Here is a 53,773-nt window from a genome sequence, read left to right as displayed (position 1 = left end):
TTGCGGCTTCCTGACGACAATCAGCAATGGGCGTTCGTCCCACTTGGCGTGTTTGGCGGCAATGCAGGCCGCCTGGGAGACTGCCGGATGAGCCATCGCAATGGTTTCCAGTTCGATGGAGCCTATCCATTCGCCACCCGACTTGATCACATCTTTGCTGCGATCGGTGATCTGCATGAAGCCATCGACATCGATGGTCGCCACATCGCCGGTTGGGAACCATCCTTGACCTGCGTGCTCGAGCAGCGGCGAACTGTTCGTTTCGTTCCTGAAATAATCGCGCACCACCCATGGCCCACGCACCAACAGCTCACCTGAGGTTGCGCCGTCCCAGGGCAATTCCATGCCATCGGCGTCAACGATCTTCATGTCGACGCCAAACACCGCCCGGCCTTGCTTGGATTGCACGGCATAACGCTCTGCCGGGGACATTTCGACGTGCCTGGCCTTCAGGGCGCCGACGGTTCCGATAGGGCTCAGTTCCGTCATCCCCCAGACGTGCAATACCGCTACACCGTAGGTTTGCTGAAATGTGTGCAGCATGGACGGGGGACAGGTGGCGCCACCAATGATGCTGCGTTTCATGCTGGAGAATTGCCGGCCGGTTTTTTCCACATGACCAAGTAGGCTTTGCCACACGGTCGGGACACCCGCGGACAGTGTCACCTGCTCGGCTTCGAGCAGTTCGAACAGCGATGCTCCATCCAGGGCAGGTCCGGGAAATACAAGCTTTGCCCCGACCATGCACGCGATGTAGGGGAGTCCCCAGGCGTTGATATGGAACATCGGCACAACGGGCAGGATCACGTCGTGCGCCGAACAATTCAGGGCGTCCGGCAGCGCGGCCGCATAGGTGTGCAGCACCGACGAGCGATGACTGTACAAAACCCCTTTCGGGTTGCCCGTCGTGCCAGAGGTGTAGCAGAGCGTGCTGGCGCTATCCTCGTCGAAAATCGGCCAAGCGTAGTCGGAGGATCCCTGTTGAAGGAGATCTTCATAGCACAGCAAGTTGTCGATGCCGGATTCTTTGGGCATATGCGCCTGATCGGTCATGGCGACGAACGCTTTGACCCTATTGCAGCGCCCGGCGATGGCCTTGATCAGCGGCAAGAAGGTCAAGTCGAAGAAGATGTACTGGTCTTCGGCGTGATTGGCGATGTAGGCAACCTGGTCTTCATGCAGACGAGGGTTGATGGTATGCACAATGGCACCCATGCCGGCAACGCCGTAGTACAACTCCAGGTGCCGATAGCCATTCCATGCCAGTGTGCCGATCCGCTCGGAAGGCTTGACGCCCAGGCGGGTCAGCGCGCTGGCCAGCTGGCGCGCGCGGCGGTGGCAGTCACGGAAGGTGTAGCGATGGATATCGCCCTCCACTCGACGGGATACGATCTGCGTATCGCCGTGATGGCGGTCGGCATGTTCAATGAGTGAGGAAATCAAAAGCTGCTTTTGCATCATCAGGCCTTTCATGGCATCGCTCCGTTCGCTTGTCTGTGATCGGGGAGCGAGCAGGCGGCCAGGCCCGGGTCAGATTTCGCGTCAAGACCGCGATCCGACACAGCCTGTTTCCCTCCCCTGAATGATTGCTATCCGGCAACTGGCCCGGTCGCCCCTTGAAGAGAGGCGCCGGGTTTCCCTATGAAATCCGGGTCAGTTGAATGCCGTCAGGTCTTTCGGCGCGATGTCATGCTGCTCGCAATAAGCAAGATAGCGATGCAATCCAGACTTCCAGTTTTCGAGCGCAACGATGTTGTCGTTGCCGTCCAGGAACGCGAGATCGCCATTAACCTGAACCAACGTGAGCACATATCCGTCTGTGCTTCCCGTGCTGACGACTTCAGGCGTGTGAGTCGATCCGGCAGTCTCGTACACGATGCTGCCAGGGCCGGCGATCCAGTCATGCTCCTTGTATTTCCATTGGCCTTCGATCGTGTAGACCATCACCGTACCCGTGTGATGGTGCTTGGGCAGTTGCATGTCGATCGGCGACTTCATCATGACGATCCATTCACCGCGGATCGGGTCAAGCTTGAAGTACTTGAGCAGGACGTTTTCCGCGTAGGGCGTAAAGGGAATCCACGGCAGCGATTCGCCATCGATGACGGCGGTGTCGACGTGTTCGTAGAGCATGTCATTTCTCCAATGATGCGGTTCAGATCGAGTTTTCGTCGGCAGCCAGGGCCGCCCGACAATTTGTGCTGGTCGGGTGCCCCGGTTTATCTGGGGAGACTGTTCGGATCAGGTGAGCGGGGTACCCGCGAGGGTGGCGCGCAGCATCTTTCTGGGTGCATTGCCATAGTCAGCCACCGCGTAGTGCTGGACTTGCAGGTTGTCCCACATGGCAATCGTGTTGGTTCGCCACTTCAGACGTACCTGGTACTCAGGAATGGCGGCCTGAGACATCAGATAGTTCATCAGATGATGAGCCTCTGGCATGAAGTCCTGGCCGTAGCGGATATCCTCGAAGTTGAAGAAATTCGAGAAGTGGGTCGTGAACGCGGAGTTGACGAACAAGACCTTTTCGCCAGTCTCTGGATGGGTAAGCACCACCGGGTGTTCAGCGGCAGGGTTCTTCGCGGCCATCGCATGACGTTCTTCGCGTGGCAACTGGGCGCCAAAGGTCTGCTCGGCACCATGCTTTGCGTACAGGCCGTCGATTCGTTGCTTGATGGCCTGCGGCAGGTTTTCGTAAGCCATCACCATGTTGGAAAACAGGGTATCGCCGCCGGCCTCCGGCCCCATCTCGCAGCGCAATACCGCTCCGCGGGGCGGCGCCTGCTTGTAGGTGACATCGGCATGCCAGAGGTTTTCGCGGCTGGCCTTTTCAACATAGCTCTTGGGTTTGCTCAAATCGAGATTGCGATACAGCATCAGCAGCTTGTCCGCCTCCGGATGGCTCGGCGCCAGGGGGTGGGCTTCCAGTTCGCCGAATTGCGCGGCGAAGTGCTGTTGCTCCAGAGGGGTGATGTCCTGGTCACGGAAGAACAGCACTTTGTGCTTCAACCACAGCGCCCTGATTTCTGCGATCAGTTCGGGATCCTGGGCGGCGTCGGCCAGGTTGACGTTGCTGAGTTCGGCACCGATGGCGGGGGAGCAAATCTGCACCTTGATCGAATGCTGGCGCACTGACGACCGGATAATGGCGGGTGCCGAGGGGGTGAGGGGTGAAGGAGCGTTTTGGGTTGCGGCGACTTTTGTCATTGTTGTCTCCAATCCGTGCTGTACGGCGGCGCGCAATAGGTGCATCCGCTTTAGGTAACTGCCTCCTGCTGATTGGGCAGGGGTGCCGGTCCTATAGTAGGTGTCCCGGGCGCGATGCCATGGGTGTAGCAGGACAGTTTCTTCGCATATTGGGACGACGAGCCGAGTCCGTGACTGGAAGGGATGACGGCCACATCAAGTCGTCGGTTTGCTTCCTGGCTCCTTCGATCACTGCCGTTTTGTCATGGCAATAGCCTGTCGTTCGCGGAGCGATGTGCAGATTGAAGGGGTGTGGCGGTGATAATCGAGAACCTGCGAAGAGCGAGCGAGGGGATGCCTTTGTTAAATCTGGTCGACAGGTCCAAGGGCTATTAGTTCACGAGTGTGACCATCACTTGTCTGTATTTTCCAAAGGAATCATTAAGTTACTTAGTGGTCATAACCACGGCTGAACGTTGTCCGGATGAAAATTTCCAGCAGCCATAACCCTTCAATACCTCCGACGTTTAGGGCGTTCCCATGAATCGCGCAGTCATCACGATCCTGGCCATTTTCAGTTTCTTGTTGTTGGGAGGCTGTGGCCCTCACTGGGATGATGGAGAAAGGTACGGCCGATATCACGACCATGATCATCGACGTGGTTACGACCAAAGGGATGACGATGATCAAGGTTATAACCGCCGCTATGATCGTCGTGGCTATGATTCTCGTGACTATGATTCTCGTGGCTATGATCGCGATCACCGTCGCTACCGCGATCGCGACAACAACGACGACTGATGCATTAAACATCCTGGAAGGGTGGGGCGATTCAGAGTCATAGCGGTGAGCGGGCGCTCTGCTTTGCGAAAAATCATCGGGCGTCTGCTTTTGGCCATAGCTGCCGGTCATCTGTGTTTATAAAATCAGGTGGTGATTCACTTTTCCCATTGGTTCAAAGCCAATACAGGATAGCAGCCGACCACAACCAGCCGATGCTGAGGGTGATAGTAAGGTAGATCACCACCAGCATCAGAGGTTGATTCCACATGACACACCTCCCATAACCGCTGTTTTTACATGGGTGCCTGGTAAGTTGGGAGCTCGTATGAGCAATAATGCAATAATCAAGCCATTTGAGTGAAAGACGCCTGGCCGCAAGCCTTGGGCCTTTAGCGCTGCATTCCAGGCTACTTCCTTCAGACGAAAGCTGACCCTAAATCTCCCCCCCCCAAAAATGGGATTCCCCACATGTGGAGGAACATTCGTCTGAATGCCACAGCATCCGCTCTGCTCCTGGATCGGCGGGCACTTCATCGAGCCAAACGAGCAGAACACACAGCAATCACCGGGATTTGGGCGTAGCAGAGTCCTGCAATTGCCACATTCGTAGAAATACTGACAGGCATCTGTGGGCATGGCTTCCTGCTTGGCGAAACTGCAATGCGGGCAGGTCAGCACGGATTCGAGGATGACGGGACTCATGGTTGCCTCATTTGTGCACGGTGGAGGGATAGCCCGCATTCGTCGTCGCTTTGGTCAGCGCCTCGGGATTGGCTTTATCGGGGTCATAGGTGACGATGGCCACCTTTTCGGCCAAATCGACCTTGACGGAACTCACGCCGGGCAGCTGCTCCAGCGATCTCTTGACCGTGATCGGACATACCGCACAGGTCATGTTCTGCACGTCGAGCCTGATGGTTTCTACGGGAGCGGCCATCACGGATAGGGACAAGGCGGTGAGTGCGGCGATCAGCAGTTTGCGCATGGCGAGGTTCCTTCAATAAAACAGTGGGGCAAACCACGGAACGGCCAACAGGCCAAGTAGTAGCCCAGTGACGATCCAGAACACCATCCGCTGACGTGTAATGGTGCGCGGACTGCAGGCCGCGTCCGCTGCGCAGACCTGTGGCATCAGGTAGAGCTTGCGAAAAGCCAGCCCGAGAAACAGTAGCGTCAAGCCGATGAAGAGGGGCCGGTATGCTTCCATCGCCGTCAGGTTGCCGATCCATGTGCCGCTGACGCCGAGCGCCAGCAGTACCAGTGGTCCGACGCAACACACCGACGCACTGATAGCGGCCAACGCGCCCGCGATCAGTGAGCTTTTGCCGATTTGTTGCGCCATCGTCTTCTCCATTGAATCGAACTAACCTAGAGTGACTTTACACTCCGTACCCAGGTACAGAATCAAGAGGCGTGTGATGGCGACAGGAATGAGTATCGGCAAGTTGGCGCAAGCTGCCGGCGTGAACATCGAGACTATTCGCTATTACCAGCGACGCGGCTTGCTGGATGAGCCGCCAAAGCCGCTCGGCGGTTATCGGTGCTATCTACCGGAGCAGGTCAAACGGCTGCGCTTTATCAAACGGGCACAGGCGCTGGGATTCACGCTGGATGAGGTGAGCGCACTGCTGACACTGGATGCGGCCTGCAGTTGTAGCGAGACTCGGGCACTGGCCGTGCGCAAGCTGGCCCTGATCGAGCAGAAGATGGCCGACCTTGCAGCAATGCAGCAGGTGCTGGGCGGACTGGTGCGGCAATGCGATGTAAGCGGCGGCGGGGCCGTATGCCCTATCATCGATGCGCTGGACAGGGAGTGATGCCGGGTTGCAGGGCACCCTGCATAGGCGTCAGGCCAGCACCCCGTGCAGTGTACGCAGGGCCGGGCGTGCTCGCTCTGCCATTCACAACTTGTAGCCAATCTGCCGCAACAGGTTCTTGCGCCACAGGATGTCTTCATCGCCTTCAATGTCTTGGGCACAGAAGCCATCCACTACCCCCAGGATTGCTCGCCCTTGTTGTGTCTCGGCGAGAATCACTTCGGTTGGATTGGCTGTTGCACAAAAAATACGGCATACCTCTGGAACCATCTTGATGGTGTTCAACACGTTCAGCGGATAGAAACCGTCGCCCAGGAAGATGATGAAGCTATGGCCTGCGGCGATGGCTTTCGCATTCTTCTGTGCCAGTTCGATCATTGAGGTATCGGTGCCAGACCATCGCACCATGCATTTTCCAGAGGCTTCACAAAAGGCCACGCCAAACTGGATACCTGGCACGGCATTAACCAGTGCTTCGTGGATGTCCTCGACGGACTTGATGAAGTGCGTCTGACCCAAAATGAAGTTCGTCACATCCGGCTTTTCGATTTTCAACGTGATGAGTTGCATCTCAAACGCCTCCGTTCACGATGTTGCTACCAGAAACTGGCAACAAACCAAGCATAGCTACTGATTGGTTATTGCTCCGTCCACTGACGGCTTCTGGCCGATACGTGCCTGTCGTGAAGGGTAGCAATCACCATCAAGCGATTGCGGCAACATCGCCACTTGGACTTTGCCGTCCTTGCCAGCACGCACCACCAACACGCGCCGATCAAAATCCCCAACAAGCGTCTTGGCACCGTTTCTCGCTGTTTCTATCGGACCCGCTGGTCCAGTTTATTTCGTCGTCTAACTTGGGAATGCCAAGCTAGGGGCTCGGCTACTATGACGTTAGGTGCCAAGGAGACATCATGACGGTCAAGCGTATGGACAACGTCGGCATCGTTGTAGAAGACATTGACGCCGCCATTGAGTTCTTCACCGAACTTGGCCTCGAGCTCGAGGGGCGCGCCCCGATCGAAGGAGATTGGGCAGATGGCGTCACTGGATTGCGCGACATGCGCGTCGAGATTGCCATGATGCGTACGCCGGACGGTCATAGCCGGCTAGAGGTGTCCCGATTCCTCGCACCACCTGTTGTCGCCGATCACCGCAGCGCTCCGGTGAACGCTTTCGGTTACCTACGCGTCATGTTCACCGTGGAGGACATCGACGACACGCTCGCAAGGCTCCACAAACGCGGCGCGGAACTCCTCGGCAAAGTGGTCCAGTACGAAGACACGTATAGGCTCTGCTACATTCGGGGCCCCGAAGGAATTCTGATCGGGCTTGCCCAAGAACTCGAGCCGCGCGCTTAACGGCAGGTCATGGCCCAGAGTGTGTAAAAACGCCCGGACAAACCCTTGCTATGATTTCTGAGAATTTCATCGCAAGGGAAACCCATGAAACGGTTTATCCAGGGTGAACACCGAGGTCAAAGCACCTTACTTCCCGAATGCCTCGACGACTATGTCAGCGATACCAATCCGGTACGCGTGGTTGACGTTTTCGTCGATGAACTCAACCTGGCCAAGCTGGGTTTTGATGGCGTCATTCCAGCCGAAACCGGCAGACCTGCATACCACCCTGCGATCCTGCTGAAGATCTATATCTACGGTTACCTCAACCGCATTCAGTCGAGCCGACGCCTTGAGCGAGAAGCCCAGCGCAACGTCGAGCTGATGTGGTTAACCGGGCGTTTGATGCCCGACTTCAAAACCATCGCCAACTTCCGAAAAGACAACAGCAAAGGCATTCGTGGGGTCTGCCGCCAGTTCGTTGTGCTGTGCCAGCAGTTGGGGCTTTTCGAGGAAAACCTGATCGCTATCGACGGCAGTAAATTCAAGGCGGTGAACAATCGTGACCGCAACTTCACCAGCGCCAAACTGAAGCGGCGAATGGAAGAAATTGAGTCGAGCATCAACCGTTACCTGACTGCGCTTGATGCGGCTGATCGGAAGGTTCCAACTGCCTCCGAGCTAGATGCCACGCGTCTGGAAGAGAAAATCGCGAAACTTAAAACTCAAATGAAAGAGCTTCTGGTGATCGAGGTTCAGCTCAACGAATCCCCTGACAAACAGGTCTCACTGACCGATCCTGACGCCCGTTCGATGAAGACACGCGGCAACGGAATCGTTGGCTACAACGTGCAAACAGCGGTCGATACCCAGCACCATTTGATCGTGGCTCACGAGGTCACCAATGCTGGTTCTGACCGAGACCAACTCAGCTCGATGGCGAAGCAGGCTCGGGAAGCGATGGCCTCAGAAACGCTATCGGTAGTAGCTGACCGAGGCTACTTCAAGGGCGAGGAAATCCTTGCCTGTCACGACGCCAACATCACCGCCTATGTACCAAAGCCAATGACCTCCAGTGCCAAGGCGGAAGGACGATTCAACAAAGATGCCTTCATTTATGACCCGACGAAAAACGAATATGTCTGCCCGGCGGGAGAAGCACTGATCTTGCGCTTCTCAAGCGTTGAGAAAGGCATGAATATGCACTGTTACTGGAGTTCACGTTGCCAGAGTTGCGCGCTAAAACCCCAGTGCACACCGAGTACGGAGCGGCGAGTCCGTCGCTGGGAACACGAGGCCGTGCTGGAGGAAATGCAGCGTCGAATGAACCATGCACCTGACATGATGCGAGTCCGAAAAAGGACTGTTGAGCATCCCTTCGGGACGCTCAAACAATGGATGGGCTCGACGCACTTCCTGACTCGTAAGTTGGTCGGAGTCAGCGCGGAGATGAGCCTCAATGTGCTCGCCTACAACATGAAACGAGTCTTGAAAATCATCGGTACAGAAGGCTTGCTGAAGGCGATGGCGGCGTAAAAGCCCCAGCTTTTGCTGCTCCAAGAGGCGCTAAAGCGCTTCATAAACGCTTTGCAGCGCTACCGGTGCTAATCATGGCAAATGTTTAGGTAATCGCCTCGCCCGAGAGCGCTGGGCTTAGGCATCCCAGATACGAAAGTGTTTTTACACACTCTGGGCCGATTTCTGCCGCTGTCGAAGGGCGGCAATCGACTGTGGATTCAACCGGTCGACGCAACAGATTGGCTAAATCCTTCCGCTGGCGGATCACGTTGAGGGTAAACATGCGGAGCCTCGATTCTCTCCTTGAGCTTGGCAGCAAAATCGTGAGCACTTTTTTCATGCCGAAACTGCACTCGTCTGATGCCAAAACATACAGACCAAAGAGCTTCGCTTTGACTGGACAGGTACTCGATTTTCACTGACATGATCATGTCTCCAGGGCTTGATCCAAGGCTTAAAAGTGGATTTCAGCGGTCTTGAGGCCCAAGTCTCGAAGCTCGGCGATCAGGTCATCCAGATGCCCGAAAGACTCGACTTCCTCGTTGTCATCAACCAGGAAATAACTTCTCCCGGCGTCCTTCTTGAAAAACACGATCCACTCCTTGGGGTTGGTCGGGTTTGCGATCACATGGGTGTCAAAGGTCACGCCTTCGGCGTGTTTGCTTTTCACAGCTTTACGATTCATGTCAGTCACCACGCTACACGCGCTCTCAAGATTCTCTAATTGCAGTGCATGCCCGCCCAGCTCCATCTGAACTTTCTCTATAAACATCTCCAGCCGCACGAAGCAGTGGATCAAGGGCATTTCAATTATCACTGTATGTTAATATTATGCACATGCATCCACTGAGGAGCTAGCCATGATTGCGATAGGTGAGGCATGGAAGGCGGGGTTGTTGGGGCGAGAGCATTGGCTGCGCAATTTGGTGTCTGGCGTGATCGTCGGGGTCGTGGCGCTCCCCCTTGCAATGGCGTTTGCCATTGCATCTGGCGTCAAACCTGAGCAAGGCATCTACACCGCAATCATCGGTGGTCTGCTGGTTTCACTCTTTGGCGGAAGCCGCTTGCAGATTGCCGGGCCGACAGGTGCGTTCATCGTGATTCTGGCGGGGGTCACGGCCAAGCATGGTGTTGACGGTCTGCAAATCGCCACGATGATGGCGGGGGCCATGCTGTTATTGCTGGGGATGGCCCGCCTGGGTGCAATCATCAAGTTTATCCCCGATCCGGTGATCGTCGGATTCACCGCAGGCATCGGCGTGATCATCTGGGTCGGACAGTGGAAAGACTTTTTCGGTTTACCGAAGATCAGTGGAGAGCATTTCCATGAAAAGCTCTGGCATTTGCTCCAGGCGCTCCCGGATCTTCACATGGCCACGACCCTGCTGGCGGTACTTAGTCTTTTCCTGGTCATCACCGCGTCCAAAATTCCCGGACTCAAACGGGTACCTGGCCCATTAGTCGCAATGGCGGTAGCTACGGCGATACAGTCAACCTTTCATTTCGAGGGGGTAGCCACGATTGGCGGCGCATTTGGTGGCATACCTCAAGGCCTTCCAGCGTTGAGCCTGCCTGAAATCACGCTGTCTCGCGTCATCGATTTGATCGGTCCGGCGTTCACTATCGCCATGCTTGGAGCTATCGAATCGCTGCTGTCCGCAATGGTGGCCGATGGCATGGCGGGCACTAAACACGACTCCAATCAGGAGCTGATCGGTCAGGGAGTGGCTAACCTGGTCACGCCATTGTTTGGCGGATTCGCAGCTACCGGAGCCATTGCCCGTACTGCAACCAATATCCGTAACGGCGGTACGAGCCCGCTGGCCGGCATTACGCACGCGGTCACGTTGGTGCTTATTATTCTGTTTCTGGCACCTCTGGCCTCAGACATCCCACTGTGCGCCCTGGCCGCCATTCTTTTCGTGGTCGCGTACAACATGAGCGAGTTGAAGCACTTCAAACGCATGGTCCAGCGGGCCCCACGCGCAGACGTAGCTATCCTGCTCATCACTTTCAGCCTCACAGTGTTCAGTGACTTGGTGATCGCCGTGAATATCGGCGTCATTCTTGCGATGCTGCACTTCATGCGCCGCATGGCCTCATCTGTGGAGGTGCAACAGGTAATCGAGCACGAGCTTGAAGAAGAGCTGAGGGCCAATGGGCACATTCGCCTGCCGCCAGGGACATTGATTTATACGATTGAAGGGCCATTGTTCTTTGGCGCGGCTGAGACCTTCGAGCGTGTCTTGGCGCAGACCCATACCGATCCACGCCTGCTGATTATTCGCTTGAAGCGTGTACCTTTTATGGATATCACTGGCTTGCAGGTGCTGGAGGAGGTCATTCAGCAATTGCACAAGCGCAATATCGTGGTGAAACTCTGCGAAGCGAACACGAAGGTGCTAAGCAAGCTCGATAGGGTGGGTATCTTGCAAGAAATCGGCACGGAGCATTACCACGCCGATTTCAACACCGCGCTGGCTAAAGCGGTCAGTCTCGCAGAGGGTCCGTCGACCCTCTAGAGGCTTACCGCCCGTGTCAGGTTATGACTTGGTACTGGCGGCATGCTTGCTTTTGGTCGAATAGGTGGCACCGTGGGTGTCCAGGTAGTCACGAATCAGTTGACGGACAACCTGAGAGGGCGTCAGGTCTTGTGCTGCACAGAGTTCCTCGAAGGCTTTTTTCTTGACGGGATCAATGAGCACAGTGAGGCGCGCAGTCTTGCTTTCCATGGGGTATTCAATCGCTCAAGTCGCTATATGTTAATCAAATTGTAATTGCCTTGTCCGGTGCTGTCACTGTGCTGCTCGTTACTTCGACTTTACTCACAAGAAAAGATTTGGCTCCCACGGTGGGTGATGATTCGGATCTGCTTCGACTCAGCGTGGATAATCCTCAAGGGGCGAGCATCGCGGGATTCGCTCGCCCAACCTGGTTATTGCGCAGCAAGCAGGGAGTCTTCGATTTCCTGTGCGACAAGGCTTTGTATCCGCCACATATTACGGTCCCGAATGCCATGCTCCTCCAGCATTGTCACAGTCCGGAACAGGTATTGGGCCGCCGAGCCCCAGTGCCCGGCTGCGCGAGCCAATACATGGGCCACCTTTTCCATGGGCAACTTTCCGGCATAGGCCATTCCGTCGCGTGCTGCGACAAAGGCTAATGCACGCAATATCCCGGACTCGGTTTTAACCGAAATCCAGCGCGGAACATTGGTCGGTGGGTTTGCGTCTATTTCCCGGACCATCAACAGTCCCAATTGCTTGGAATGGTCTTGCGTTGGAAGCCGGTATATTAACCCATTGCAGCTTCCGCCCCGGTCGAGGGCCAACATCAGGGCTGGCAACTCGCGCGTGCCGCGCCAGCGAGTCAGTTTGAGGCAGAACGATCGATGCCAGCCGAAGGCGGTGGCGCTACGGCTCTCCAAAAAATCGAACTCCGGATTCCAGATCAGTGAGCCATAAGCAAAGATCCAAAGCTCTTGCGGTTTGTATTCGAACAACAGTGCTTCCACCATCGCATCAAACTCTGCTTCGGTGTGTTCGGTCGTGCCCGGCTCGGGTCCGGGATCGGGCTCGAATCGCTCAACGCGAGCGACGAGTTCCGCCGTCAGGTTTCGTCCTTTGGCGGGCGTGGTTCTCAGGGGTGCCATACCGGCCCTCCCACTATGGGTAAACATTGAACCTCCTGATCAGAGTTTTTTCAGGAAGCCCAGTAGCAACTCATTGACCTCGGTCGCGCGTTCTCGCTGTATCCAGTGGCCGGCACCTTCGAGGATATGACACCCGCGCAGGCCCGGCAGTGTCTGCGCGAAAGCTTCGATCTGCCGCGGGGAGCTCGGAAACTTCAGCACGTCGTCGCGGCTCCCGGCAATGAACATCGACGGCTGCCGGATAATGCAACCGCGCCAAGGTGCCAGCAGTGCCCATGAGCGCGTCATGTTGCGGTACCAGTTCAAGCCGCCGCGAAATCCGCTGCGGGTGAATTCGCGGGTGTAGTAGGCAATATCCTCAAGGCTTAGCCAGGCTGGCAGGGTTTCGGGCTCGATCATCCCCCCCAGGAATCCCTGGCCCGGCTGCAGCCGGCCAAACACCGGCCCATCGGGCCCGTCTCCCGAGCCACTGAAGTAGATGCGCCGGATCGACGACTCGACGTCCCTCTCCAGCTCGGCCTCGGCCACACCCGGCGTCTGGAAATACTGGATGTAGAAGTCGCTGATACCCCACGAGGCAAGCGTGCCCAGGAGCTCCTCGCGCCCCGGAGGCGAGAAGGGAACGCTCATGCCGACCACTGCGCGGAACAGATCGGGCCGCATCAATGCTGCGCTCCAGGCCACCAGCGCGCCCCAGTCATGGCCGACAATCACGGCTTGCTGCTCGCCGAGTGAGTTGACCAACTCCACCATGTCGCCTACCAGGTGGAGTGTGGTGTAGGCGTCGGGTTCGGCCGGCGCATCGGTGCCACCATAGCCACGCATGTCTGGTGCTACCGCTCTATAGCCGGCGGCCGCCAGCGCAGCAAGCTGGTTGCGCCACGAGTACCACAGCTCCGGGAATCCGTGGCATAGCAAGACCAACGGACCGCAACCCTGGATGGCGACCTGCATGCGGATGCCATTGATGTCGAGCATTTCGAGGTGTGGCTCGTTCATGTGCGCTTCCTGCAATTCAAGCGATGGACCCCAGCAACCGCGGCAGATTCGCCAGAGCCTGCTGCCTGCTGACAGAGAGCCGATGCAGCTGTGCCAGTTTCTCGGTATCGGTTTCTTGCAAGCCCCTGACCACCGCAGTCAGAAAGAATAAGCGCGACTGCCTGATCCAGCGGGTCAGGCCTTCATGCTCTCCCCAGCGTAGTTGGTTACCCAGGTAGACCGCCCACATTCTGATCCAGTCCGTGGGAACGTGAGGCGGGGGGACCATCGTGCAAAGCGCGTTCATTTGCGCTTGATCGGCCAGGTGGCTTTCCACATAAGCGATCAAGGCCGCGCTGAACAAGGGTTGGCAGCTGCTTACCATCAACAGGTTAATCTTGCCGCCGTCGAACACCTTCATTTCAGGCAGTGACGGGATGGCACTGGCGCTGCAGTCAATGTGCAGGGCACCTGGGCTCGTGGCGATGCTGCCTTGCTCGAGCACGATGCGCGTTGGCTCGATCACTCGCACCCGCCCCAGGCGCACAATGTTGTCGATGCGTCGAAGCTCACGTAACTCCGCCCGTGTGACGGTGGCGCAGCGGTAAGCAGTGGGTTCGACGGACTTATCCACGCGCAGGAGCTGGCCCGCCACCTCAAGCCTGGAGAACAGGTCCGGGATCGAGACTGCGGCTGCGATGGCCTGAAATTGTGCCGTGAGGCCGCCGATTGTTCGTTCGAAGCTGTCGAGGCCAGGTTGCAGGTTGGCCCGGTCGATCAACCATGGGTCGTTCGGCATGATCCAGCAGATGTTTTCGGGCGCAACACCGTTTTGCAGACACCACAGGCAAGCGTCGATCCCGGTCTTGCCCGATCCCACCACTACGTAGCCAGAGTGTGGGTGCTGGATATTCGGCAAGTCGTTCAGTGGCACGCATTGTACGCCGGGCTCCACCCTGTACCTGGGCGGGTGGGTCGAGGGAACTGCCGTCTGGGCATGGGTGGCGTCCACCACCTTTTTGTGCACCCGGACCTGATGGTTTGCGCCGCTGACCAGCGAGGTAAAGCGGTGATCGTCAATGCGGTTGCCGGTGTAGTTGCACATGGGGAAGTAACGGACTCGACCTGACGGCAGAAAATGCTGATTCATCACCTGGTCGAAGTAGCTCACCACCTCGGCGCCGGAGGCTAGCTCATACAAGCCCTCGTTCAGTTGCGCCTGGTCTTTCGTTCCGCTGCCCAGTTCGCGTGAGTTGACGCCATAGAAGGCCGAGGGCTGGTGCAATCGGACGAACGGGTAGGCATCATTCCAGTGCCCGCCAGGTCGGTCGTGTCGATCCACCATGATGATGCGTGCATTGGTTTCCTTGAGTAGCGTATCGACGAAAGCCATGGCCGTCGCGCCAGCCCCTATGATCAGGTAGTCGGTTTCGATCAAGTTTTCGTCCATATGCTTTCGCCTTTCTGAAGGTTGCTCCCTCTCAAGTTCAGTAGATTAGCTACCTGTACCAAGCCCAATAGAACGAATGCTCCTCACCCAAATAACCGCTGGAGTTAATGGCTGCAGCCTGAGTCGGTTTGGCAGTTTGACAGCCGTACGGCAGCCCTGGAGAACTGCAGCTAAGCTTTCTTGCGCTGGGGCGGCAGTGGAAATGTTGCCTCGGGATGGTCCATGTCTGGCAAGGGAGCCCCCCGTCATGAGTGCCGAACAGAGTCATTACAGGCCGCCGACCCTCCTGGTGGTCGATGACACGCCCGATAACCTGATGCTGATGACGGAACTGCTCAAGGATCGCTACCGTGTCAAGGCCGCCAATAGCGGTGAAAAGGCTTTGCGCGTACTACAGGGCGACACACTCCCGGACCTGATCCTGCTTGACGTGATGATGCCTGGGCTGTCCGGCCATGAAGTGGCGCAGCAGCTCAAGCGCGACCCGCGTACCCGCGACATTCCGATCATCTTTCTGACGGCCATGGCCGCGACCGAAGATGAGATCCATGGCCTGGAACTGGGGGCTGTCGACTACATCACCAAACCGATCAGGCCGGCGCTGGTCCTGGCGCGGGTGGATACCCAGCTCAAGCTCAAGGCGGCGGCAGACTTCCTGCGTGATCACAACGACTATCTGGAACAGGAAGTGGCGCGCCGGACCCGCGAGGTGATTGCGATCCAGGATGTGGCGATCCAGGCCATGGCTTCACTGGCCGAGACTCGCGATAACGAAACGGGCAACCATATCCGGCGGACCCAGCATTACATCAAGGTGCTGGCCGAGCATCTGCGTGATCATCCGCGTTTCAGTCACTTTCTCACCGAGGACACCATCGCGTTGCTGTTCAAGTCGGCACCGCTGCACGACATCGGCAAGATCGGCATTCCCGACCATATCCTCCTCAAGCCGGGACGCTATACCGAGGAAGAATTCGAGATCATGAAGACTCATACAACGCTGGGACGCGACGCCATCCAGCATGCCGAGGATCAGCTCGGCATTCGCGCCGAGTTCCTCAGCCTGGCCAAGGAGATTGCCTACAGTCACCAGGAAAAATGGGACGGCAGTGGGTATCCGCAAGGGCTGGCGGGTGACGACATCCCCGTCAGCGCCCGGTTGATGGCAGTGGCTGATGTCTATGACGCGCTGATCAGCCGTCGGGTCTATAAATCGGGGATGCCTCACGCGCAGGCCGTCGAGATTATTCGCCAGGGGCGAGGCACGCACTTCGACCCGGACATCTGCGACGCCTTCCTGGTCTGCGTTGAACAGTTCCAGACCATTGCCGAGCGCTTCGCCGATACCGAACAGGACATGGCCGGCAAGCGGGCTGCCCTGGAGCGTATCGGCCAGACTCCGTGAACCCGCTACTGCCCTTTATCAGTGTTTTCGTCAGGTCCACGAGGACAGGTCATGGCCGGATTGCGCACCCTGCTTGAGCGTCTTGCGCTGCGTCACAAACTGATCCTGGGTTTTGCAGCGCTGCTGCTGTTGGTGCTGGTGCTCGGCGTGCAAAGCCTGCGCACCCAGCAATCGCTGAAGCAGGACATGCAGAACCTCTACCTGCAGGAACTGGTCGGCATGGAGCACTTGCAGGAAGCAAGGGTGCAACTGCCTCATATGCTGCAAGGACTACAGCGTGCGGTGGGCACCGACAGCGCGCAGATTCGCATCGAATCCCTGCAGCAGCTGCGTGATACCCAGGATCGCCTGCAACAGGCTGTGGCCCGCGCCAAAGTGACCCTGCGGCGCGCGGAGAATCTGGCGCGTCTCGCCGAGTTCGACCTGCTGCTGCAACAGTTGCAGCGTCATAGCGACCAGGCCTTTCTATTGATCGACCAGGGCCAGCAGAACAAGGCGTTGTTGCTGCTCAATAGCAGTGAATTCCAGCAACTTGCCCAGCAGGCCGACGGCCTTTTGTACGCGATCGCCCAGGTCAAGGAAGCCTCGATTCGCGACACGGCCAAGGACATTGCCGAGTTTGCCGAACACAGCACCATGCTGACCTACGTACTGTTGTTTGGTGGCTTGTCGCTGGCGTTGCTGTTGTCCTGGGTCGTCAGCCAGTCGATCCGCAATCCACTCAACCGGGTGCGGGTGGCGGTAGACCACTTGGCCGCCGGGCAGCTCGATCAACCGATTCCCCACACCGACCTGAACAACGAAACCGGCGATCTGGCACGGGCCATCGCCAAGCTGCAGACCGAGTCCCAACAACTTGAGCGTCAGCGCTGGATCAAGGCGCATACCGCCCAATTGCAGGTCGATCTGCAGCAGGCAGAAACCCCAGCCGACCTGGCGCAGGTGTTCCTGCAATGCATGGCCAGCCTGCACGGAATTTGCCAGGGGGTGCTGTACAGCGCACAGGAGGACGCCGGCACGCTGCTGCTGATGGGCCGCTATGCCACCGATTCCGAGCGGCCACCCGAGGTGCAAGTCATGTTCGGTGATGGCCTGTTGGGGCAGTGCGCGGTGGATCGCCTGCCACGTCAGTTTCAGGCGATGCCGGAACAATTCTGGCGTTTGCGCTCGCCGCTTGGCGAGGTCCAGGCCCGTTGCCTGCTGCTGCAGCCCATTGTGCGTGGCGAGCGACTGCTGGGCGTGCTCGAACTGGCTGGGCTGGAGCCATTGGGCGAGCGTGAATTGTTGCTGTTGCAGGAAGCCACCCCACGCCTGGCCGCGGCCATGGCGATTCTGGAGCGCAATCAGGCGGTCAAGACCCTGTTGGCAGAAACCCGGCGCCAGGCCAATGAAATGGCGGAACAGGCGCTGCAACTGGAGCAGCAGGCGCAGGCACTCGAAACCCAGCAATCGGCGTTGCGCGCCACCGAAGCCTGGTATCGCGGGATTATCGAAGCAGCGCCGGACGGCATGCTGGTGGTGGATGCCGAGGGACAAATCCTGCGCACCAATCGCCAACTGGATCAGCTGTTCGGCTATAGCGCCGGTGAGTTGCTCGGCGAGACCATCGATCGCCTGGTGCCGCTGCCCAGTCGAGGGCGCCACGTCGCGCTGCGCAAGGGCTTCATCGCCCACGGCGACACTCGGCAGATGGGGGCCAATCTGGACGACCTGCAAGGCGTGCGCAAAGACGGAAGTCTGTTCTCGGCAGAAATCAGCCTGTCGCATTTGCCGAGCCTGGAAGGGGGCGGAGTCTGCGTGTGCGCTTCGGTGCGCGACGTGAGTGAACGCCGTCATCTGCAGGCGGCACTCAAGGCCAGCGAGGCACAGTTGCGCGCAGTACTCGACAGCAGCCCGGTGGCCATGGTGATCAGGGACGTCGATGGCCGTCCGACCTACTGTAATCCGCAGTTCGACAGTTTGTTCGGGACTCGTCTGGCTGAACTCGAGGGTACGGATTCGGGGCAGTTCTGGGTCGACCCGCAGGCACACCAGCGCTTTCTCGCAGCGGCATCGCAAGGTCCAGTGCTGAACTTCGAGACCACCCTGCAGCGCGCTGGAGGCGAACGCTTTGACGTACTGGTTTCGGCCGTCTCGATGACGCCGGGGGAGCGGGGCATGGGGGCCAACTGGTACTTTGACATCACCGACCGCAAGATCGCCGAGGCCGAGGTGCAGCGCGCACGGGAGGCCGCAGAAGAGGCGACCCGGGCCAAGAGTAACTTCCTGGCCACCATGAGCCACGAGATCCGCACGCCGATGAACGCCATCATCGGCATGAGCTACCTGGCATTGCGAACCGAACTCGACCACCGCCAGCGCAACTACATCGAAAAGGTCCATCGCTCGGCGGAATACCTGTTGGTGATCATCAACGACATCCTCGATTTCTCCAGGATCGAGGCCGGCAAGATGCACCTGGAGCACATTCCCTTCCACCTCGAGGCCGTGCTCGACGGCTTTGCCAGCATGATTGGCCTCAAAGCCGAGGACAAAGGCCTGGAATTGCTGTTCAGCACCGATGCCGAGCTGCCGACCGCCTTGATCGGCGATCCGTTGCGCCTTGGCCAAGTGCTGATCAACCTGGGCAACAATGCGACGAAATTCACCGAGCAGGGCGAGATCGTGCTCGGAGTAGAGCAGCGGGGCGCATCAGTAGAGCAGGCGCAGCTGCATTTCTGGGTACGTGACACTGGCATCGGCATGAGCGCCGAGCAATGCTCGCGCCTGTTTCAACCCTTCAGCCAGGCCGATAGCACCACCACCCGCAAATACGGTGGCACCGGGTTGGGCCTGGCCATCTCCCGGCATCTGGTGGAATTGATGGGCGGGCGCATTTGGGTAGAGAGCGAGCCGGGCCATGGTTCCACCTTTCATTTCGAGGTGAGCCTGGGCGTGCAGCGCGACAGCCATTTACGGCGCATGGTGACCGCCGACGAATTGCTGGGCAGCCGTGTGTTGGTGGTCGATGACAACGCCAGCGCGCGGGAGATCCTGTCCAGCATGGCGCGCAGTTTTGGCGTGGAGGTGGACGTCGCGCAAAGTGGTCGGGCCGCACTGACCATGCTGGTGGAGGCCGAAGCGAAGGTGCTGCCCTATGATCTGGTGCTGATGGATTGGCGCATGCCCGGCATGGACGGTGTGGAAACGGTGCGGCAGATGCAGGCTGCCAAACTGGCGCAAACGCCGTCGGTGATCATGGTCACTGCTTTCGGTCGCGATGAGGCCCGCGAAGAGGCCAGCCGGCACGGCATTCAATTGCCGGTGGTGCTGACCAAACCGGTGACGCCGTCTACTTTGCTTGAGGCGCTGGGCACAGTGCTCGGCAAGATCCCCCAGGCCGATACCCGGGCCAGCGAGCGATTCGGCCAGAGCGCCAGCGCCCTGGCCAGCCTGTGTGGCGCGCGACTGCTGTTGGTGGAAGACAACGAGCTGAACCGCGAGCTGGCCTGTGAACTGCTGGAGAGTGCCGGGATCGAGCTGTGCCTGGCCGTTCACGGCGCAGAGGCGCTCGAGCAACTGCAGCGTGACGCAGACTTCGATGGTGTGTTGATGGACTGCCAGATGCCGGTGATGGACGGATATACCGCGACCCGCAAGATACGTGAGCAGCCACGCTGGGCGAATCTGCCGGTGATCGCCATGACTGCCGACGCCATGGCGGGGGACCGTGAGCGGGCGCTGGCCTGCGGCATGAACGACCACATCTCCAAACCCTTGAACGTCGACGACATGTTCGCCACGTTGGCCAAGTGGATACATCCGCGAGCTGACCGTGGCGCGATGCCGGCCGACGTTTCGCCGCTCACCTCGGTGTCGGTGGCGAGCCTGCCAGCCAGCCTTCCCGGTATTGATTTGAAAGCGGGTCTGGGCACCTGCATGGGCAAGGTCGAACTCTATCTGCGCCTGCTGCGTAAGTTTCGCTCCAGCCACCAGGCATTTTGCGCCGAGTTTCTTGCTGCCCGAGGTCAAGACGATCCTTCGGCGACGGTCAGGCTGGCCCATACCTTGCGCGGTACGGCGGGCAACATTGGTGCCGTTGAAGTGGCGAATGCAGCCGCCGCGCTGGAGCAGGCGTGTCTGAACGATGGGGCGATCGATGGGGCGCAGCAGGACCTGGCTGACCGGCTGGCGGAGGTTGAACGCTGCCTGACGCTGGTGCTGGAAGGATTATCGGTGCTCGGCGAACCTACATCGTCCACAGACTCATCGAGCGCGCCACCGGGCAGCGAGTGGCATGCGCAATTGGCCCACGCCCGGTCTCTGCTGGCCGAGAGCGACACCCAGGCGCTGACGGCCTTGCTCAAGCTACAGGGACTGGCTTCAGACCCGCGGATGACCGAGCAGTTGCTTCGGGTTGTCCGGCAGGCGGAGTGCTTCGATTTCGATCAGGCGCTGGAGTTGCTTGAAAACCTGTCCTGATCCATCTGGCGGGCGAAGCTGGAGTAGCACCAAGGAAGATCTGTGTTGCGGCCACAATGGTATTGCTTCTGAATGAGCGGACACTCGCAATCGACCCATGGCAGACGTCCGTGCGGTTGCAACAATCGGAGTAAAGTTGATGGTGGGCTGAAAGGCTACAAATCGCGAAAAGCATCGTCGGTGCACGATTGCGTAGCCTTGCTGCCATGGAACTGCTCGCCAATTTTTTCGTGCTAATACACGCACTCACACATCTTTTTTGCCATGTGTGGTTTATGGGGGCGCTAACGCAGCACACCGCAACGTTCAATGCCGAGAAGATTGTGAAAGAAGCCCGCCGAGGTGCAGGGCCAACCCTTTGAGATAACCCGCGTCGCCAGGGTCTATGCAGGCCATTCTTGACAGGGACTTACTTCGCTAATCCAGATTTAAACATCGGAAATTTCTGATGGTAGGTATTTTTTGGCTGTTCCTATACTGACCTCCCCCCGCCATTCAGTGGTTTAAGCGTCACAATTGCTCATGCACGTAGCTATGCAGTTGAAGTGACGGCTGGCGGCTGAAAAAAATAATTTCGGCTGGAGGGTTTTCCTGGAGGGCGATAAAGAACAAGAAAGCTGTAAATCAAATCTGAATAAGCTGTTGGTGTCTGGCTTGTTCGGGTTTTGAGTATCTGCATTTTGCTTAGTTGAATAATAAGAACGGCGTTCAAATCAACTCGGATGGTTTGACGCTACAACATCTTCTATAGCTATTAATCAGAGCCTGAAAAATGAACTTCTATGAAATCATCGGCTATGACCGTGACGGAACTGTTCGTGATCTGGATACGGCGCTAAACAAGGGAACTCTAACCACCAGGGATGTAACTTTTTCGGCGTTGGGCTTCAATGCGCCTGGCTGGATCGCAGCCTCTTCCATGTCGATTCTTTACTCAATATCGGGCCACCACGCTCCACTGGCCATTTTGATTGCGTACTTCTTTCCGATGTTGGTCATGGCTTTCTGCATGATCTCACTCACTCGCCAGGCACCGTCGGCGGGTGGAGTCTTCACATTCACCTCGCGATTTCTGCATACCCGTGTAGGGACCATTCTCGGTTGGGCGTACTCCGTTGCCTGCATGGCAGTGATGGCAATGTGTGCAATCATCGGAACCGAATATATACAGGCGCTGTTCCCGGTGTTGGCGGGTCCACTTAACGCAAAACTGATCGGGACGGGTATGGTTCTGATCTTCCTGGCCATTTCCTGCAACGGCGTCAATGCCACAGCCAAAGTAGCCAGCGTATTTCTGATTTTCGAAATCAGCGTAGTAGCCGGGCTCGGGTTGATGGGAATCATCAATCCTCAGGTTCCGGATTTGTCAGTGATTTCCATGTACACCCTGGAAGGGTCTGGTGGTTGGTCCACGATCGGGCCGGGGGTGCTGTTCGGTGTATGGATGCTCGCGAACTTCGATTCGGCGATCAACTATATCGAGGAGTCGCGTATTCCGGTTCGGACTGTACAGCGCTCCATGCTACTCGTTCTGACTTCGGCATTTGTCATTTACAGTCTCGCGGCGATTGGCTGGCAGTACGCGGTGCCTGTAGAGAAGTTGGCGGCTATTATCGAAGACGGCAACGGTGGGCCGATCGCCGCTGTGGCGAATGTCTACTTGCCCCCCGCCATGGCCTGGATCGCTTTGTTCGTCGTGATCACTTCGGCATGTGCCGGATTGCAAATTTCTTCCAGTGCGGCTGCGCGTACGCTCTATCGAATGAGTGAGGAAGGGCATCTGCCAACAGCGCTTCGCTCAGTCAATAAATCGAGATCGCCATGGCTGGCCAGCGTTATCGTCTCGACCCTCGCCATTACACTGCTCTGGTGGAAGCCACTGGACAAGATCTCGTGGTACTACGATGTCGTGACCATCACGCTGGTGATGTCCTACATGGCCGCTATCGCTGCATTCATTGTCATGACCTTCCGCCGTCAACGTTTCGGTATGGCGTTGGCACTGTCGATCCCGGCTGCGCTGGCAATCCTTGTGCTGGGATACATCGGTTATACCGCCGGGGCCAATCCGGTTTCGCCTGAGGATCAATACACCGCCTGGTACCTTGGCGCGCTGACCATTCTTTCTGGCGCGATGATTGTGTTTTGGCAGTCGCGAGTTTCCAAACAAGCCGTACTGACTCCAATGCAAGAGTCCTGATTCCGAAGTTAACGCATGCGGTCAATGTTACAGCCTGCGTTAGTTGGACATTGGCGCCTGCGTGTGGTGTTCATTTAAAACCATGGGTGAACTTATGAAGCGTGTTGTCGTAATTACGGGAGCAGCAAGGGGCATTGGTCTGGCAATTGCCAAGCGCTTTGCTGCAAGTGGGGACTATTTGGTACTCAACTACTTCGACGTCAAGGATCAACTGGATGAAGTAATACGTATTGCCCAAGACAACGGCGGCGATGGGATCACTGTTCAAGCCGATGTCAGTCATCCCGAAGCGGCAGCGGGAATCATCAGGGAGGCTGAGAGCCGCTTCGGGCGGGTCGATATTCTTGTCAACAATGCCGGGCGGCTGGTTTCGGCAACAGTCGCGCAGACGACATGGGCACAGTGGGAGCAGATGATCAGTACCAATCTCGGAGGGACCTGGGCCTGCATGCAGGCCGTGTTGCCGGGCATGCTGGCACGTGGTCAGGGGCGGATTATCAATATCAGTTCCGAGCTTGGGTTGATTGGCTTTGCGACCTACGCCGCTTACTGCGCCTCCAAGGGCGGGGTAATCGCACTGACTAAAGCGGTTGCGAAGGAAGTTGCCCCACAAGGCGTATTGGTTAATTCGGTGGCACCGGGGCCGATCGAAACAGACATGTTGATCAACGACACCATTGAATACAACGACGAGACGCGCGCGACAATTCCATTGAAACGCTTCGGAAAGCCGGACGAGATTGCAGCCATGGTCGAAGCCCTGGCCGGGCCCGCGGGAAACTATATGGTTGGACAGGTCGTCAGCCCCAATGGCGGGGCCGCGATTTAGTTGGGTGTCTTGCAAACTTCACTGAGTCATTATTTTCCAAGTCGAACAAGTGGCTCTGATTTTTCTAATAACAAGAAGGAAACAAAATGAGCGCTGTAATGATTACCGGTGGTTTGGGCTATGTTGGCAGGTACCTGACTAAAAAGCTCAGCGAGCAGGGCATTAAGGTGATTAGTTACAATCGTGACTACTCAGAGGCCAGGTCGGAGTTCATGACCCCTGTACAGGGGGAGTTATACGATATTCCCCGGATTGTCAGAACCATCCAGGACTTTGGGGTTGATCGTGTTATTCATACGGCGGCGATGTCACATCCTGACTTGTCCATAGATCTGCCGATCACGACAGTGGCAGCGAATATCGATGGCACCATTCATTTGCTTGAGGCAATGCGCCTGGCGGGCATTAAAAAGCTGGTGAATTTTTCTTCTGAAACGGTGTACGGGAATTTCGAGGGTGTGATCAATGAAAAAACACCGATTAACCCAACGACACCCTATGGTGTAACCAAAGTTGCCACCGAGCATTTTGGCCGGGTCTACAACGACCTCTATGGGATGGAAGTCATCTCGCTGCGGATTGCCGAAGTGTATGGTCCTGAAAATAAAATGCCGCAGGTTCTCAGGGACATACTTAAAACAGTTCATCGGGGTGAAACATTCAACTTGCCTACCGGCGGCGATCATCGATTCCATTACATTCATGTGGAAGATGTTGTGCGCGCTGTGCTCATGGCAGCTGAAACCAGAGACTTGAAGGGCGGTGTATTTAATATTGCCGGTGATCGCTCCTGGACACTGCATGAGGCCGTTGAATTGATCAGGAAAATAATGCCTGAGGCCCGCATCGAAATCGGCAATGGCTACTGGCATCTGGATCGGCATGGGGAGTGGGATCTGAGTGCTGCGCAGCAGGCGTTGGGGTATTGCGCGCAATGGTCGCTGGAAAAAGGACTGACGCATTACTCCGATTGGCTGCGCGATCACGAGTATTGATATCTGGATTGCTCACGGTTCTTGGTGAATCAATGATATTCAGCAGCCATTGGTGATTAAGCATGATTGAAAACCCTATTGTCTGGCCAAATGGCGCACGCTGTGCCGTCTCCTTTACCTTTGATATGGATGCAGACAGCATTCTGCATGTGGCGCACCCCAAGGATTCAGCAACGCGAGTTGCCAGTATTTCAATGCTGCACTACGGACCGAAGGTGGCGATTCCAAGGATCCTGGAAACCTATCGGCGTTTCGAGATTAAACAAACGTTCTTCATTCCGGCCTGGTGCATCGAGCAATACCCCAAGGCCATTGAAGCTATTGTCGAACATGGCCACGAAATTGCCCACCATGGCTACATACATGAACATCCAAACGAGCTGACTCGAGAAGAAGAAGCCTATTGGCTCGATCGTGGTTGCGACACCATCAAGCGCTTCACGGGGCAGGCACCGCGAGGCTGGCGGGCTCCCCTCTACAATATGTCGGAGCACTCGGCTGACTTGCTGATCGAGCGAGGCTTCAGCTATGACGCCTCATTGATGGGGGATGATGTTCCTTATCTGTTGCGCACAAATGCTGGAGAGCTGGTGGAGCTCCCCTCCAGCTGGGCGTTGGATGACTGGCCCCAGTACATGCACAGTATCGACCTTGATTTTCAGATGCCGATTCAGTCGCCGCAACGCGCCATGGAGGTTTTCAAGGCCGAGTTTGATGCAGCATGGGAATATGGCGGTCTTTTCATACCCGTCTGGCATCCTTTCCTTTCCGGTCGTTTGGCACGATGGCATGAAGTGTCGAAGTTGATCGAATACATGATGCTAAAAGGCGGTGTCTGGTTTGCACCTATGGATGAGATCGCGGCGCATGTTCAGCGTAGTGTCCGCACTGGGGTCTATACACCGCGGATTGACAGCCTGCCTTACTATCAGGGACCGGTTAAAGCGAACAAATAACCGTTCTGATGGTGAATGTATCGTGCGTATCGGGTTCTTGTAGTTATTGATGTTGGAGCGGCGACCATCGAAGGATGGTCGCTACTCTGCCTGAATGATGCTTTTTTTACTTCATGGGGTCTGGAGCGCGCGGATCAGCGCGCTTTACTCACACGGGTCTCAGGCAGCGTAGAATTCCGGGCAAGCAAGCCATTGTCTTGAGAAATCATGCCTGCACACATTCGTCTGGCTTTACCCGAAGATGCCCGGTTGTTGCCCCATATTGAACGTAGCGCCGCTCAAGCATTCCGCTCAATCGATGAACTGAGTTGGCTGGCGGACGCCGCCACCATGCCAGTCGATCGTCACAGGCAGTTGATCGCGTTATCGACGTGCTGGGTGGCTGTCGATGCCGAGGGGCGGCCCCAAGGTTTCCTGAGCGCAGAACGCCACGGCAGCGATCTTCATCTCTATGAGCTGTCGGTCAAACAGTCTGTGCAGGGGCAGGGCTGGGGGCGAAAACTGGTTGAAGCGGCGATGGAATATGCGCGGGTTAATCAGCTGGCTTCTGTGACGCTGACGACGTTCACAGAGGTGCCATGGAACGCGCCATTTTACCGGCGGCTAGGGTTTGAGCATAACGCCGGGGCAACCCTGGATAAGCGCTTGGCGGAGATCCTGTTACAAGAGTATGGCTGTGGCTTTGAACCCGGTAGCCGCTGTGCAATGTCGTGGCGGGTGCCGCAAGTCCCGTAGCCGGCTTCAGATGCCTCCTCGGTTTTACCCGACGGGCACAAGCTCCCTCGCCACAGGTTTGGAGTTGGACCCGCCAGCAGGGCGGGTCCGATAGGGCATCAAAGTTTCGGCAATTGCCCGATGCGACCCATCATCTCGGTCACGATCTGCAAGTCCAGCAGGAACTGCTCGGTGGTCTTGAACTCGTTGTCGTTGTGGCCGGTGTATTTGACGTCCGGCATGGCCAGGCCGAATTGCACGCCGTTGGGCAGTTCATGCACGGAGGTGGCGCCGGCGGAGGTGCCGAACTTGTGTTCCATGCCGAGGTTGTCGCTGGCCACGGCGAGCAGGGCCTTGACCCATTCACCCTCGGGGTTGCGGTACATCGGTTCGGCAATCGACAGGTCGAAGGCCGGTGCGATGCTGGTCTTCTTGCTCCAGGCGTCCAGCTTTGCGGCGATTTCGGACTTGAGCACCTCCGGCGTCTTGCCCTTCGGCACGCGCAGGTTGACCGCGAGCTTGAAGGCTTGGCCATCCATCCCGACATAGGTCAGGGAAGTGGTCAGCGGGCCCATGAACTCATCGGCAAAACCGACTCCCAACTTGCCACCCAGGTAGTCCAGTCCCCAGTTGTCGACGGCGTAGCGGGCGGCGTCAGTGATTTGGTTGTGCTTGAGCGCGACCTTGCCGTCGAGGCCATTGATGAAGTCGAGCATCCTGGCCACCGGGTTGACGCCGGACTCGGGCTCGGAGGAGTGCGCGGACACACCGGTGACCGTCAGTTTGACGTCCTTGCCGTCGACCTTGGCGGCGACTTTGAAGTTGCCACCGTTACGCTTGGCATATTCGGTGCCGGCCTTTTGCAGGCTGGCGGCCAGTTCGGCGGGCTTGTCGGTCACTAGGGTCGCGACCGATGTCGACGGAATCTGGTTGGTGGCCAGCCCCCCGGTCATCGAGGTGATTTCTGCGCCCTGGCCTTCAGCTTTACGTTTGGCGAAGCTGGCCATGACCGTGCCGTAGCCTTTCTCGGCGATCACCACCGGGTAGCCGCCATCCAGCGCCAGGTTGTAGTTGGGTGTGGGGTTGCGTTCGAAGTAGTAGGGGATGGCGTCGCCCGTGGTTTCCTCGGTGGTGTCGACCAGCAGCTTGAAGTTGCGGGCCAGCGGCAGCTTCTCTTCCTTGATGATTTTCATGGCGTAGAGCGCCACCACGATGCCGTTCTTGTCATCCTCGGTGCCACGGCCATACATGCGATCGCCGATCAGGGTGACCTTGAACGGGTCGAGGCGGGTGCCGTCCTGCAGCACCCAGTTTTCCGGCGTCACCGGCACCACATCGGCATGGGCGTGAATGCCCACGACTTCATCGCCGCTGCCTTCCAGGGAGATCTCGTAGACGCGGTTGTCGATGTTGCGAAAGTTCAGGTTGAACGCCTGGGCAAGGCCCTTGATCTTCTCGGCAATCTTGATGAATTCGGGATTGTCGTGCTGGTCAACACCGTCCACGCGTACGGTCGGAATGGCCACCAGCTCCTTCAGGGTTTCGGTGGCCGCGCTGCCGTATTTCACCCGGGCATAGAGGCCAAGCAAACGATGGATTTCGTTTTGCTGTTCAGCGGTAAGCGTCTTGTTGCCCTGGAACGCACGGATGGCCGGGCCGAGGTCGTCGGTTTTGGCGATATCGCTCTTGACCAGACTTCCCAGGAACTGTTTGAAGTCCTTGACCGACGCATCGCTGAAGGTCTTGAGGATGATCGTGCTCTGTTGTGGCGTGATATTGGCGTGGGCAGCCGTGGTGAACGACGAAAGGCTGGCGAGCATGAGGGTGGTCGCAGCCAGGTGCTTGAGGGAAAAATCCATTGCTGGGGGCATTCCTTTGCAGGCGGTTTGTAAGAAATATCTGATCGTTTGATCAGAAACTTTTCAAAACTAACACCACGAGCGTGTGAAACGGGAGCCCCTGAAGTGGGATCTGTCGCACAGTAATGCAAAAGCGGCGCAGAAATGAAAAACCGCTCTATCAATGCTTACATTCCGCCATCACCACGTGGCAGGTATTCGGCGTGCCGCCGGATCGGCCTGCATAACGGGCGCAATTATCCAGGGATTTCTGGCGAGCCATGTCCAAGGTGTCGGCCCAGGCGAGGCCGCCTTCGCCGACAGTGGGGAGGGCCTCTGCAAAGCAGGTTGAACCAGTGTTTGGGGCTGGATGATCTGGATATCGAGCCGTGGCGGCTTTGCCTGAACATCCCGCTGTCAGTGCCAGGTCGATGGCGAGCAGGGAAAGCAGGATCCATGGCGAGTATTGGCGCGCAGTTTTTCCCGTCATCCCGGTTCCCCTGTAGCAAGAGGTGTATTCAAGGTCATGCCTATTAAGATTAGGCCCCTGTCAGGACATCATCCACCTTTGGCCGGGTTATGACTCAATCAAAATAGTTATGTGTTTTTGGTATTAGTGCTATCCGATTGGTTCTATTCATTAATTAATTCCTGAGCGGTAAGTTGCAACTCTGCGATTACAAGCCGAGAGCAACTCATGACCCAGGATTCCATCCGCAAGTACGCGCACGCAGCATTCAAGGCGGGTACGCTCTGTTTCACCCTGACTACCGGTGCACTCGTGGACGCTGAAGAGCGCAGTCCGCTGATCATCAAGGAACAGGGAAGCCTGATGGCCGGCGGGGGGCTGATCACCCAGCCAGGGAGTTTTGATCCCTACAAGCCGATGCTGCCTGATGGCCAGACCTACCATGGCGACCATGTGTATGCGTTCTATCAGGTGCCGGTCGACGCTCACCCGTTGCCCATTGTCATGTGGCATGGCGCGGGGCAATCCGCGAAGTCCTGGGAAACCACGGCCGATGGCCGGGAAGGGTTCCAGAACATTTTCCTGCGGCGCGGTTTCTCCACTTACCTGATCGACCAACCGCGCCGTGGCGACGCGGGGCGCGGCCTGGTGGAAGCGACGATCAAGCCTGTGCCGGACGAGCAACTGTGGTTCAACCAGTTCCGCATCGGCCTGTGGCCAGAGACCTTCGAGGGCAGTCAGTTTCCCCGTGGGCCGCAGGCGCTGGAGCAATTCTTCCGTTCGATGACGCCCAACACCGGTCCTTACGACATTGAAGTCGCCTCCGATGGCGTATCCGCGCTGCTGGAAAAGACCGGGCCGGCCATCCTGTTCACCCATTCACAGGGCGGTGGCCCCGGTTGGTTGACGGCGATCAAGAGCCGCAATGTGCGGGCCATCGTGGCGTTCGAGCCGGGAAGCAGCTTCGTGTTTCCAGAAGGCGAGGTTCCGGCGCCGATTCCCAGTGCGTTCGACACACTCTCGGCACAGGTCGTATCGAAGGCGCAGTTCGAAACGCTGACCCACATCCCCATTCTGATTTTCTACGGCGACAACATTCCGCACAAACCGGTTCGCTTGCCGGCGCAGGACAGCTGGCGTGCCCGGCTTGAGATGGCTCGCCAGTGGCGAGACACGGTGAACCGCCATGGGGGTGACGTCCGGCTCATTCACTTACCCGAGATCGGTATCAGGGGCAACAGCCACTTTCCGTTTTCGGACCTGAACAACGTCGAGATCGCGGACCTGGTTTCGCAGTTTCTCGCCGAGAAAAACCTGGATTGATAACGAGCATGGCAATCGCTGCCGCACACCTTTGGAAACCGCAATTGCCTGGAGCATTCACATGATGCGAACCACGATAAAGGCCACTCTCATGGCCGCCATGATCGGCATGTTCGGCGTTGAAGCCGAGGCGGCGGACTACAAACAGAACCCGTACACCTTGACCTACGCTGGCGCGTTGGTGAAGAACGAGCCGGGCAAGGTCAACATCCATCCGGTCACCTATAAACTCAACGGCCTGGACATTGCCGCCAACGTCTACACCCCGGCCAATTATGACGTGGGGAAGAAATATCCGACTGTCGTCGTGGCGCATCCCAATGGCGGGGTGAAGGAGCAGGTCGCCGGTCTGTACGCCCAGCGCCTGGCTGATCAGGGCTACATCACGATTACGGCGGATGCGGCGTATCAGGGCGCCAGCGGTGGCCAGCCGCGCAACATCGACAAGCCGGCGTTGCGCATCGAGGACATCCATGGCATGGCGGACTTCATCGCCAGCTATCCCGGCGTCGATAGCACGCGACTGGGCTTGCTCGGTATCTGCGGCGGCGGGGGCTATTCGTTGAAGGCGGCGCAAACCGACAAGCGCTTCCAGTCGATCGCGACCGTGAGCATGTTCAACTCCGGGCTGGTACGCCGCAATGGTTACCGGGACTCGCAACTGTCGACGATTCAGGAGCGCTTGCAACAGGCTTCGGCTGCCCGCGCACAGGAAGCGGCGGGCGGGGAGGTGCTCTATGTCGGCGATGCCAAACTGACCGATGAGCAGATCGCCAAGTTGCCGTTTGATCTGTACCGGCAGGGCTTCGAGTATTACGGCAAGACCCACGCCCACCCGAATTCGACCTTCAGGTACACCCAGAGCAGTCTGCTGGACCTGATGAGTTTCGATGCCACGGATCAGATCGAACTGATCGACAAGCCGTTGCTGATGATCGCCGGCAGCAAGGCCGACAGTCTGTACATGTCAGAGCAGGCGTTCGCCAAGGCCACCGGAACCCGGGACAAGAAACTGTTCACGATCGATGGTGCGACCCATATCGAAACCTATTGGGTGCCTGAGTATGTGGACGTCGCCATTGGCCAGTTGAATGCGTTCTACGCTCGAACCCTCTGATCTGAAGGATCCGCCAGCATGAAGAACACTCTTTTGGGCATCGCGGTGTGCGCCGCGGCTCCCTTCGCCGGTGCCGCCGGGGCAGACAATATCAGTGGGCCCCGCGCCGCCCAGCAGATCAGCCGTGCAGGCAGCCAGGCTTCGGTCGCGGGACCTGCGGAATATTTCAACGGGCAGGTGCGTGTTGATCCGTTGTTTTCCGCCACGGGCGAGATCAATGCGTCCGGCGCCTACGTCACCTTCGAGCCGGGCGCACGTTCGGCCTGGCACACCCATCCTGCCGGCCAGCGATTGGTGGTGGTGTCTGGTGTGGGCCTGACGCAGGAGTGGGGCAAGCCCGTGCAGGAAATCCATCCCGGCGATGTGATTGTCTGCCCGCCGGGTGTCAAGCACTGGCATGGGGCGGCGCCTGCCAGCGCCATGACGCACCTGGCCGTGACCGGGGCGGTGGATGGCAAAAACGTGCAATGGCTGGAGAAAGTTACCGATGCCCAGTACGGCACCCGGGGGGCCATTGCGCCGCAGACAGTGGCTCAACCCGCCTCAGAGACACTGTCCGCCAGACAACAGGCCATCCCGTTGATTGCCGCCGCCATGGCCACGAGCAATATTCCTCGACTCAATACTGCCTTGAACCAGGGGCTGGATGCCGGGCTGACGGTCAGCGAGGCCAAGGAAATACTGGTACAGCTCTACGCCTACAGCGGCTTTCCGCGCAGCCTCAATGCACTTGGCGAGTTGATGAAAGTGCTTGAAGCGCGTAAACATCGCGGCGTTCAGGATGAGCCGGGGCGCGAGCCCGGTCGCGTCATTCCCGTCGGCGATGAGTTACTGGCGGTCGGCAAGGCCAACCAGACGCGCATTGCCGGGGCGCCTGTCCAGGGTCCGCTGTTCGACTTCGTCCCTGTCATCAACCAGTACCTGCAAGCGCATTTGTTCGGCGACATTTTCGAGCGCGACAACCTTGACTGGCAAAGCCGGGAGCTGGCTACCGTCGCAGCGCTGGCCGCCACGCCCGGGGTAGAGTCGCAACTGAGCTCGCACATGGCCGCCAGCCTGCGGGTCGGTCTGACCGTTGCGCAATTGCGTCAGCTGACCCGGCTACTGGCCGATCAGGGTGATGCCGATGCAGCCAAGCGGGCCACCGAGGCGCTGGACGCCACCCAGGCCAATCAGCCCAGGTAGCGCAGGGCTTCGCGCAGCAAGGTAAAGGCCGGCGAGCTCTGGCGCCGGCTCGGGTAATAGAGGTGGTAGCCAGAGAACGGCTCGCACCAGTCCGCGAGCACGCGGATCAACCGGCCCTGCGCGACAAGCTCCTGCACCAGGTCTTCCGGCATATAGGCCAGGCCCAAGCCCTGAAGGGCGGCCTCCAGGCGCATGGCAATGTTGTTGAACACCAGCTGGCCTTCGACACGGACTTTCAATTCCTGGCCATTTTTCTCGAACTCCCACAGATACAGCCCACCGTAAGTCGGCATGCGCAGGGTGATGCAGTTGTGCTGCATCAGATCGATCGGGACGACTGGCTTTGAATATCGGGCGAAATACGCCGGGGAGCCGACCACCGCCATGCGCATGTCGGGGCCGATGCGCATCGCGATCATGTCCTTGGCGACCTGCTCACCCAAGCGGACGCCGGCGTCGAAGCCTTCCGCCACGATGTCAGTAAAACCGTAGTCGACGATGATTTCGATGCTGAGGTCGGGATTGTCCGGCAGCAGTTTGGCGAGCACAGGGTGCAGAATCGTGATCGCCGAATGCTCGCCGGCCGTGATCCGCAATTTGCCCGACGGCTTGTCTCGAAATTCGCTGAGCAAGGCCAGTTCGGTGTCGATTTCTTCGAACCTGGGGGCGATCACTCGCAGCAGATGCTCACCAGCTTCAGTCGGTGAAACGCTGCGCGTGGTGCGCGACAGCAGCCTGACGCCCAGTCGATCCTCCAGCTGGCGCATGGCCCTGCTCAAGGCCGGCTGCGACATGCCCAGCTTGGCGGCGGCACGGGTGAAACTGCGCTCTTGTGCCACGGCCGAGAAGATCGCCAGTTGGTCGTAGCTTTCGACGGTCATTTATACGCACCTGTTATGTACCAGTTGCGATTATGCCATTTCAAGAACCAATCGTAGCGCTATAGACCACTGAACATGCTGATGATCACGGCATTGACCAGGTCAATGAAAAAGCCGCACACCAGCGGCACGATCAGGAATGCCTGGTGCGCCGCGCCGTACTTTTGCGTCACGGTCGACATGTTGACGATGGCCGTCGCCGTGGAACCGAGGGCAATCCCGCCGAATCCGGAAGCAATCACGCTGGCTTCGTAATCGCGCCCCATAAAGCGGAAGACCACAAAATACGTATAGGCTACCGTCAGCAGGATTTGCAGGGTCAATGCGCTCAGAATGAACATCAACGCGCCGTTGAGCTGCCATAGCTGAAGCCCCATCAGGGCCATGGTCAAAAACATGCCCAGACAGATATCGGAGATCAGCGACAGGCCCAGGCTGGCGCCGCTCCAGGTTTTCAGTCGTTGATCACCCACAAAGGCGAGAACGAGGTGGTGAATGACGATGCCCGCGAACAGGCAACTGACAAATTTGGGCAGGGTGACGCCGGCATCGACAAGCACCAGGTTAAGTCCATAACCGGCCATCAGGGTCAGGTTGAGCCACATCCAGGCCCAGAGCACGTCGTAGTAGTCCAGCGCCTTGCCCGGTTGTTGCTCAAGAATGCCGACTTCCAGCTCCGCATCCCTGGATGGCGTCAGTTGATAACGGCGTATCAGCTGGTTGGCGATAGGGCCGCCGATGACGCAAGCGGCAATCAGGCCGACGGTGTTGCTGGCGATGCCCAGTTCGTGCGCGTTACTGATGCCCAGTTTTTCGACGAAAAGCGGTGCCCAGGCCAGGGTGGTGCCCACCCCACCCGTGAGGGAAATGGAGCCCACCATCAAGCCCGCCTTGGGATCAAGCCCAAAAACTTCGGCCACACCCATGCCCAGCGAGTTCTGCAGAAGAATGAACACAGCGGCGAGTAACAGCAGGATCAGCAGCGGGCGCCCCCCCTTGAGCAGTTGGCGCATGTCCGATTTCAAGCCTATGCCGGCAAAGAAATAGAGCAGCAGGGTGTCGCGAACTTGCAGGTCGAACTCGATCTGGATCTTCAGGCCGAAGTAAAGCAAGGACGTAACCGCCGCACAGACGAAACCGCCGACCACCGATTCGGGGATACAGTATTGACGCAGAAAGGCGTTGTGCTGGACGAGGGTCTTGCCGAGGAAAAGCAGGAGGATGGCAAGGGTGAAACTCACGAGGCCGTGAACCTGGAAGAGCTGTGAAGTCATTTAAGGCCTACCTAAAAACTGAAAAATCATTATCAGGATTCGCTCATTCAATGTTTAGACCTGTATCAATGAACGGTCGAAACAGCCTTGCTCGTCCAGATGGCTTCCCAATCATCAGGTGCGTCTGTGCGTCTGTGCGTCTGTGCGCCAGGAGTGAGGACAGCCTAGCCTAAACGGGAAAACCCATCCGGGTAGGCATAGGCTGCCAATCACGCTCCCGATGGCCAATCAAACGACTGACTTTAGCGTTTGATCAGAGAAATCTTCGTTCCCTCGATACTGACCCCCGCCATTAATCCTTGCTGGTCGAAGATGAACGCGTAGGCGTCGTCTTTCAGCGTCGAGCTGGACAGGTTCTTCGCCGCCCCTTCATCAACCACGACAACCGTTGGCCCCACACCGATTTCCCAGCCCTTGGTTTCGGCTACATATTTCACGGCTTTATCGGTCATCAGGAAAACCGCATAGCCATACGACTGGGCGCCGGCCTGTAGCCCCCATGAACCGGTGACGGAGTTGTAGTAGTTCTCGACTTTCGTGCCCCTCATTAAAACGCCTTCACCATAGCTGCCGCCGAACACGAGACCCGCTTTGATGATGTTCGGGAAAACCAGCACAGCCTTGGCCTGGCGCGAGATGGATTCGGAAAAAGGATGGGTCTTGTAGAGCGTCTGTAATGCTTGTCGAGCGTCGGCATTCAGATCCTCGGCGGTGGCCGCTCCTGCATTGTTCAGGAAACCGGCCGATGCCAATGTTGCAGTCGCGAGGAAGAACGAGAGGAAGAACCGCATTGATTGAGTCATTTGCGTACTCCGCTGAGGGAGCGTTGGATCAGAGCAGCGGTAAGCGCCTGCATCAGGCAGGAACCGAACCCACTGAGGTTATCCGGTGCACCCTGAAGTGTGTGAATCGCAAGCATCGCTCGTGAATGAAGTTGGTTTTCGACCTTGGTCTGCGGACCAAGGCCCGGGGCCACTGATCATTTGCGCTGCCATCAGCTATTGTGACCACGGCGTGTTGGCCGGGTTCGTTGTCAGTTCTGATTGTGGCCGACCCACACTTTGGTGTGGCCCTCGGACTGGCTGACAATAGTTGTTTAGGGGCTGCGGGACTGAGCTAGAATGCCCCGTTTTTTGGTTTGTTCTCCGCGCCCACTAATTTCTATGTGCTGAACAAGATTGCGTCTTGCACATCGCCAGCGAGTTCTATCCTCAATGCCAGCTTCGCATCCACATCTGTCGCACCCAAAGTACCGACCGGACATTGATGGCCTCAGAGCCATTGCGGTATTGGCTGTCGTAGCATTTCATGCATTTCCAGGCTGGATTCGTGGTGGCTTCATTGGGGTGGATATTTTTTTTGTCATATCCGGCTATTTGATTTCTACGATAATCTTTAAAAGCCTGGATAGGGATGCGTTCAGCTTTAGGGAGTTTTACGCTCGCCGCATCAAACGTATTTTTCCCGCATTGCTTTGCGTGCTGATTGTCAGCTTTACGTTTGGCTGGTTTGCGTTACTGGCTGAAGAATACAAACAGTTGGGCAAGCATATTGCTGCCGGTGCGGGTTTTGTTTCAAATTTTGCATTGTGGAGTGAAGCTGGATATTTTGATGTCGCAGCAAATGTAAAACCGCTGTTGCATTTGTGGAGCCTGGGAATTGAAGAGCAGTTCTATATTGTTTGGCCGTTCGTGCTTTGGTTTTCGTGGCGGAGGAAAATCAATTTTTTTGGTTTGATTGTGCTTGTTGCAGCTGTATCTTTTTTCCTTAACGTTCATGAAGTAAGCAAAGATTCTGTGGCTACCTTCTATTCACCGCAAACTCGGTTTTGGGAATTGCTGTGTGGAAGCATGTTGGCCTGGCTTGCTTTGTATAAAAAAGAGTTTTTTTCTCGAGTTGGTTTAAGGCTTGACGGCTTGCTGTGTTCGATCATTTGTCGGGATCGGGCCGGGAGTGACGGAAAGACGCTTTCTAATGTTTTGTCGTGTATTGGTTTTTTGTTTGTTTTTATTGGCTTTTGGCGCATCAGTAAAGCAGTTGAATTTCCGGGTGAGTGGGCTTTGTTACCGGTTTTAGGGGCTGTTTTGATTATAGCTTCAGGCCCCGGTGCTTTTCTAAATCGTTTGTTATTATCCAACAAAATTGCCGTTTGGTTTGGTTTGATTAGTTTTCCTCTTTATCTGTGGCATTGGCCGATATTGTCCTTTCTTCGTATCGTAGAAAGTGAGGTGCCAAGCCGAGAGGCTCGTGTAGCAGCAGTTTTTCTGTCTATTGCATTGGCTTGGATCACTTACAGATTCGTTGAACGTCCTATTCGTCTGGGCGTCCAAAGCAAAATGAAAGTTTGTGTATTGGCTGTGCTGATGCTCGTTTGTGGGCTTGTTGGATATGGAGTGTACAAGGCTGATGGCCTTGGCACGAGAACGAGCTTGAACAAGCACTATGGTTTTGTGGAATTGACCGAGGCATATCCACATATGCCTTATCGCAACGAGGCTTGTGATAAGCTGTTTCCTGATTTTAAGGGTTACTTTTTTTGCTTGGTATCTAAAGACTACTCTCCGGAAATATTGATTATGGGGGATTCTCACAGCAATCAATATTACAAGAGCCTGGCGCGTAAGCTGCCTGGTAAGTCTGTGATGAATTTGGGGGCTCAGAGTTGCATTCCTTTTTCATCGATTACGCATATGTCTGCCAATGGCTGTGAGGATAATCTGCTCGTTGCGTTAAAATTTGCGGCGGAAACTTCAAGTATCAAGACTGTCTATCTTGCCGGGTATTGGAGTTATCTCGCTTCCGGTGGGTTCGGAATTTATAATGAAAACTATCGACTTCCTCGCGCATTGACTGATAAAGAAGCCGATACGTTTTTCGAGGTCGGGCAGAAAGTTCTGGCTGAGCTTGTGCGTTCCGGAAAGGAAATTGTATTTATTAATGATAATCCTGACTTGGAGTTCAATGTAAGAAGCTGCTTTGATTATCGACCTTTGGTGATTGGAAGTAATAAGGTCAGAGAGGTTTGTGGTATGAGTCGGATGGATTACGAGGCGAGATATAAGGTTTACTCTGACATATTTTCCAAGCTGGTGTCAGGGTTTCCTTCTGTGAAGGTTTATAGCTCGAAGAACGTTTTTTGTGATGATAAATACTGCTATGGGTCTTCCAGTGGTAAGCCGCTCTACTATAACTCCGACCACTTGACCATATTTGGCGCTGATTTGGTTATTGATGATTTGTTGGGCAAGTATCCGGTGAAATAATTCGGCGCCCTCTTAGGCTGTGAACCTCAAGGGGTGTCAAATCCAGCGTGGAAAAAGAGTTGACCACCCAGGCTAGCTCTTTTTTGTAGCACGGTGACAGCTATCCATCGCGGTACCCAATTAAAGTCCGACACACCGTGTCGGGCTTTTGCGTTCTTGGCTCCGCCCCGCATTAGTCGGCTTTTGTGACTGACCCTGTCGATACCCTGTTGCCAAGGAGGCGCTGGAGCAAAGCACGAAGACGCGTCGACATGGGCTTTTCGATGAACTGATTCACCGCGTAAGCAGTGGCCAAAACCAGCACGATGACACCCCAGAAGAGCAGATGGACGTTTACCTTGTCGTATAGCAGGTTGAACGTCATGAAGCCTATGAATTGGTGCAGCAGGTAGAGCGGGTAAGTGAGCGCCCCAACCGTTGCCCAGTTGGTCCGACCAAAAAATCCTGTGTTGCGAGTAGCGCAGAGCAGCATTGCAACGAAAAAGCTCGTAACGATCGCAATGACCACGAGTGAATCTACTTCCAGCTTGAAAACACCCGTCAATACAACTGCTTGCTTCAGTGCTTGATATATCGCCAAGGCAAAAGAAATTGCGATAGTCATGGTGCGGATAATGGAAAAACCATTTTTCCAGACCATGAACATTGACGCTCCTGCAATGAAGAAAGCCGCATATTCGGAAATCAAATACACAGACAGCTTGTCAGTTTCCCATAATGCCGTCTTCGCTGTATAAGCGAGCCAGGCAATCATGAAATACTCTGCGTTGCGCATCTGTTTAAATGCCAACAGAATGGCAATCAAAAGATAAAAGCGAATTTCGATGAAGATGGACCAGTAGGCACCATCGATAGACGGTACATTCATGAACTCACTGAACATTGTCATGTTGGCGAGATACTGACTAAAAGTTGCCGAAAAACGCCCATTGCCCATCAACAGGATTGCAATAAATGTAATGCTGCAACACGTCCAGAATGCAGGGTAGAGCCGAACGATCCTGGATATTGCGAACGACTTCAGGTTCGCATTTGAAGCCGTCATGAATATCACAAAGCCGCTGATCATAAAAAACAGCTGAACACCAAGAAATCCATACTTTGTGGCTGGAACAATCCAAGGGTAGGACATGACAGACAGATCGTCGTACGCATGCCCACGAAAAGAATAATGAAAGAACAGGACGGCAATTGCCGCCAGGAACCGAAGTAAATCGATTTCGTTTATGCGGTCTTTAGCCATTGATACAGACAATTGGATGACCCTGGTGCGTGATGAGTATTTTGTTGTCAGGCGCGCATCCTACCGCCAGATCCAATGAAAGCGAAGTCAAGTCTGCCGTTGTCATGGCCCCGTCATCGGGTGGGTACTCTGTTGATCGGAGAAAAAAAGATGGCCGAGACCGAAAAAGACTGCAACATCCTCGCGTGCACCCTGTAGGGCGAGGCCCGCGGCAAATCCCGGGCCGACCAGGTCGCCGCGGCCTGGACCATCTGCAACGAGCGAATGACGGCAAGGTCCGGGGGCCGTTCGCCAAGACGTTCGTAGGTTTTTTATCGTGCAGAAAGAAGGCCCGCTGATTTGGCGGGCCTTCTTTTGTTACACCAGCGTTGTGCGCTCTTTCAGTGCTTCCGGCTCTGGTGCTGGAGCTGGCAATGCGTAGCTGTCAATGAAGCTTGTCTGGGGGCGCTCGCGGTGACGACCTTCGGAAACCATCCGGATAATCTTCCGCGCCGGCTCTTCAATGCAGTGATACAGGAACATCGAGAAGGCCACGATGAGGGGAATCTCGAACTTCAGATCCATCATGCCAAACAACTTGCGCTCAACAAACAGCACCATGATGTGACACATGTAGAGGCTGAAACTGATCTTCCCGAAGTAAACTGACACTGGGTTGGAATAAGCCCAAATCGGCCCTGCGCGGAAAAGACTTGCAATCATCAAGATCACGAGGAACGGGAAAAGCATGTCGAAGTAGTACTGGATGCTGGTTGCCCAGAACATCAGCAGGATCAGTGGGGCAATTGCGATTGCGGTCACTCTCCAGAGCTTGGAGTCCGGCAGATCATGGCATACCTGATATGCGCAGTACCCGGCTACAAAGTAGACGATGCACTTGATGGTCCAGATGCCATTGGCAAGCAACTTTGGTTGCAGGAAGGGCGCGTAGAGTGCCAGACCGATCAATAGTAGTGAGAGCGAAATCTTTCCCCACTTTCTTGTGAAGTAGGCGATAAATGGAAAGGTCAGGTATGCCGCCCACTCGCAACTGATCGACCATGAAGGCTGATTGAATGTCAGATCGGGGGTTACGCCCCATGCATGCACCAGAAACAGGTTCGCGTAGAAGGTGTAGGCACTATCGACCGGCGACCACTCATATAGACGATGCATCGGCAGAATGAACGCTGTAATGACCAGCATAAACAAGTGCACCGGGTAGATCCGTGCAAGCCTGGCCACCCAGAACTTGATAGCTCCCTTTGGACGCAGACTGTCTGCAAAATCTTTCCCGTGGACGTAGGCCAGAATGAAGCCGGACAGGATAAAAAATATATCGACTCCAAGGCCTCTCGTCTGGAAGAGAAATGCCAGGCCACCGTAGGCATTGGCGAGATCGCCGTATCGAATGTGAAGCAACAGGACTGACAAGGCAGCGAATCCCCGTAGCCCGGTCAGGTTTTGTATGTGTACGGCGCGCATCAATCACTCCATTGCGATTGTCTGGCAGGTCGAGCCTGTAGGGAGGGCGGCGATTAAATCATAGCTTTCACACAAAAACATACAATTGGCCATTACCTTGATTTTTGCCGGTTACTGAAAATCATAATGACGTGGAAGGGTAATGAGTTTCGTGCCATTTTTTGCACCACTGGTCGAGTAATGAGAGTGGAAGTCGTGTATTGAAAAAAATCTGGACGATTGCATCTGGTTATCAATCTCGATGCTCGTTTTGGGAAGGAAATCCACGTCGCAAAAAACCATTGCTGCGGTAGTGGTCAGCCTGGGCAATTTTGTCGGTATGCAGAGTGCCGTTGCAGATAACAATCTGTTCAAAAGCTATGCATATGACACTCCAGTGGCGAGCTGCACCGACGCGGTGGGTTTGATCTTCAGCAGCGACAAATGAATCATGGTTTCGCTTGCGCCCTATGACCGCGATCTATTCGGTCGTGCCATCGGCACCGTTGCCAAGACGTTCGGTCTGGTAGCGCTCAGTGATGGAAAATCCGTACTGGATCTTATTGAGCTCAGGGGTAAGGTAAGTGCCGGTTGAATCCGGGGGTGTTGCGCAAATGGTCGAAAAAATGCGCAATCGGTACGACCAGAGGCGGCAGGGAAAGCCAAACCCCAGAAACGACAAAGCCCTGAATAATCAGGGCTTTGTCGTATAAAGATGGCGGAGGCGATGGGATTCGAACTCATGGACCTGTTACAGTCGACGGTTTTCAAGTCCGATATGCAAGTCCCTTTATTCTGCGGTGTGCAGCTCCTTTTCGTTCTAATACGAATTTTTTTTGCCACCTCTACAGGCCGCGTTTTACAAGGGGGGGTATTAGGGTTTTGTAACACTTTTTGGGCTATTTTGAGGGCTTAGCAATGGCGCCGACACGACGGTAAACGCGCTCGGTAATGTCGCCTTTGGTATGTCCTAGCAGCAAGCTGGCCTCACCAATATCCTTGATCTCTGATGCTGCTTTAGGTCGGATGTCTCGGAATTGAAACTCTGCGATCCGGCTCGCTAAGTGCGTGTCACTATTATCAAGTGCCGCTTGCTTTGCCTTCTCTCTTGCCTCATCCCATCGCTTACGCAGCATGGTAGCGGTCATCCGTTTTCCTCTTTGACTAACTATCAGATAACTCGACAGATGCTGCGCATTACGCTTGGCGATCTGGGCGATCAGCAAGCCCAGGCTGTTTGCAGAGCCGTCAGTGGTAGTCTGTATTCGAAGTTTTTTACTGGTTTTGTTTTGCTGAACCATCAGGAATCCACCCTCGATGTCATCCTTGCGCATTACTAGTACGTCCGCTGGCCGTTGACCGGTCAGGTAAGCCAGGTCCATGGCATCTTTCAGCTCTTGACCTGCCTTCTGGTACACCGCCTTCCATACCGCATCGTTTGCGTAGTAATCGCGCGGGGTTTCCTTGTTTTTACGGACTCCTTGGCACGGGTTTTCCTTTGTGGTTAGACCCCATTCTCGTGCCATGTTAAATACGTGGGAGAGGGTGGCGATTTCGCGATTTGCCCGCACTTTTGCCGAGCGTGCATCCCTGTAACCGGCAATTGCAGCAGGTGTTATGGCATCGATAGGTGCGCTGTCGAACATTGGTCGCAGTTGCTTAATCTCTGACAGGTTGTCCTTCTGGGTGCGTGCTGCTTTTTTGGGGACAATATCGCGAATATACCTATCAAAGATGCCCTTCATGGTTCGAAGATCAAGAGGCGCCTCCTTGGCTTCGAGTTCAGCCCATTTGACCCTGGCCTTGTCCAAGTCTTTGCCTAGCGGTATCGCCTTTCCCGACATATCCAAGTAGTAGTAAGCAATCCAGGTTTTTCCGCTTTTCCGGGGACGTGTCCACTGATACATCCTTGGCGGTAAGTTGCGTGTTTCGGCATTGCGGGGGCGCATATCAGTTCACTCGTGAGAAGTCTGGCGTCCATGCTGGCGCCGCGGGAGTGGAGGGCGGGTTGAGAGCGGTAGGTGACACCATGCCCAACTTCATGCGGACATAGTGCCGACCAACCAACGGGCGCTTGCCTCGGCTTTCGATGAAGACCCATTGGTGGTCGATCAGCCAGCGTCGCTGGGAAGCCCTGGCCTTGTAGCCGGTGATAATCGCCAGTTCTTCGTCCGAAAGAATTTCGGATTCCATGTGATGCTCCATGCCGCGGGTGGCGGCAGAAGGTGGGTGAGTGGAGGTGGCAGTTCGTTTGCTGAAGGCGCCAAGTCGGCGGCTGTTGCGCTGATGCTAATCAGCGTCTTGCGGGTCCGGGTGAAACCGGGTGAATAGGTTTTCTGTGGGCATGGGGATGTCCTTCGCCGATGATCGGCTACAGTTGATAGGTCACTGATATGGAGATCGAATATGAAGTGCTTAATCTGTCAGGCTGCCGCCAGGATTGTTCAAGCGCCTGGAGACTGGTCAGAGGTCAAATGCTCAGCTGGTTGTGGACACTTCAGGGTTTCAGCGAACCTTGTTGCGAAGATGAAGTTCAAGAAGGAATCCTTCGACATCGAACGCACAAGGCGATGGCTTGATATGTCCCGGAATAAGGAGCCTGTGCCATTGATATCGACCTACGATTACAACGTTTCCTTACTGCATCGGGATGCAGAAGAGAGATCTACAAGCCTGCGGAATCGTTCTAGAAAGTCGGTAACTTCAGATTAGATAGAAGTTCTTGCTTCGATCTGGCGAAGTGCATGCTGCACGGCGGTGATGACCAGCTTCATCACCGTCGTGCGCTCATCCTATGGCGGCGCGACAGGTTAGCCCCTCCTGCATGGCGACTACCGCCGTGGTACCAGCGGCGCCCTCCGTGACCTGGTGCGCAGCGTAGTAGCTAAATAAGGCTACATGGTCTACAAAGACATAGTCTCAATTCGTCCAATGACGGACTCAATCGGAGCATGTGCAATGGATTTCACAAGAGACCCAAACGATTTCCTCAGTTACATCACCAAAGTCAAAAGGGACTGGGCTCTTGCTTCTTCTGAGTTGCTCGACCTCGTCGAGCATTGGCAAGATTTGTCGATGAAGCATTTCGCAGGTATGACTTCAATAGCTGCGAAGGAGCGCAGCATCGAGGGAGAAGTATTGGGTAAACAGTTTTCCATCGAGATCAATCCAATCTCCCTGGATAAAGCTGGGCTGGCAGAAGCTGTATTGTTCTTGCGCCAAGTCGGAGGTTCAAAATCGGAATTGGGTCGATTTAGCGTTCGTCGTGATGGAGCGATTTTAAGCAGCGATGGATCAGTTCTCGTATATCCGCAAGATGATCACTACAGCTACCAAATATTCACCACAATCATGCACGCTGTGATTGAGGCGCCCACTCCAGTCGATGCCGAATAACCGTCAGGTGTCATCGCTGCAGCCGCGTAACTCGTCATGCCTGTATGCCCGTTCCAGTTTTCGCGACACGTTTTCGCTGATCGTGATTTCGTGTCGCGACATGTTGGCGAATCGGGCGGACTCCTCGGTGGGAGCCGCTGCTAGGTTAAGGATGAAGGTTGACACCGTCTCCTGCCATTCCTCGAAGTCGTGGCGCTCGCCCAGCACTTGGAGTGCATCTGCCAGCGCCTTCGACACAATTAGCGACCGTTTCTCGGCGCCGATCCGGTCCAGCAAGGCTTTCTCCTTGGCGCGCTTGTTCCGCTGAGTATCCGCGTTGCTCTTGGCCATAGCCTGTCTCTTCAATTCTTTGGGCTGGTAGATCCAGCCATGTCTGTCGTCGGCGCTGGCGCACCTGGTTGCTTATTCGTCTCATGCTGCCCTCTGTTGACTCCAGATACCCACGGCGTCGAACACCCGTGCGGCCTGCTCTTCAGTCAGCGATATCTCGGCGGGGATGGCGATCCAGCCCGAAGCGACCCGATGATTCGGATTGCTCTCGGCGACCAAGTCTTTGTAGGTTTCCTCGATCACGTCTTCGAGGTGCGCGGCCAGATAGTTGCCTTGGGGAGCAACCTCTACTGATTTAGTGTAGCGGTGCCCTCGTTGATCGCGACACTGGACGCTGAGATAGATCGTCCAACGGTGGGGGAAGTCGCAGACTGCTTCGGCCATGCGTTGTCCTGGCGGGATGCTCTTGCAGCTCTTCCTGTTGATCATCCCTTGGCGTCCGCTGGGGTCGATGTGGACCACCGCGACGTGATTGGCATTGAGCAGTGCCCGGCTCGCTCGCTCTATCCGGGTACGCATGTTGTTGGGCTTTCGCTTTTTCATAGCGTCACCGCAATCTGGCGATTGGCCTTTGCTTCAAACTGTATTGCGAGTTCGTGAGCGGCCTTGTAGTCGTCACGGAAGGCGCGAGTCTTGCCGGTGGTGCGGTCTTTAATCTGGTACATGCCGATACTTTTCCCGTTGACTTGAAAGCGCACCGGTTTGAATGGCTCTTGCCGATTAGGGCGCCCGCATAGCACGACTTGTGCAGCCTTGGTTTTTTGCAGTAGCACACCGAGTTCATCGAAGCGCTCTTTAAATGATGGATGCATGGCTGATCCCTCGGAGTAGGTTGCGTGTATTCGTCAGCACTCCGACCACCTGCTGGTCGCCATTGGGCAGCGAAGGGTGCTAATTGATAAAAGGCACGCGTAAAAAAGCCCGATCGGAACCGGGCCATTGTTTGCGTTACGAAGACCAGCCTAAGTGATCGCAGGTGTTGCCATCGGGGGCTTCGAAAAGCCTGCCTGAATGCGCTGCGTGATTTCTTCTCGATGCACTGCGACTTCCTTGGGCGCGCTTGTCCCGATGCGTACCTGTTGGCCGCTCACACCCAGTACGGTGATCGTGATGTCATTGCCTATGTTGATGCTTTCACCTGTTTTACGAGTCAAAATCAGCATTGTCCATTTCCTTGCGTTAGTTGGTTTCCCAATGCCGCCTTGTAAGAGGCGGCATCAGTGAAACATCACTGCACTACGCGGATTTCATTGCGCGGGAACCACGCCCCTTCAACCAGAACCATGCAGCCTACAAAGGCGGCGTAGCGCGTCTCTCGGTCAGTCTGGAAGCCGTAGTAGGAGCAAGTGGCCCGAGAGGCTACGTTGCTCAGCAACATGCAGCCGACGATCAGTGCCAGCAGGACCAGCAGAACCTTTGTCGCGTACTTCACGCCTCGATACCGTAGTCAGCCAGGCGCAGACCGAAGTGCATGCCTATTTCCTTCAGCACCACCAACTCTGCTGGCTCGATCTGACCATCAGCCTGGGCAACGGCAAGAACGTTGACGAAGGCTTCCTCCGCGTCGGCCGGAACGTTTTTGATGTCGGCCAGTTCCCGCTTGATCGCCAATCGACCTACTTGAAAGTTGGCGTTCAACTGGCCTGTAAAACGATTGATAGTTTCGGTGATCTCGCTGCCGAAGTGCGTCAAATTGGGGTTGGAGCGAATCAACTCATCCAGCTTGGAAACCTCGCTGGCTTCAATCTCACCATCAGCCGCAGCGACTAATAGGCCGCCACCGACAATGGCCTGCATCAAGTCGCGGTTAACGACCTTCTTCATTTCGGCCTGGGCGTTGCCGACTTGTTTTCCGAAGAGTTTTTTCATTCCGAACATGGTGTTTCCTCATACAGGGGAGGGGATTTGCCACATAGCCCTGCTGCCAAGGCTATGAAGTGAAATGTGATTGGGCTGTCAGTGGGACTCAGATACGGCGCACGTAGGTGGGAGTCGCCCACGCCTGGTGCGTTAGTCTTTTTGCGGCTGACAGCTTTGAATCGATTGGGTTGTTAAAGAGCGGCGGGTGGCCCCGTATTGCCGCTGCGATTCACTGCGACGAACAAATATTGCCGCCGGATATATTTAAAGTCAATGCCGCCGGAGATGTATTTACGATCTATGAAAAAAAACCCGTGCTGGACGGGCTTTCTTTGGGCTAGATATTTGCGGGGAGATCCCAAGAGATACGTGCGGCGCAGTCATCTTCTCGACGCACTAGTACGTGCTCGGTTTCTGCTATCGCTTCAAGGAGCCGTTTCCAGTCCTCAAGGCATTCATCTGCTTCCTTGCAAATGACTGCCGTTTTTCGTTTTTGGGCAGCGGGGGCGCTGATGATTTTTTGGATGCGGAGTCCAAGAAGCTCAAACGAATTTGACGGTGTTGGTTTGTTTTTTGGCTTTGCCATAGCACTGCTCCTTTTTTGTATGGATACACAGTGAATGGCTTGAACCCTAAGCGCTAAAGATTAACGATTAAAAACAATTATTTAACAGAGAAAAGCCCGCAATTTGCGGGCTTCAGAAGGGAGGTGTCCAGGGGAATTAGAGACAAATCGAAGGGCTCAAATTTAGATTCTGCCCAGCACTTTGCTGGGGGCAAGAATTGCCCCTACGTAATGGATTTTCTCGATATCAACCCGAGCTACTGTCAGCCGCTCGCCGTAAGCCGTGTTGATCGACATGAGGCTGACCTCTTCTTCGGTCTCGAAGAGAAGTTCTTTAACCATGCTTTGTCCATCAACGGTGGTGACCATCACATACTCACCCGGCACTAGGCGGTGATTGGGTTCGCAGACAGCGACCCACCCGCTACGGATCGCTGGTGCCATTGAGTCGCCCTTGAGCCGGAGTGCGTAGGCGTCCTCATCTCTGGAGTAGGTCTCAACCCAGCCAGCTGCCTGGTCAAGGCTTGTCCAATATCCCTCACTGCCGAGCTGTGCGGTGCCTTCGATATTGATTCTGCGAGGTGAGGAATAGATGGGGGGGCCAGCCTCGACATTGGATTCGAAGCTGGACTTCGCCATTTTCGCAATCTCATCAGCCAGTCGAGGGCTGAATGACTCCACGGGCTTGGAAATCAATCCGGCAATTGCGCTAGCGACTTTCGCATTCAGTGCGTTGTAGCCGTTCAGGTACGAACTGACGGAGCCCTGATTTATGCCTAGGGCATCTGCGATCTTTCCCTGAGTCAGGGCGTCACGCCGTGACTTGCCTGTGTTGAAGGCGTCCACAGCCACTTTGAGTGCCAAGCACTCTTCTTTTTCCCAGTCTTCGAGTTCGCGTTTTTTCATTCCACGATTATTCCTAGCGGCGATATTTAATCAAATGCCGCCGGGCTTGATTAATTAAATTCCGCCGGAGATACTTGGTGGGTGTTTAACAAAGGAGATCGGCGAGATGAGCCGAAAAAGTCTGGATGAGTTTGCTCGTGCACGCGGGCAAACCAACGCAGCAAATCTGCTTGGGATGTCCCAAGGGTCGCTCAACAAAGCTCTGCAGGTTGGCCGTGACATTTTTGTAACTGAACACGCAGATGGCTCTTTCACAGCTGAAGAGCTCAGACCATTCCCGGTCCAAAGCGCAAAAAGGTCGCGTCGCCGGATGCTGCCCATTTCATGAGCAAACTTTGAGCGCAACGGCGCCGAGAGAAAACTAGACGATGAAATCGCCAGTGCTAGACACCCGTCGCAAAGCCGTCATTACCGCTGCTAATGCATTCCCTGGTGGACTTGCATACGCCTCTGACTTTCTTGGCGAAGAGAATCTCAAGCGCTTCAAAAACCGGATTTACGAGTCGGCAGGCGTCAAGCCCCTCACCGACGATGAGGTCTGCACGCTTGAGACTGAAGCCAAAACCACATTCTTGCCGGACTACATCTGCGCGATGTACGGCGGCGTTTTTGTTCGCCTGCCTGAGGTTGGCGATCTGGACAACGTAGACATGCACCAGCGCTCGTTACGTACTTCTGTGAAGCGCGGTCGGGTTGACCAGTTTCTTGCCCTGGCGCTGGAGGACGGCGAAATCACGGCAGCGGAAGCCGCAGAGATTCTGGCCTTGCATGCGAAACACTTGGCTGCCCGGCACGAAGAGGTGACCGCACTGATTGAGTTGCACAAATCGAGACGCCCAGCCCGACCGCCAAGCGGGAAGGGTTGATATGCAGTTCACGATCACGATCAACCAGGTGAAAGCACTGGAGTGGGGGTTGAACTCCCAGCAGGCGCTGCTGTTTTCGTTTGTCTACGAGTGCCCTAGCTGGGCAAGGCCAATCAAGACCGATAACGGGATTTTCTTTGCCTTGAGCAAGGCAAAGATCGTGGAGGAATTGCCCTTGCTCACCGACAAACCAGATACCGCATATCGGCTTCTCAAAGGGCTCGAGACCGCCGGGCTGATCGAGCTATCCCACACTTCCAACATCAGTTTGTTTCGTTTGACCGAAAAGGCCAAAGAGTGGAATCGCAAGTTGGACGGGTCGGAAAAATATCCGACCTCTGAGGCGATTGAGGGTCGGAAAAAAATCCGATCTACCTCGGAAAAATCTCCGAGCAAGGTCGGAAAAATCTCCGAACAGGGTCGGAAAAAAATCCGAGGAGGGTCGGAAAAATTTCCGACAAATCAGGGTACCAGTAATCAGGGTACCAATCAGGTAACCAGTAATCAGGAGAAGCAGGGCGCTAACGCGCCAGGCAAATCGCTAAAGTTCGACCCGCTGACCGCCAAGCCGGAAAACGTCAGCATCGAGGTTTGGGGCGACTGGTGCCAGCACCGCAAGGAAATCCACAAACCCCTTACCGCCAAGAGCTGCGAACAACAGGCCAAGGCCTTGGCGAACCATCCAGCCCCCGATTCCGTTCTGGCCCTTTCGATCAGCAACGGATGGACGGGGATCTTCCCCGACAAGGCAGTCATCCCCGCGCCACTTCCGACCAGTCGCCATTCCGGCTTTGACACTCGCGATTACAAGGCCGGTACCAAGGAGAACGCCAATGGCACCTTCCGTCTCTAACTTCGGCGCTCACATGGACCGCAAATTCGGCGTCATCGGCCGTCAGCCAGCGAGCTGCTTCGATCATGGCGAATATTCGGCGGTCATCCTCAAGGGTGGCAACCTGTCTGGGTGTCCCATTTGCGCGAGCAACAAGCGCGACATGCAAGAGCTCGAGCGCAAGCGCGTTCAGTTTCGGATTGTTCAGCAATCAAGCGCCCGGATTCCGAAGCGTTTCGCGGCAAAGACATTCGCCGATTTCGTCGTGTCGAATCCGGCCCAGCAGATTGCCCTAGATGCGTGCACCGACTACGTCGACAACTTTTCGAAGCATCGCCGGGAAGGTCGCTGCATGTTGCTGTTGGGGAAGGTCGGTACGGGCAAGACCCACCTGGCCATTGCCTCGGCCAACCACCTGATCAACGAATGCATGGTCAAGGCGATTTACCGCACGGTGGGCACACTCATCGGCGAGATCCGGGCGACGTTCAATGATCGCTCAGGCGAGTCCGAGGCGCACATCTTGCGTGAAGTGATCGGCGCGGACCTGCTGGTGCTCGATGAAGTCGGCGCGACCAAGCAGAGCGAGTTCGAGCTGGCCACCTTGTTTAGCATCATCAACGGTCGTTACGAGCAATGCCGCCCGACGATCATCGTCAGCAACCTGTCTCCCGCTGAACTGAACGACGCCATTGGTGCGCGCTGTGTCGATCGCATTCGCGAGAACGGCTGCATTGGCGTGCCATTCGAGTGGGAATCTCAGCGTGGTAAGGAGGGCTTCTGATGAACGCCGCCAAGCAACAAAACGTGCTCGCCGGGCAATCGTCGCTCGCCCGTAAAGTGTTCCGGGTCGTGCCAATTCAGGAGCGTTGGAGTGCACACGATATTTTTAATTCGTTGGTAGCTGCCGAAGCCACGGCCGCCCAGTTCCCGGCTGTCCGTCGCGGCCTGGGCGAGTTGAAGGAGGCAGGTCTCATTCGCGAACCCGTTAACGGTCACTTCCAGCGTACCGCCATCACCATCAAATCCCCGAGAGAGCAGAGCATGTCAATAGAAACTCAGCCGGCCGTTATGACCATCAAGAAAACCGATGCCAGTGCTCTGGATACTTTGGCGGTGCTGTCCGGTGAGGTAATCAGCTTTGCCGAGGAGGTCGGACAGCGCATGAAAAAACTGGCGGCGCGCATTGAGGAAGTGGCTCTTTCCGTCGAGGCAGAGCGTGAGACCAATGCTGAAGCACTCGATAAATTCAAGCTTCTGCAATCTCTGCTGAAGGGGGGTTAATGGGCAAACGCATGGGGATCAGCTTGGAGATGCTCGATCGCCGCTTGGCTACTCCGGATCCGGAAAACTATCGGTTTGCCGTGTTCTGCTGCTCGTACAAGGTGGACTTGGGCAGCACCCCCGATCACGCATTGGCGCTGTTCGTTGACCAGGCAATGGCCGAGCGCTACGGCGCTTGGATGTGGCCCTCGACATTTGAAGTGGTCGACCTGCTTAGCAAAAGGGGCGATGACCAATGACTGCTCCGTTGAAAACCCTGACGGTGAAACTGTCTGATGCGGTCATCAAACAGCATGCCATCGACCCGACCATAACCGAGCTGAAAGATCCGCGGCACCCGCTGCGGTTTCGTTATCGTCACGACCGCAGCAAAGGCAGTTGGCACCTGGTGCGTTTCGACAAGGGCGCGAAATGGAAAAAGGCTGCCAACTGGCCCGACGTGCCTGCGCGGGTGATGCTCGACAGCTTGCCGGTAGTGCAGGCCCGGTTGTTGGCCGATCCGACGGCAGCAGCCACAGTGGATGGCTGGGAGCGGGTCGGGCAGGTGCTGGAGTGGTACGCAGCGCGCTTGAAAACCGATAACAGTTTGTCCAAAAGCCGTCGGGGATCGTCGTTGTCGGCGATCCGCTGCCAGTTGTTGCCCGCTCTGGGTGATTTACCCTTGTGCAAACTCAATGCCGATACCTTGGATCGACACTTGGTCTGGCACATGCAGGCCGAGTACAGCCTGTCCTACGTCAAGTCGGTGTTGGACGTACTGAAGGTGGTGTTCGGCGCCGCCTTGACGCTGAAAAAGATCACTGTGAATCCACTGCTCGGGGTGTCGTTCAGTCACTTCACCAAGGCCAAAATCAAGCCCAAGGGAGCGCGCTTGCGACACGTCGCTGTGGTGGACCTGCTGGCCGAATGGGGCGAAGCGTTCAACGCGGAACCGGCGGCCGTGACGCTGCTGGTGTTGATGCTGACCCATGCCACGCGGATCACCGAAACCCGTCTGGCCATGTGGAAAAACATCCACCTGGACGCGGGGGAATGGTTCATCCCGGCCGATGACACGAAATCCAAGCGCGACCACCTGTTGCCGTTGACCACGCAGGCCGTGGCTTTTCTAGAGCGCTACCGAGCGCAGCAGCGGGCCGAGGGTTACGACGGGGCGTACCTGTTTCCGGCGACTTCACGTGCGGGGCGCCCGATGTCACGCAGCCAGGCCTTTGCCATTTTTGCCCGGTTGGGGGCGGGCGAGTGGACCAGTCACGACCTGCGCAAACTCGCGCCTTCCATCTGGGCCAATCTCGGTGTCGATTCGCTGGTGGGCAAGCTGCTACTCAACCACGCCCTGACCGAATTGGAGCGCACTTACTTTCAGGCAATGGGCGAGATGGTAAAGCGCAACGCTCTGGAACGGTGGCATGGCTGGCTCGACGCACAGGGTTTTGATGCATTGCAGGACAAGACAGGAGCAAGACGCGCGAGCAAGCCGGTTGCCCTGGACCCCTCGGGCTGGTTGGCCTGAAGCCGAAAACAGAAATTAATCTTACAAGAGGATTCAAACATGCAGAAAGGGCAGGGGATTGGCATTAAGAGGGAGCGGATCGAGCTGGAGCCTTGCTCGATCTGCAAGCGCAAAGCGGTAGTGGAAGGGGTGTTTTATGAGCAGATTTGTACTGCATGCAATGGCTCAGGTTGGGTTGTTTTGGGTAGCAGGTTGGTGCTTTCTTCGGACGAGTTAGTCACCCAGTTGAGTTTCAAATTGCAGCGGGCTCAGCGTGAAATTGAAGTGCTCAAGCAGAGATCGTCGATATCTGACCAGGCCGAGTATCACCAAATGAACAACCGTCGCGGTGCCGGCGGCACAAATTACACAGGGGATTGAGAACATGATGATTCGAAAGCCGGCGGGCCGACCTTTGGGTGATACCGAATACCTGCTGGAGCAGTGGGGCTGGTGGCGGATGGATGGGGCTGGCGTCCCCATCTACATCTCACCGACTTTGGCGCTAATGCGTCAGGCAATGCCGCAAGTGTCGGCGAGCAAAAGCTATTGCATTACTGATGAATGGGCCGGAGCTATTGATAGCGCAGTTGCGCGGCTCTCACACCGTGATCGACAAATGGGCGATATTATTTGGCTTTACTACGGTGCTAAATGGCCCATGGTTCGGGTTGGTAAGCACTACAGCATAAGTGAAGGGAAGGTGCGGGAATTGGCGAGAGCAGGCATTGCTTGGATCGATTGTGCTATCGATGCAATGCGGCAAGCTGCTTAATCTATTAGCCGATTGCTGCCTTTCGCGAAAGGCAGCACAATCAATAGCTGCCAGTCATTAGTGTCTACAGAATGAGGGGCGATTCACATTCCCCATATTTGTGAAAAAGCACCTGCTGTCTAGGAAGTCGGGCATTCAGCATGGCTAGCTCCTTGAGCTACGCTTTAAGGGCTGTGCTCACGGACGTTGAGAGCGGTCCAACGCAGTGCAGGGGAGGCAATATGTCTTGGTCGGTGAAGGTGGAGCGGGAAGCGAAGAGGAGACTGGTACTTGAAAAGTGGGTAGAGCATGTTGCTCAAGCTAAAGCTGCTGGCGAGAAACCTAATAAGCGTAAGTTTATTATGGACTCAAAAGGCGAACCATACGAAACCAACATTACCAGCCTCAATAGTTGGATTGATAAGTACGCTATCCATTCTTCTGGCACCTCCAGGACTGGTGCAGCAAATACCAAAGAAGCCAGTACATCTTACGTCAACTCTGTAGCTGCCCTTGAAGACGACTTCAAAACGTTTCTTACTGAGCGACGGCAGTCTGAAAATCTCTACCGCTTGGACTTCTGCAGAGGACAGCAGAAATTGTTACGTGCTCTGCTGGCAGAAATTGATAGGCAGATTCTTGAGTTGGAGACCAAGCTAGCCTCGAAGCCCAAAGAGCGCCGTCAATGAGATTTACACCCGCTGGCACACCCCGTGCGACGCGATAACCCTGACCAAGTTCTACACTTGGTAGAGCGTCTAACCACAACCGTTAAAAAACGATTTTAGTCACACTCCATACATCGTTCTACCTCAGTGCATTGCTGCCTTCGCTGGTATCGAGGGCAATGAAGAGGTGCAACGCGTGGTTATGCTCGCTTTGCGTTTTGTAACGCTGCCGTGCTTGTGAAGCTGATCCTCCCCACAACCGATTTGCCGTCACTCTGTCCACCGTCCGCTACTGGCCGATTCTGTTGAAAAAGTCGGTGCTTCCAGACTGCCCCTTACTGACCGCTGAAAACGCCTTTTTTGCGCGTCGCTATGCGAAATCTGAGCCCCGAATCCTCTGCTCAAAGTAAAGATTTCAATCTCAAGCGCGTACTTTTCTACTGTGGAAACGATGGCCGACTTTTTCAACAGAATCGGCCGGTTGCCGCCTGTCGCGCAGGACT

Annotated in this window: 59 protein-coding genes (1 of these 59 only partly in view); 29 read left to right on the top strand and 30 right to left on the bottom strand. The window is 56.0% G+C overall.

All coding sequences use genetic code 11. The features are described 5' to 3' along the window. From AC3ITY_RS19355 to AC3ITY_RS19345, 3 genes are all read right to left on the bottom strand, one after another. A protein-coding gene (locus tag AC3ITY_RS19355) for a 3-(methylthio)propionyl-CoA ligase (RefSeq protein WP_489304415.1) crosses the window boundary here: on the bottom strand, positions 1 to 1,473 show its 5' portion. 177 nt of this gene lie to the left of the window's left edge; the window shows 1,473 of its 1,650 coding nt (coding positions 1-1,473); it begins with the start codon at positions 1,471 to 1,473; its stop codon lies off the left edge, out of view. A 180-nt stretch (positions 1,474 to 1,653) separates the two neighbouring features. Further along, positions 1,654 to 2,133: a 2,4'-dihydroxyacetophenone dioxygenase family protein gene (locus AC3ITY_RS19350; RefSeq protein WP_353740918.1), complete on the bottom strand. Its 480-nt coding sequence runs from the start codon at positions 2,131 to 2,133 to the stop codon at positions 1,654 to 1,656. Between the two features lie 108 nt (positions 2,134 to 2,241). After that, positions 2,242 to 3,114, bottom strand: a complete 873-nt coding sequence (locus AC3ITY_RS19345) for a TauD/TfdA dioxygenase family protein (protein ID WP_489310941.1) — start codon at positions 3,112 to 3,114, stop codon at positions 2,242 to 2,244. A 609-nt stretch (positions 3,115 to 3,723) separates the two neighbouring features. Between AC3ITY_RS19345 and AC3ITY_RS19340 the strand changes: the two genes are divergently transcribed. Then, positions 3,724 to 3,984 carry a hypothetical protein gene (locus tag AC3ITY_RS19340; protein ID WP_489304414.1) on the top strand — a complete coding sequence of 87 codons (261 nt, stop codon included), beginning with the start codon at positions 3,724 to 3,726 and terminating at the stop codon, positions 3,982 to 3,984. 231 nt (positions 3,985 to 4,215) lie between these two features. Here the strand turns inward: AC3ITY_RS19340 and AC3ITY_RS19335 are convergent, their stop codons facing one another. Genes AC3ITY_RS19335 through AC3ITY_RS19325 form a run of 3 tightly spaced genes read right to left on the bottom strand, consistent with a single transcriptional unit; the run spans position 4,216 to position 5,308 of the window. Further along, positions 4,216 to 4,668 (bottom strand): GDCCVxC domain-containing (seleno)protein, encoded by a 453-nt coding sequence (locus AC3ITY_RS19335; RefSeq protein ID WP_489304413.1) that lies wholly within the window; start codon positions 4,666 to 4,668, stop codon positions 4,216 to 4,218. A gap of 7 nt (positions 4,669 to 4,675) precedes the next feature. Next, positions 4,676 to 4,951 carry a mercury resistance system periplasmic binding protein MerP gene (gene merP / locus AC3ITY_RS19330; RefSeq protein ID WP_489304412.1) on the bottom strand — a complete coding sequence of 92 codons (276 nt, stop codon included), beginning with the start codon at positions 4,949 to 4,951 and terminating at the stop codon, positions 4,676 to 4,678. 12 nt (positions 4,952 to 4,963) lie between these two features. Beyond that, complete coding sequence (locus AC3ITY_RS19325) at positions 4,964 to 5,308, bottom strand: mercuric transporter MerT family protein (RefSeq protein WP_489304411.1); 345 nt, start codon at positions 5,306 to 5,308, stop codon at positions 4,964 to 4,966. Between the two features lie 76 nt (positions 5,309 to 5,384). Between AC3ITY_RS19325 and merR the strand changes: the two genes are divergently transcribed. Then, entirely contained in the window at positions 5,385 to 5,783 is a 399-nt protein-coding gene (gene merR / locus AC3ITY_RS19320; protein ID WP_489304410.1) for a mercury resistance transcriptional regulator MerR, read from the top strand. 84 nt (positions 5,784 to 5,867) lie between these two features. On the opposite strand, the gene AC3ITY_RS19315 is transcribed toward merR, so the two are convergent. Continuing rightward, the gene (locus AC3ITY_RS19315) at positions 5,868 to 6,353 is read right to left on the bottom strand and encodes an adenosine-specific kinase (RefSeq protein WP_489304409.1); all 486 of its coding nucleotides are present in this window, start codon (positions 6,351 to 6,353) and stop codon (positions 5,868 to 5,870) included. 344 nt (positions 6,354 to 6,697) lie between these two features. Between AC3ITY_RS19315 and AC3ITY_RS19310 the strand changes: the two genes are divergently transcribed. Continuing rightward, positions 6,698 to 7,144 (top strand): VOC family protein, encoded by a 447-nt coding sequence (locus AC3ITY_RS19310; RefSeq protein ID WP_489304408.1) that lies wholly within the window; start codon positions 6,698 to 6,700, stop codon positions 7,142 to 7,144. Between the two features lie 84 nt (positions 7,145 to 7,228). Next, positions 7,229 to 8,659 carry an IS1182 family transposase gene (locus tag AC3ITY_RS19305; RefSeq protein ID WP_489304407.1) on the top strand — a complete coding sequence of 477 codons (1,431 nt, stop codon included), beginning with the start codon at positions 7,229 to 7,231 and terminating at the stop codon, positions 8,657 to 8,659. A gap of 200 nt (positions 8,660 to 8,859) precedes the next feature. On the opposite strand, the gene AC3ITY_RS19300 is transcribed toward AC3ITY_RS19305, so the two are convergent. Together AC3ITY_RS19300 and AC3ITY_RS19295 are read right to left on the bottom strand one after the other, a co-directional pair. Next, on the bottom strand, positions 8,860 to 9,066 hold the full coding sequence (locus AC3ITY_RS19300) for a hypothetical protein (RefSeq protein ID WP_489304406.1): 207 nt from the start codon (positions 9,064 to 9,066) through the stop codon (positions 8,860 to 8,862). A gap of 29 nt (positions 9,067 to 9,095) precedes the next feature. Beyond that, positions 9,096 to 9,326 carry a hypothetical protein gene (locus AC3ITY_RS19295; RefSeq protein ID WP_032828974.1) on the bottom strand — a complete coding sequence of 77 codons (231 nt, stop codon included), beginning with the start codon at positions 9,324 to 9,326 and terminating at the stop codon, positions 9,096 to 9,098. Between the two features lie 175 nt (positions 9,327 to 9,501). Between AC3ITY_RS19295 and AC3ITY_RS19290 the strand changes: the two genes are divergently transcribed. Next, complete coding sequence (locus AC3ITY_RS19290; protein WP_489304405.1) at positions 9,502 to 11,163, top strand: SulP family inorganic anion transporter; 1,662 nt, start codon at positions 9,502 to 9,504, stop codon at positions 11,161 to 11,163. 21 nt (positions 11,164 to 11,184) lie between these two features. Here the strand turns inward: AC3ITY_RS19290 and AC3ITY_RS19285 are convergent, their stop codons facing one another. The 4 genes from AC3ITY_RS19285 to AC3ITY_RS19270 all read right to left on the bottom strand — a co-directional run bounded on the left by AC3ITY_RS19285 (position 11,185) and on the right by AC3ITY_RS19270 (position 14,721). Further along, entirely contained in the window at positions 11,185 to 11,373 is a 189-nt protein-coding gene (locus tag AC3ITY_RS19285) for a ribbon-helix-helix protein, CopG family (RefSeq protein WP_046043116.1), read from the bottom strand. Between the two features lie 203 nt (positions 11,374 to 11,576). Then, a complete protein-coding gene (locus AC3ITY_RS19280; RefSeq protein WP_489304404.1) occupies positions 11,577 to 12,293 on the bottom strand; it encodes a gamma-glutamylcyclotransferase in 717 nt (238 codons plus the stop codon). A gap of 39 nt (positions 12,294 to 12,332) precedes the next feature. Continuing rightward, on the bottom strand, positions 12,333 to 13,292 hold the full coding sequence (locus AC3ITY_RS19275) for an alpha/beta fold hydrolase (RefSeq protein WP_489304403.1): 960 nt from the start codon (positions 13,290 to 13,292) through the stop codon (positions 12,333 to 12,335). Positions 13,293 to 13,308: 16 nt separating this feature from the next. Then, positions 13,309 to 14,721 carry an NAD(P)-binding protein gene (locus AC3ITY_RS19270; protein ID WP_489304402.1) on the bottom strand — a complete coding sequence of 471 codons (1,413 nt, stop codon included), beginning with the start codon at positions 14,719 to 14,721 and terminating at the stop codon, positions 13,309 to 13,311. A 247-nt stretch (positions 14,722 to 14,968) separates the two neighbouring features. Here AC3ITY_RS19270 and AC3ITY_RS19265 point away from each other — a divergent pair, with 247 nt between their 5' ends. The 7 genes from AC3ITY_RS19265 (at position 14,969) to AC3ITY_RS19235 (ending at position 26,302) form a co-directional block, all read left to right on the top strand. Beyond that, positions 14,969 to 16,126 (top strand): HD-GYP domain-containing protein, encoded by a 1,158-nt coding sequence (locus AC3ITY_RS19265; protein ID WP_489304401.1) that lies wholly within the window; start codon positions 14,969 to 14,971, stop codon positions 16,124 to 16,126. Between the two features lie 51 nt (positions 16,127 to 16,177). Next, on the top strand, positions 16,178 to 20,587 hold the full coding sequence (locus tag AC3ITY_RS19260) for a response regulator (protein WP_489304400.1): 4,410 nt from the start codon (positions 16,178 to 16,180) through the stop codon (positions 20,585 to 20,587). A gap of 772 nt (positions 20,588 to 21,359) precedes the next feature. After that, complete coding sequence (locus AC3ITY_RS19255) at positions 21,360 to 22,787, top strand: APC family permease (protein ID WP_489304399.1); 1,428 nt, start codon at positions 21,360 to 21,362, stop codon at positions 22,785 to 22,787. A 94-nt stretch (positions 22,788 to 22,881) separates the two neighbouring features. Then, entirely contained in the window at positions 22,882 to 23,616 is a 735-nt protein-coding gene (locus AC3ITY_RS19250; RefSeq protein WP_489304398.1) for an SDR family NAD(P)-dependent oxidoreductase, read from the top strand. Between the two features lie 86 nt (positions 23,617 to 23,702). Continuing rightward, entirely contained in the window at positions 23,703 to 24,611 is a 909-nt protein-coding gene (locus AC3ITY_RS19245) for an NAD-dependent epimerase/dehydratase family protein (RefSeq protein WP_489304397.1), read from the top strand. Positions 24,612 to 24,673: 62 nt separating this feature from the next. Continuing rightward, complete coding sequence (locus AC3ITY_RS19240) at positions 24,674 to 25,567, top strand: polysaccharide deacetylase family protein (RefSeq protein ID WP_489304396.1); 894 nt, start codon at positions 24,674 to 24,676, stop codon at positions 25,565 to 25,567. Positions 25,568 to 25,774: 207 nt separating this feature from the next. After that, the gene (locus tag AC3ITY_RS19235; protein ID WP_489304395.1) at positions 25,775 to 26,302 is read left to right on the top strand and encodes a GNAT family N-acetyltransferase; all 528 of its coding nucleotides are present in this window, start codon (positions 25,775 to 25,777) and stop codon (positions 26,300 to 26,302) included. 98 nt (positions 26,303 to 26,400) lie between these two features. Here the strand turns inward: AC3ITY_RS19235 and AC3ITY_RS19230 are convergent, their stop codons facing one another. Then, positions 26,401 to 28,140: a dipeptidase gene (locus AC3ITY_RS19230; protein ID WP_489304394.1), complete on the bottom strand. Its 1,740-nt coding sequence runs from the start codon at positions 28,138 to 28,140 to the stop codon at positions 26,401 to 26,403. A gap of 160 nt (positions 28,141 to 28,300) precedes the next feature. After that, positions 28,301 to 28,609, bottom strand: coding sequence for a hypothetical protein (locus AC3ITY_RS19225; protein WP_489304393.1), 309 nt, complete (start codon positions 28,607 to 28,609; stop codon positions 28,301 to 28,303). Between the two features lie 207 nt (positions 28,610 to 28,816). Here AC3ITY_RS19225 and AC3ITY_RS19220 point away from each other — a divergent pair, with 207 nt between their 5' ends. From AC3ITY_RS19220 to AC3ITY_RS19210, 3 genes are all read left to right on the top strand, one after another. Continuing rightward, positions 28,817 to 29,911: an alpha/beta hydrolase gene (locus AC3ITY_RS19220; protein ID WP_489304392.1), complete on the top strand. Its 1,095-nt coding sequence runs from the start codon at positions 28,817 to 28,819 to the stop codon at positions 29,909 to 29,911. Between the two features lie 61 nt (positions 29,912 to 29,972). Continuing rightward, on the top strand, positions 29,973 to 31,028 hold the full coding sequence (locus AC3ITY_RS19215) for an alpha/beta hydrolase (RefSeq protein WP_489304391.1): 1,056 nt from the start codon (positions 29,973 to 29,975) through the stop codon (positions 31,026 to 31,028). Positions 31,029 to 31,046: 18 nt separating this feature from the next. Beyond that, positions 31,047 to 32,213: a (R)-mandelonitrile lyase gene (locus tag AC3ITY_RS19210; protein ID WP_489304390.1), complete on the top strand. Its 1,167-nt coding sequence runs from the start codon at positions 31,047 to 31,049 to the stop codon at positions 32,211 to 32,213. On the opposite strand, the gene AC3ITY_RS19205 is transcribed toward AC3ITY_RS19210, so the two are convergent. The 3 genes from AC3ITY_RS19205 to AC3ITY_RS19195 all read right to left on the bottom strand — a co-directional run bounded on the left by AC3ITY_RS19205 (position 32,201) and on the right by AC3ITY_RS19195 (position 35,171). Further along, positions 32,201 to 33,094, bottom strand: coding sequence for a LysR family transcriptional regulator (locus tag AC3ITY_RS19205; protein ID WP_489304389.1), 894 nt, complete (start codon positions 33,092 to 33,094; stop codon positions 32,201 to 32,203). The two genes, AC3ITY_RS19210 and AC3ITY_RS19205, sit on opposite strands and share 13 nt — an antisense overlap. 59 nt (positions 33,095 to 33,153) lie before the next feature. Beyond that, positions 33,154 to 34,368 (bottom strand): sodium/glutamate symporter, encoded by a 1,215-nt coding sequence (gene gltS, locus AC3ITY_RS19200; protein ID WP_489304388.1) that lies wholly within the window; start codon positions 34,366 to 34,368, stop codon positions 33,154 to 33,156. A gap of 242 nt (positions 34,369 to 34,610) precedes the next feature. After that, complete coding sequence (locus AC3ITY_RS19195; RefSeq protein ID WP_489304387.1) at positions 34,611 to 35,171, bottom strand: lipid-binding SYLF domain-containing protein; 561 nt, start codon at positions 35,169 to 35,171, stop codon at positions 34,611 to 34,613. Positions 35,172 to 35,582: 411 nt separating this feature from the next. Between AC3ITY_RS19195 and AC3ITY_RS19190 the strand changes: the two genes are divergently transcribed. Continuing rightward, complete coding sequence (locus AC3ITY_RS19190; protein ID WP_489304386.1) at positions 35,583 to 37,631, top strand: acyltransferase family protein; 2,049 nt, start codon at positions 35,583 to 35,585, stop codon at positions 37,629 to 37,631. Between the two features lie 172 nt (positions 37,632 to 37,803). On the opposite strand, the gene AC3ITY_RS19185 is transcribed toward AC3ITY_RS19190, so the two are convergent. Next, complete coding sequence (locus AC3ITY_RS19185; protein WP_489304385.1) at positions 37,804 to 38,874, bottom strand: acyltransferase family protein; 1,071 nt, start codon at positions 38,872 to 38,874, stop codon at positions 37,804 to 37,806. A gap of 357 nt (positions 38,875 to 39,231) precedes the next feature. Continuing rightward, positions 39,232 to 40,338 carry an acyltransferase family protein gene (locus AC3ITY_RS19180; RefSeq protein ID WP_489304384.1) on the bottom strand — a complete coding sequence of 369 codons (1,107 nt, stop codon included), beginning with the start codon at positions 40,336 to 40,338 and terminating at the stop codon, positions 39,232 to 39,234. Between the two features lie 241 nt (positions 40,339 to 40,579). On the opposite strand from AC3ITY_RS19180, the gene AC3ITY_RS19175 reads away from it, so the two are divergent. Continuing rightward, complete coding sequence (locus tag AC3ITY_RS19175) at positions 40,580 to 40,765, top strand: hypothetical protein (protein ID WP_489304383.1); 186 nt, start codon at positions 40,580 to 40,582, stop codon at positions 40,763 to 40,765. A gap of 451 nt (positions 40,766 to 41,216) precedes the next feature. On the opposite strand, the gene AC3ITY_RS19170 is transcribed toward AC3ITY_RS19175, so the two are convergent. Together AC3ITY_RS19170 and AC3ITY_RS19165 are read right to left on the bottom strand one after the other, a co-directional pair. Beyond that, entirely contained in the window at positions 41,217 to 42,266 is a 1,050-nt protein-coding gene (locus AC3ITY_RS19170; protein WP_489304382.1) for a tyrosine-type recombinase/integrase, read from the bottom strand. A gap of 1 nt (position 42,267) precedes the next feature. Then, positions 42,268 to 42,510 carry a DUF4224 domain-containing protein gene (locus AC3ITY_RS19165; protein WP_150756586.1) on the bottom strand — a complete coding sequence of 81 codons (243 nt, stop codon included), beginning with the start codon at positions 42,508 to 42,510 and terminating at the stop codon, positions 42,268 to 42,270. Between the two features lie 765 nt (positions 42,511 to 43,275). Between AC3ITY_RS19165 and AC3ITY_RS19160 the strand changes: the two genes are divergently transcribed. Beyond that, positions 43,276 to 43,713: a hypothetical protein gene (locus AC3ITY_RS19160; RefSeq protein ID WP_489304381.1), complete on the top strand. Its 438-nt coding sequence runs from the start codon at positions 43,276 to 43,278 to the stop codon at positions 43,711 to 43,713. Positions 43,714 to 43,716: 3 nt separating this feature from the next. Here the strand turns inward: AC3ITY_RS19160 and AC3ITY_RS19155 are convergent, their stop codons facing one another. The 6 genes from AC3ITY_RS19155 to AC3ITY_RS19130 all read right to left on the bottom strand — a co-directional run bounded on the left by AC3ITY_RS19155 (position 43,717) and on the right by AC3ITY_RS19130 (position 45,921). Continuing rightward, entirely contained in the window at positions 43,717 to 44,043 is a 327-nt protein-coding gene (locus tag AC3ITY_RS19155; RefSeq protein ID WP_489304380.1) for a hypothetical protein, read from the bottom strand. 81 nt (positions 44,044 to 44,124) lie between these two features. Further along, positions 44,125 to 44,586, bottom strand: a complete 462-nt coding sequence (locus AC3ITY_RS19150) for a hypothetical protein (RefSeq protein ID WP_489304379.1) — start codon at positions 44,584 to 44,586, stop codon at positions 44,125 to 44,127. Further along, positions 44,583 to 44,855: a hypothetical protein gene (locus tag AC3ITY_RS19145; RefSeq protein ID WP_489304378.1), complete on the bottom strand. Its 273-nt coding sequence runs from the start codon at positions 44,853 to 44,855 to the stop codon at positions 44,583 to 44,585. Before AC3ITY_RS19145 ends, AC3ITY_RS19150 begins: the two co-directional genes overlap by 4 nt. Before the next feature lie 150 nt (positions 44,856 to 45,005). Beyond that, complete coding sequence (gene csrA / locus AC3ITY_RS19140; RefSeq protein WP_151213759.1) at positions 45,006 to 45,206, bottom strand: carbon storage regulator CsrA; 201 nt, start codon at positions 45,204 to 45,206, stop codon at positions 45,006 to 45,008. Between the two features lie 65 nt (positions 45,207 to 45,271). Next, complete coding sequence (locus tag AC3ITY_RS19135; protein ID WP_489304377.1) at positions 45,272 to 45,475, bottom strand: hypothetical protein; 204 nt, start codon at positions 45,473 to 45,475, stop codon at positions 45,272 to 45,274. Next, positions 45,472 to 45,921, bottom strand: a complete 450-nt coding sequence (locus tag AC3ITY_RS19130; RefSeq protein ID WP_090455588.1) for a tellurite resistance TerB family protein — start codon at positions 45,919 to 45,921, stop codon at positions 45,472 to 45,474. The genes AC3ITY_RS19135 and AC3ITY_RS19130 overlap by 4 nt, the downstream gene beginning before the upstream one ends. A gap of 107 nt (positions 45,922 to 46,028) precedes the next feature. On the opposite strand from AC3ITY_RS19130, the gene AC3ITY_RS19125 reads away from it, so the two are divergent. After that, a complete protein-coding gene (locus AC3ITY_RS19125) occupies positions 46,029 to 46,244 on the top strand; it encodes a hypothetical protein (RefSeq protein WP_489304376.1) in 216 nt (71 codons plus the stop codon). On the opposite strand, the gene AC3ITY_RS19120 is transcribed toward AC3ITY_RS19125, so the two are convergent. Next, positions 46,241 to 46,489, bottom strand: a complete 249-nt coding sequence (locus tag AC3ITY_RS19120; RefSeq protein ID WP_489304375.1) for a DUF1654 domain-containing protein — start codon at positions 46,487 to 46,489, stop codon at positions 46,241 to 46,243. The two genes, AC3ITY_RS19125 and AC3ITY_RS19120, sit on opposite strands and share 4 nt — an antisense overlap. A gap of 162 nt (positions 46,490 to 46,651) precedes the next feature. Then, a complete protein-coding gene (locus AC3ITY_RS19115) occupies positions 46,652 to 47,374 on the bottom strand; it encodes a LexA family transcriptional regulator (RefSeq protein WP_489304374.1) in 723 nt (240 codons plus the stop codon). 106 nt (positions 47,375 to 47,480) lie between these two features. On the opposite strand from AC3ITY_RS19115, the gene AC3ITY_RS19110 reads away from it, so the two are divergent. The 10 genes from AC3ITY_RS19110 to AC3ITY_RS19065 all read left to right on the top strand — a co-directional run bounded on the left by AC3ITY_RS19110 (position 47,481) and on the right by AC3ITY_RS19065 (position 53,291). Beyond that, positions 47,481 to 47,702 (top strand): Cro/CI family transcriptional regulator, encoded by a 222-nt coding sequence (locus AC3ITY_RS19110; RefSeq protein WP_056724266.1) that lies wholly within the window; start codon positions 47,481 to 47,483, stop codon positions 47,700 to 47,702. Positions 47,703 to 47,742: 40 nt separating this feature from the next. Further along, positions 47,743 to 48,240, top strand: a complete 498-nt coding sequence (locus AC3ITY_RS19105; protein WP_489304373.1) for a YmfL family putative regulatory protein — start codon at positions 47,743 to 47,745, stop codon at positions 48,238 to 48,240. A gap of 1 nt (position 48,241) precedes the next feature. Further along, positions 48,242 to 49,093 carry a hypothetical protein gene (locus AC3ITY_RS19100; RefSeq protein ID WP_489304372.1) on the top strand — a complete coding sequence of 284 codons (852 nt, stop codon included), beginning with the start codon at positions 48,242 to 48,244 and terminating at the stop codon, positions 49,091 to 49,093. After that, positions 49,074 to 49,856 (top strand): ATP-binding protein, encoded by a 783-nt coding sequence (locus AC3ITY_RS19095; protein ID WP_489304371.1) that lies wholly within the window; start codon positions 49,074 to 49,076, stop codon positions 49,854 to 49,856. Before AC3ITY_RS19100 ends, AC3ITY_RS19095 begins: the two co-directional genes overlap by 20 nt. After that, positions 49,856 to 50,356: a hypothetical protein gene (locus tag AC3ITY_RS19090; RefSeq protein ID WP_489304370.1), complete on the top strand. Its 501-nt coding sequence runs from the start codon at positions 49,856 to 49,858 to the stop codon at positions 50,354 to 50,356. Before AC3ITY_RS19095 ends, AC3ITY_RS19090 begins: the two co-directional genes overlap by 1 nt. 29 nt (positions 50,357 to 50,385) lie before the next feature. After that, positions 50,386 to 50,595, top strand: coding sequence for a hypothetical protein (locus tag AC3ITY_RS19085; RefSeq protein WP_150755820.1), 210 nt, complete (start codon positions 50,386 to 50,388; stop codon positions 50,593 to 50,595). Continuing rightward, the gene (locus AC3ITY_RS19080; protein ID WP_489304369.1) at positions 50,592 to 51,869 is read left to right on the top strand and encodes a tyrosine-type recombinase/integrase; all 1,278 of its coding nucleotides are present in this window, start codon (positions 50,592 to 50,594) and stop codon (positions 51,867 to 51,869) included. The genes AC3ITY_RS19085 and AC3ITY_RS19080 overlap by 4 nt, the downstream gene beginning before the upstream one ends. A 39-nt stretch (positions 51,870 to 51,908) precedes the next feature. After that, positions 51,909 to 52,229 carry a hypothetical protein gene (locus tag AC3ITY_RS19075; protein WP_223464330.1) on the top strand — a complete coding sequence of 107 codons (321 nt, stop codon included), beginning with the start codon at positions 51,909 to 51,911 and terminating at the stop codon, positions 52,227 to 52,229. Between the two features lie 4 nt (positions 52,230 to 52,233). Continuing rightward, the gene (locus tag AC3ITY_RS19070) at positions 52,234 to 52,623 is read left to right on the top strand and encodes an antiterminator Q family protein (RefSeq protein WP_223464332.1); all 390 of its coding nucleotides are present in this window, start codon (positions 52,234 to 52,236) and stop codon (positions 52,621 to 52,623) included. A 221-nt stretch (positions 52,624 to 52,844) separates the two neighbouring features. After that, on the top strand, positions 52,845 to 53,291 hold the full coding sequence (locus AC3ITY_RS19065) for a hypothetical protein (protein WP_223464334.1): 447 nt from the start codon (positions 52,845 to 52,847) through the stop codon (positions 53,289 to 53,291). Positions 53,292 to 53,773: the final 482 nt, after the last annotated feature.

Source organism: Pseudomonas sp. GL_091, assembly GCF_057837725.1.
This window is presented reverse-complemented; position numbering and strand designations above follow the sequence as displayed.

What these genes read in the sequence shown, in the direction of transcription:
- AC3ITY_RS19225 (WP_489304393.1), bottom strand. Translation starts at nt 28,609, where the DNA reads ATGACGGGAAAAACTGCGCGCCAATACTCGCCATGGATCCTGCTTTCC.
- AC3ITY_RS19165 (WP_150756586.1), bottom strand. Translation starts at nt 42,510, where the DNA reads ATGGAATCCGAAATTCTTTCGGACGAAGAACTGGCGATTATCACCGGC.
- AC3ITY_RS19250 (WP_489304398.1), top strand. Translation starts at nt 22,882, where the DNA reads ATGAAGCGTGTTGTCGTAATTACGGGAGCAGCAAGGGGCATTGGTCTG.
- AC3ITY_RS19275 (WP_489304403.1), bottom strand. Translation starts at nt 13,292, where the DNA reads ATGAACGAGCCACACCTCGAAATGCTCGACATCAATGGCATCCGCATG.
- AC3ITY_RS19335 (WP_489304413.1), bottom strand. Translation starts at nt 4,668, where the DNA reads ATGAGTCCCGTCATCCTCGAATCCGTGCTGACCTGCCCGCATTGCAGT.
- AC3ITY_RS19105 (WP_489304373.1), top strand. Translation starts at nt 47,743, where the DNA reads ATGAAATCGCCAGTGCTAGACACCCGTCGCAAAGCCGTCATTACCGCT.
- AC3ITY_RS19285 (WP_046043116.1), bottom strand. Translation starts at nt 11,373, where the DNA reads ATGGAAAGCAAGACTGCGCGCCTCACTGTGCTCATTGATCCCGTCAAG.
- AC3ITY_RS19210 (WP_489304390.1), top strand. Translation starts at nt 31,047, where the DNA reads ATGAAGAACACTCTTTTGGGCATCGCGGTGTGCGCCGCGGCTCCCTTC.
- AC3ITY_RS19295 (WP_032828974.1), bottom strand. Translation starts at nt 9,326, where the DNA reads ATGAATCGTAAAGCTGTGAAAAGCAAACACGCCGAAGGCGTGACCTTT.
- AC3ITY_RS19085 (WP_150755820.1), top strand. Translation starts at nt 50,386, where the DNA reads ATGCTCGATCGCCGCTTGGCTACTCCGGATCCGGAAAACTATCGGTTT.
- AC3ITY_RS19080 (WP_489304369.1), top strand. Translation starts at nt 50,592, where the DNA reads ATGACTGCTCCGTTGAAAACCCTGACGGTGAAACTGTCTGATGCGGTC.
- AC3ITY_RS19185 (WP_489304385.1), bottom strand. Translation starts at nt 38,874, where the DNA reads ATGGCTAAAGACCGCATAAACGAAATCGATTTACTTCGGTTCCTGGCG.
- AC3ITY_RS19260 (WP_489304400.1), top strand. Translation starts at nt 16,178, where the DNA reads ATGGCCGGATTGCGCACCCTGCTTGAGCGTCTTGCGCTGCGTCACAAA.
- AC3ITY_RS19230 (WP_489304394.1), bottom strand. Translation starts at nt 28,140, where the DNA reads ATGGATTTTTCCCTCAAGCACCTGGCTGCGACCACCCTCATGCTCGCC.
- AC3ITY_RS19265 (WP_489304401.1), top strand. Translation starts at nt 14,969, where the DNA reads ATGAGTGCCGAACAGAGTCATTACAGGCCGCCGACCCTCCTGGTGGTC.
- AC3ITY_RS19340 (WP_489304414.1), top strand. Translation starts at nt 3,724, where the DNA reads ATGAATCGCGCAGTCATCACGATCCTGGCCATTTTCAGTTTCTTGTTG.
- AC3ITY_RS19175 (WP_489304383.1), top strand. Translation starts at nt 40,580, where the DNA reads ATGCTCGTTTTGGGAAGGAAATCCACGTCGCAAAAAACCATTGCTGCG.
- AC3ITY_RS19155 (WP_489304380.1), bottom strand. Translation starts at nt 44,043, where the DNA reads ATGGCCAAGAGCAACGCGGATACTCAGCGGAACAAGCGCGCCAAGGAG.
- AC3ITY_RS19115 (WP_489304374.1), bottom strand. Translation starts at nt 47,374, where the DNA reads ATGAAAAAACGCGAACTCGAAGACTGGGAAAAAGAAGAGTGCTTGGCA.
- AC3ITY_RS19120 (WP_489304375.1), bottom strand. Translation starts at nt 46,489, where the DNA reads ATGGCAAAGCCAAAAAACAAACCAACACCGTCAAATTCGTTTGAGCTT.
- AC3ITY_RS19130 (WP_090455588.1), bottom strand. Translation starts at nt 45,921, where the DNA reads ATGTTCGGAATGAAAAAACTCTTCGGAAAACAAGTCGGCAACGCCCAG.
- AC3ITY_RS19325 (WP_489304411.1), bottom strand. Translation starts at nt 5,308, where the DNA reads ATGGCGCAACAAATCGGCAAAAGCTCACTGATCGCGGGCGCGTTGGCC.
- AC3ITY_RS19190 (WP_489304386.1), top strand. Translation starts at nt 35,583, where the DNA reads ATGCCAGCTTCGCATCCACATCTGTCGCACCCAAAGTACCGACCGGAC.
- AC3ITY_RS19150 (WP_489304379.1), bottom strand. Translation starts at nt 44,586, where the DNA reads ATGAAAAAGCGAAAGCCCAACAACATGCGTACCCGGATAGAGCGAGCG.
- AC3ITY_RS19110 (WP_056724266.1), top strand. Translation starts at nt 47,481, where the DNA reads ATGAGCCGAAAAAGTCTGGATGAGTTTGCTCGTGCACGCGGGCAAACC.
- AC3ITY_RS19315 (WP_489304409.1), bottom strand. Translation starts at nt 6,353, where the DNA reads ATGCAACTCATCACGTTGAAAATCGAAAAGCCGGATGTGACGAACTTC.
- AC3ITY_RS19195 (WP_489304387.1), bottom strand. Translation starts at nt 35,171, where the DNA reads ATGACTCAATCAATGCGGTTCTTCCTCTCGTTCTTCCTCGCGACTGCA.
- AC3ITY_RS19350 (WP_353740918.1), bottom strand. Translation starts at nt 2,133, where the DNA reads ATGCTCTACGAACACGTCGACACCGCCGTCATCGATGGCGAATCGCTG.
- AC3ITY_RS19310 (WP_489304408.1), top strand. Translation starts at nt 6,698, where the DNA reads ATGACGGTCAAGCGTATGGACAACGTCGGCATCGTTGTAGAAGACATT.
- AC3ITY_RS19235 (WP_489304395.1), top strand. Translation starts at nt 25,775, where the DNA reads ATGCCTGCACACATTCGTCTGGCTTTACCCGAAGATGCCCGGTTGTTG.
- AC3ITY_RS19075 (WP_223464330.1), top strand. Translation starts at nt 51,909, where the DNA reads ATGCAGAAAGGGCAGGGGATTGGCATTAAGAGGGAGCGGATCGAGCTG.
- merR (WP_489304410.1), top strand. Translation starts at nt 5,385, where the DNA reads ATGGCGACAGGAATGAGTATCGGCAAGTTGGCGCAAGCTGCCGGCGTG.
- AC3ITY_RS19100 (WP_489304372.1), top strand. Translation starts at nt 48,242, where the DNA reads ATGCAGTTCACGATCACGATCAACCAGGTGAAAGCACTGGAGTGGGGG.
- AC3ITY_RS19220 (WP_489304392.1), top strand. Translation starts at nt 28,817, where the DNA reads ATGACCCAGGATTCCATCCGCAAGTACGCGCACGCAGCATTCAAGGCG.
- AC3ITY_RS19095 (WP_489304371.1), top strand. Translation starts at nt 49,074, where the DNA reads ATGGCACCTTCCGTCTCTAACTTCGGCGCTCACATGGACCGCAAATTC.
- AC3ITY_RS19070 (WP_223464332.1), top strand. Translation starts at nt 52,234, where the DNA reads ATGATGATTCGAAAGCCGGCGGGCCGACCTTTGGGTGATACCGAATAC.
- AC3ITY_RS19215 (WP_489304391.1), top strand. Translation starts at nt 29,973, where the DNA reads ATGATGCGAACCACGATAAAGGCCACTCTCATGGCCGCCATGATCGGC.
- csrA (WP_151213759.1), bottom strand. Translation starts at nt 45,206, where the DNA reads ATGCTGATTTTGACTCGTAAAACAGGTGAAAGCATCAACATAGGCAAT.
- AC3ITY_RS19065 (WP_223464334.1), top strand. Translation starts at nt 52,845, where the DNA reads ATGTCTTGGTCGGTGAAGGTGGAGCGGGAAGCGAAGAGGAGACTGGTA.
- gltS (WP_489304388.1), bottom strand. Translation starts at nt 34,368, where the DNA reads ATGACTTCACAGCTCTTCCAGGTTCACGGCCTCGTGAGTTTCACCCTT.
- AC3ITY_RS19170 (WP_489304382.1), bottom strand. Translation starts at nt 42,266, where the DNA reads ATGCGCCCCCGCAATGCCGAAACACGCAACTTACCGCCAAGGATGTAT.
- AC3ITY_RS19290 (WP_489304405.1), top strand. Translation starts at nt 9,502, where the DNA reads ATGATTGCGATAGGTGAGGCATGGAAGGCGGGGTTGTTGGGGCGAGAG.
- AC3ITY_RS19160 (WP_489304381.1), top strand. Translation starts at nt 43,276, where the DNA reads ATGGATTTCACAAGAGACCCAAACGATTTCCTCAGTTACATCACCAAA.
- AC3ITY_RS19280 (WP_489304404.1), bottom strand. Translation starts at nt 12,293, where the DNA reads ATGGCACCCCTGAGAACCACGCCCGCCAAAGGACGAAACCTGACGGCG.
- AC3ITY_RS19240 (WP_489304396.1), top strand. Translation starts at nt 24,674, where the DNA reads ATGATTGAAAACCCTATTGTCTGGCCAAATGGCGCACGCTGTGCCGTC.
- AC3ITY_RS19145 (WP_489304378.1), bottom strand. Translation starts at nt 44,855, where the DNA reads ATGCATCCATCATTTAAAGAGCGCTTCGATGAACTCGGTGTGCTACTG.
- AC3ITY_RS19245 (WP_489304397.1), top strand. Translation starts at nt 23,703, where the DNA reads ATGAGCGCTGTAATGATTACCGGTGGTTTGGGCTATGTTGGCAGGTAC.
- AC3ITY_RS19205 (WP_489304389.1), bottom strand. Translation starts at nt 33,094, where the DNA reads ATGACCGTCGAAAGCTACGACCAACTGGCGATCTTCTCGGCCGTGGCA.
- AC3ITY_RS19255 (WP_489304399.1), top strand. Translation starts at nt 21,360, where the DNA reads ATGAACTTCTATGAAATCATCGGCTATGACCGTGACGGAACTGTTCGT.
- AC3ITY_RS19090 (WP_489304370.1), top strand. Translation starts at nt 49,856, where the DNA reads ATGAACGCCGCCAAGCAACAAAACGTGCTCGCCGGGCAATCGTCGCTC.
- AC3ITY_RS19305 (WP_489304407.1), top strand. Translation starts at nt 7,229, where the DNA reads ATGAAACGGTTTATCCAGGGTGAACACCGAGGTCAAAGCACCTTACTT.
- AC3ITY_RS19270 (WP_489304402.1), bottom strand. Translation starts at nt 14,721, where the DNA reads ATGGACGAAAACTTGATCGAAACCGACTACCTGATCATAGGGGCTGGC.
- AC3ITY_RS19300 (WP_489304406.1), bottom strand. Translation starts at nt 9,066, where the DNA reads ATGTCAGTGAAAATCGAGTACCTGTCCAGTCAAAGCGAAGCTCTTTGG.
- merP (WP_489304412.1), bottom strand. Translation starts at nt 4,951, where the DNA reads ATGCGCAAACTGCTGATCGCCGCACTCACCGCCTTGTCCCTATCCGTG.
- AC3ITY_RS19180 (WP_489304384.1), bottom strand. Translation starts at nt 40,338, where the DNA reads ATGCGCGCCGTACACATACAAAACCTGACCGGGCTACGGGGATTCGCT.